The sequence below is a fragment of the Nocardia sp. JCM 38205 genome (assembly GCF_058222935.1).
This window is the reverse complement of record NZ_JBYHFL010000001.1, coordinates 876,378-934,048: the sequence shown is the minus strand read 5'-3', so window position 1 is coordinate 934,048 and position 57,671 is coordinate 876,378. Positions and strand designations below refer to the sequence as shown.

Annotated in this window: 50 protein-coding genes (2 of these 50 cut by a window edge); 35 read left to right on the top strand and 15 right to left on the bottom strand. The window is 69.2% G+C overall.

Annotated elements, in window-relative coordinates; all coding sequences use genetic code 11:
• The 22 genes from secD to AC4HOU_RS04175 form a co-directional block, all read left to right on the top strand.
• Window positions 1-1,454, top strand: the 3' portion of a protein-coding gene (gene secD, locus AC4HOU_RS04280; RefSeq protein WP_195019642.1) for a protein translocase subunit SecD. 292 nt of this gene lie to the left of the window's left edge; the window shows 1,454 of its 1,746 coding nt (coding positions 293-1,746); its start codon lies off the left edge, out of view; its stop codon occupies window positions 1,452-1,454.
• Complete coding sequence (secF, locus tag AC4HOU_RS04275) at window positions 1,451-2,641, top strand: protein translocase subunit SecF (RefSeq protein WP_163814647.1); 1,191 nt, start codon at window positions 1,451-1,453, stop codon at window positions 2,639-2,641. Before secD ends, secF begins: the two co-directional genes overlap by 4 nt.
• Window positions 2,642-2,658: 17 nt before the next feature.
• Window positions 2,659-4,389, top strand: a complete 1,731-nt coding sequence (locus AC4HOU_RS04270; protein ID WP_163814646.1) for an ABC transporter substrate-binding protein — start codon at window positions 2,659-2,661, stop codon at window positions 4,387-4,389.
• A gap of 32 nt (window positions 4,390-4,421) precedes the next feature.
• Window positions 4,422-4,994, top strand: coding sequence for an adenine phosphoribosyltransferase (locus AC4HOU_RS04265; RefSeq protein WP_228806470.1), 573 nt, complete (start codon window positions 4,422-4,424; stop codon window positions 4,992-4,994).
• A 279-nt stretch (window positions 4,995-5,273) separates the two neighbouring features.
• Window positions 5,274-7,691: a RelA/SpoT family protein gene (locus tag AC4HOU_RS04260; protein WP_163814645.1), complete on the top strand. Its 2,418-nt coding sequence runs from the start codon at window positions 5,274-5,276 to the stop codon at window positions 7,689-7,691.
• 429 nt (window positions 7,692-8,120) lie between these two features.
• On the top strand, window positions 8,121-9,641 hold the full coding sequence (locus tag AC4HOU_RS04255) for a cutinase family protein (protein ID WP_194990692.1): 1,521 nt from the start codon (window positions 8,121-8,123) through the stop codon (window positions 9,639-9,641).
• A gap of 57 nt (window positions 9,642-9,698) precedes the next feature.
• Window positions 9,699-10,610 (top strand): DUF8176 domain-containing protein, encoded by a 912-nt coding sequence (locus AC4HOU_RS04250; RefSeq protein WP_195019640.1) that lies wholly within the window; start codon window positions 9,699-9,701, stop codon window positions 10,608-10,610.
• Between the two features lie 15 nt (window positions 10,611-10,625).
• Entirely contained in the window at window positions 10,626-11,501 is an 876-nt protein-coding gene (locus AC4HOU_RS04245; RefSeq protein WP_195019639.1) for a MinD/ParA family ATP-binding protein, read from the top strand.
• The gene (locus AC4HOU_RS04240) at window positions 11,498-12,139 is read left to right on the top strand and encodes a hypothetical protein (protein WP_163814642.1); all 642 of its coding nucleotides are present in this window, start codon (window positions 11,498-11,500) and stop codon (window positions 12,137-12,139) included. Before AC4HOU_RS04245 ends, AC4HOU_RS04240 begins: the two co-directional genes overlap by 4 nt.
• Window positions 12,136-12,558, top strand: coding sequence for a hypothetical protein (locus AC4HOU_RS04235; protein ID WP_194990697.1), 423 nt, complete (start codon window positions 12,136-12,138; stop codon window positions 12,556-12,558). The genes AC4HOU_RS04240 and AC4HOU_RS04235 overlap by 4 nt, the downstream gene beginning before the upstream one ends.
• A gap of 61 nt (window positions 12,559-12,619) precedes the next feature.
• Window positions 12,620-12,916: a hypothetical protein gene (locus AC4HOU_RS04230; RefSeq protein WP_014351788.1), complete on the top strand. Its 297-nt coding sequence runs from the start codon at window positions 12,620-12,622 to the stop codon at window positions 12,914-12,916.
• A gap of 8 nt (window positions 12,917-12,924) precedes the next feature.
• Window positions 12,925-13,194 carry a hypothetical protein gene (locus tag AC4HOU_RS04225; protein ID WP_228806469.1) on the top strand — a complete coding sequence of 90 codons (270 nt, stop codon included), beginning with the start codon at window positions 12,925-12,927 and terminating at the stop codon, window positions 13,192-13,194.
• A gap of 83 nt (window positions 13,195-13,277) precedes the next feature.
• Window positions 13,278-13,880, top strand: a complete 603-nt coding sequence (locus tag AC4HOU_RS04220; protein ID WP_280210560.1) for a DUF8175 domain-containg protein — start codon at window positions 13,278-13,280, stop codon at window positions 13,878-13,880.
• Window positions 13,877-14,695, top strand: a complete 819-nt coding sequence (locus AC4HOU_RS04215; RefSeq protein WP_163814641.1) for a DUF8175 domain-containg protein — start codon at window positions 13,877-13,879, stop codon at window positions 14,693-14,695. The genes AC4HOU_RS04220 and AC4HOU_RS04215 overlap by 4 nt, the downstream gene beginning before the upstream one ends.
• Before the next feature lie 107 nt (window positions 14,696-14,802).
• Complete coding sequence (locus tag AC4HOU_RS04210; protein WP_195019638.1) at window positions 14,803-16,281, top strand: hypothetical protein; 1,479 nt, start codon at window positions 14,803-14,805, stop codon at window positions 16,279-16,281.
• Window positions 16,278-17,768, top strand: a complete 1,491-nt coding sequence (locus AC4HOU_RS04205; protein ID WP_163814639.1) for an SCO6880 family protein — start codon at window positions 16,278-16,280, stop codon at window positions 17,766-17,768. The genes AC4HOU_RS04210 and AC4HOU_RS04205 overlap by 4 nt, the downstream gene beginning before the upstream one ends.
• A 7-nt stretch (window positions 17,769-17,775) precedes the next feature.
• Window positions 17,776-19,884 (top strand): hypothetical protein, encoded by a 2,109-nt coding sequence (locus tag AC4HOU_RS04200; RefSeq protein WP_195019637.1) that lies wholly within the window; start codon window positions 17,776-17,778, stop codon window positions 19,882-19,884.
• Window positions 19,881-20,189, top strand: coding sequence for a transposase (locus AC4HOU_RS04195; protein WP_014351781.1), 309 nt, complete (start codon window positions 19,881-19,883; stop codon window positions 20,187-20,189). Before AC4HOU_RS04200 ends, AC4HOU_RS04195 begins: the two co-directional genes overlap by 4 nt.
• Window positions 20,190-20,205: 16 nt before the next feature.
• Window positions 20,206-21,888 (top strand): peptidoglycan DD-metalloendopeptidase family protein, encoded by a 1,683-nt coding sequence (locus AC4HOU_RS04190; protein WP_163814637.1) that lies wholly within the window; start codon window positions 20,206-20,208, stop codon window positions 21,886-21,888.
• An 89-nt stretch (window positions 21,889-21,977) separates the two neighbouring features.
• Entirely contained in the window at window positions 21,978-22,496 is a 519-nt protein-coding gene (locus AC4HOU_RS04185; RefSeq protein ID WP_324196627.1) for a hypothetical protein, read from the top strand.
• A gap of 36 nt (window positions 22,497-22,532) precedes the next feature.
• Window positions 22,533-24,377: a type IV secretory system conjugative DNA transfer family protein gene (locus AC4HOU_RS04180; protein ID WP_194991421.1), complete on the top strand. Its 1,845-nt coding sequence runs from the start codon at window positions 22,533-22,535 to the stop codon at window positions 24,375-24,377.
• A complete protein-coding gene (locus tag AC4HOU_RS04175; RefSeq protein ID WP_036537879.1) occupies window positions 24,364-24,750 on the top strand; it encodes a DUF4913 domain-containing protein in 387 nt (128 codons plus the stop codon). The genes AC4HOU_RS04180 and AC4HOU_RS04175 overlap by 14 nt, the downstream gene beginning before the upstream one ends.
• 59 nt (window positions 24,751-24,809) lie before the next feature.
• On the opposite strand, the gene AC4HOU_RS04170 is transcribed toward AC4HOU_RS04175, so the two are convergent.
• Both AC4HOU_RS04170 and AC4HOU_RS04165 read right to left on the bottom strand, forming a co-directional pair.
• Window positions 24,810-25,433: a hypothetical protein gene (locus AC4HOU_RS04170; RefSeq protein WP_194991422.1), complete on the bottom strand. Its 624-nt coding sequence runs from the start codon at window positions 25,431-25,433 to the stop codon at window positions 24,810-24,812.
• Between the two features lie 405 nt (window positions 25,434-25,838).
• Entirely contained in the window at window positions 25,839-26,717 is an 879-nt protein-coding gene (locus AC4HOU_RS04165) for a peptidylprolyl isomerase (protein WP_195019636.1), read from the bottom strand.
• A gap of 184 nt (window positions 26,718-26,901) precedes the next feature.
• Between AC4HOU_RS04165 and hisS the strand changes: the two genes are divergently transcribed.
• From hisS to AC4HOU_RS04150, 3 genes are all read left to right on the top strand, one after another.
• Window positions 26,902-28,179, top strand: coding sequence for a histidine--tRNA ligase (gene hisS, locus AC4HOU_RS04160; RefSeq protein WP_163814633.1), 1,278 nt, complete (start codon window positions 26,902-26,904; stop codon window positions 28,177-28,179).
• A gap of 45 nt (window positions 28,180-28,224) precedes the next feature.
• On the top strand, window positions 28,225-28,875 hold the full coding sequence (locus tag AC4HOU_RS04155) for a hypothetical protein (protein ID WP_163814632.1): 651 nt from the start codon (window positions 28,225-28,227) through the stop codon (window positions 28,873-28,875).
• Window positions 28,876-28,968: 93 nt separating this feature from the next.
• Window positions 28,969-29,973, top strand: coding sequence for a malate dehydrogenase (locus AC4HOU_RS04150; RefSeq protein ID WP_195019635.1), 1,005 nt, complete (start codon window positions 28,969-28,971; stop codon window positions 29,971-29,973).
• Between the two features lie 8 nt (window positions 29,974-29,981).
• Here AC4HOU_RS04150 and AC4HOU_RS04145 read toward each other — a convergent pair whose 3' ends face one another.
• The 4 genes from AC4HOU_RS04145 to AC4HOU_RS04130 form a co-directional block, all read right to left on the bottom strand.
• Window positions 29,982-31,061 carry a 2-oxoacid:ferredoxin oxidoreductase subunit beta gene (locus AC4HOU_RS04145; protein WP_195019634.1) on the bottom strand — a complete coding sequence of 360 codons (1,080 nt, stop codon included), beginning with the start codon at window positions 31,059-31,061 and terminating at the stop codon, window positions 29,982-29,984.
• Window positions 31,058-33,022, bottom strand: coding sequence for a 2-oxoacid:acceptor oxidoreductase subunit alpha (locus tag AC4HOU_RS04140; protein WP_195019633.1), 1,965 nt, complete (start codon window positions 33,020-33,022; stop codon window positions 31,058-31,060). Before AC4HOU_RS04140 ends, AC4HOU_RS04145 begins: the two co-directional genes overlap by 4 nt.
• 126 nt (window positions 33,023-33,148) lie before the next feature.
• Window positions 33,149-34,165 carry an Rv2578c family radical SAM protein gene (locus AC4HOU_RS04135; protein WP_163814629.1) on the bottom strand — a complete coding sequence of 339 codons (1,017 nt, stop codon included), beginning with the start codon at window positions 34,163-34,165 and terminating at the stop codon, window positions 33,149-33,151.
• 31 nt (window positions 34,166-34,196) lie between these two features.
• The gene (locus AC4HOU_RS04130; protein ID WP_163814628.1) at window positions 34,197-35,201 is read right to left on the bottom strand and encodes an NAD-dependent epimerase/dehydratase family protein; all 1,005 of its coding nucleotides are present in this window, start codon (window positions 35,199-35,201) and stop codon (window positions 34,197-34,199) included.
• Window positions 35,202-35,421: 220 nt separating this feature from the next.
• Here AC4HOU_RS04130 and AC4HOU_RS04125 point away from each other — a divergent pair, with 220 nt between their 5' ends.
• Together AC4HOU_RS04125 and AC4HOU_RS04120 are read left to right on the top strand one after the other, a co-directional pair.
• Window positions 35,422-35,751, top strand: a complete 330-nt coding sequence (locus AC4HOU_RS04125) for a type VII secretion target (protein WP_163814627.1) — start codon at window positions 35,422-35,424, stop codon at window positions 35,749-35,751.
• The gene (locus AC4HOU_RS04120) at window positions 35,748-37,424 is read left to right on the top strand and encodes a hypothetical protein (protein ID WP_195019632.1); all 1,677 of its coding nucleotides are present in this window, start codon (window positions 35,748-35,750) and stop codon (window positions 37,422-37,424) included. The genes AC4HOU_RS04125 and AC4HOU_RS04120 overlap by 4 nt, the downstream gene beginning before the upstream one ends.
• Before the next feature lie 104 nt (window positions 37,425-37,528).
• On the opposite strand, the gene ypfJ is transcribed toward AC4HOU_RS04120, so the two are convergent.
• Window positions 37,529-38,449, bottom strand: a complete 921-nt coding sequence (gene ypfJ / locus AC4HOU_RS04115; RefSeq protein ID WP_163814625.1) for a KPN_02809 family neutral zinc metallopeptidase — start codon at window positions 38,447-38,449, stop codon at window positions 37,529-37,531.
• Window positions 38,450-38,588: 139 nt separating this feature from the next.
• Between ypfJ and aspS the strand changes: the two genes are divergently transcribed.
• Window positions 38,589-40,412, top strand: a complete 1,824-nt coding sequence (gene aspS / locus AC4HOU_RS04110; protein ID WP_194989972.1) for an aspartate--tRNA ligase — start codon at window positions 38,589-38,591, stop codon at window positions 40,410-40,412.
• Window positions 40,413-40,471: 59 nt separating this feature from the next.
• Here aspS and AC4HOU_RS04105 read toward each other — a convergent pair whose 3' ends face one another.
• Window positions 40,472-41,407 (bottom strand): DUF2189 domain-containing protein, encoded by a 936-nt coding sequence (locus AC4HOU_RS04105; protein WP_195019631.1) that lies wholly within the window; start codon window positions 41,405-41,407, stop codon window positions 40,472-40,474.
• 192 nt (window positions 41,408-41,599) lie between these two features.
• On the opposite strand from AC4HOU_RS04105, the gene AC4HOU_RS04100 reads away from it, so the two are divergent.
• Complete coding sequence (locus AC4HOU_RS04100; RefSeq protein WP_194989971.1) at window positions 41,600-42,769, top strand: phosphotransferase family protein; 1,170 nt, start codon at window positions 41,600-41,602, stop codon at window positions 42,767-42,769.
• Between the two features lie 241 nt (window positions 42,770-43,010).
• Here AC4HOU_RS04100 and AC4HOU_RS04095 read toward each other — a convergent pair whose 3' ends face one another.
• The gene (locus AC4HOU_RS04095) at window positions 43,011-44,672 is read right to left on the bottom strand and encodes an alkaline phosphatase D family protein (protein WP_195019630.1); all 1,662 of its coding nucleotides are present in this window, start codon (window positions 44,670-44,672) and stop codon (window positions 43,011-43,013) included.
• A gap of 172 nt (window positions 44,673-44,844) precedes the next feature.
• Here AC4HOU_RS04095 and AC4HOU_RS04090 point away from each other — a divergent pair, with 172 nt between their 5' ends.
• The 5 genes from AC4HOU_RS04090 (at window position 44,845) to AC4HOU_RS04070 (ending at window position 51,836) form a co-directional block, all read left to right on the top strand.
• Entirely contained in the window at window positions 44,845-46,194 is a 1,350-nt protein-coding gene (locus AC4HOU_RS04090; protein ID WP_195019629.1) for a replication-associated recombination protein A, read from the top strand.
• A 78-nt stretch (window positions 46,195-46,272) separates the two neighbouring features.
• Entirely contained in the window at window positions 46,273-48,939 is a 2,667-nt protein-coding gene (gene alaS, locus AC4HOU_RS04085; RefSeq protein WP_194989968.1) for an alanine--tRNA ligase, read from the top strand.
• Complete coding sequence (ruvX, locus tag AC4HOU_RS04080) at window positions 48,939-49,496, top strand: Holliday junction resolvase RuvX (protein ID WP_194989967.1); 558 nt, start codon at window positions 48,939-48,941, stop codon at window positions 49,494-49,496. Before alaS ends, ruvX begins: the two co-directional genes overlap by 1 nt.
• Window positions 49,493-51,013, top strand: a complete 1,521-nt coding sequence (locus AC4HOU_RS04075) for an endolytic transglycosylase MltG (RefSeq protein WP_194989966.1) — start codon at window positions 49,493-49,495, stop codon at window positions 51,011-51,013. The genes ruvX and AC4HOU_RS04075 overlap by 4 nt, the downstream gene beginning before the upstream one ends.
• Entirely contained in the window at window positions 51,003-51,836 is an 834-nt protein-coding gene (locus tag AC4HOU_RS04070) for a shikimate dehydrogenase (protein ID WP_195019628.1), read from the top strand. The genes AC4HOU_RS04075 and AC4HOU_RS04070 overlap by 11 nt, the downstream gene beginning before the upstream one ends.
• Before the next feature lie 6 nt (window positions 51,837-51,842).
• On the opposite strand, the gene trpB is transcribed toward AC4HOU_RS04070, so the two are convergent.
• Window positions 51,843-53,084 carry a tryptophan synthase subunit beta gene (gene trpB, locus AC4HOU_RS04065; RefSeq protein WP_195007045.1) on the bottom strand — a complete coding sequence of 414 codons (1,242 nt, stop codon included), beginning with the start codon at window positions 53,082-53,084 and terminating at the stop codon, window positions 51,843-51,845.
• A gap of 180 nt (window positions 53,085-53,264) precedes the next feature.
• Between trpB and AC4HOU_RS04060 the strand changes: the two genes are divergently transcribed.
• The gene (locus AC4HOU_RS04060; protein ID WP_228807128.1) at window positions 53,265-53,732 is read left to right on the top strand and encodes a B-4DMT family transporter; all 468 of its coding nucleotides are present in this window, start codon (window positions 53,265-53,267) and stop codon (window positions 53,730-53,732) included.
• Window positions 53,733-53,771: 39 nt separating this feature from the next.
• On the opposite strand, the gene aroB is transcribed toward AC4HOU_RS04060, so the two are convergent.
• The 5 genes from aroB to AC4HOU_RS04035 all read right to left on the bottom strand — a co-directional run.
• Window positions 53,772-54,896 carry a 3-dehydroquinate synthase gene (gene aroB / locus AC4HOU_RS04055; RefSeq protein ID WP_195019627.1) on the bottom strand — a complete coding sequence of 375 codons (1,125 nt, stop codon included), beginning with the start codon at window positions 54,894-54,896 and terminating at the stop codon, window positions 53,772-53,774.
• Entirely contained in the window at window positions 54,893-55,735 is an 843-nt protein-coding gene (locus AC4HOU_RS04050) for a shikimate kinase (protein WP_163814612.1), read from the bottom strand. Before AC4HOU_RS04050 ends, aroB begins: the two co-directional genes overlap by 4 nt.
• The gene (gene aroC / locus AC4HOU_RS04045) at window positions 55,732-56,949 is read right to left on the bottom strand and encodes a chorismate synthase (protein ID WP_324197402.1); all 1,218 of its coding nucleotides are present in this window, start codon (window positions 56,947-56,949) and stop codon (window positions 55,732-55,734) included. The genes AC4HOU_RS04050 and aroC overlap by 4 nt, the downstream gene beginning before the upstream one ends.
• Before the next feature lie 96 nt (window positions 56,950-57,045).
• Entirely contained in the window at window positions 57,046-57,564 is a 519-nt protein-coding gene (locus AC4HOU_RS04040; RefSeq protein ID WP_194992883.1) for a prepilin peptidase, read from the bottom strand.
• Window positions 57,565-57,660: 96 nt separating this feature from the next.
• A protein-coding gene (locus tag AC4HOU_RS04035) for an acyl-CoA-like ligand-binding transcription factor (protein WP_195007047.1) crosses the window boundary here: on the bottom strand, window positions 57,661-57,671 show its final stretch. 670 nt of this gene lie beyond the right edge of the window; the window shows 11 of its 681 coding nt (coding positions 671-681); its start codon lies off the right edge, out of view — the gene reads right to left on this strand; the stop codon is at window positions 57,661-57,663.

Here is a 57,671-nt window from a genome sequence, read left to right as displayed (position 1 = left end):
CCGTGCCCGGCGACGACAGTCAGCAGGCCCGCTCGCTGGCCACCACCGCCAAGCTCTACATCCGCCCCGTGTTGCAGGCCGCGCCCGCGCCGGGCAGCGCGCCCGCGCCGCAGCCGGGCCAGGGCACCCAGCCGCCGGCGACCGGCACACCAGGACAGACGCCCGCGCCGACCGGCGCCGCTCCGGCGCCGACCGGGTCCGCGCCCGCAGGTGGTCAGGCTCCCGCAGCCCAGAACCGGGTCTTCCCGGCTCAGGCGCCGACCGAGCCCGCCCCTTCGCCCGCACCCACCCCCGCACCGGCGCCGCCCGCCGACGACGCCGACCTGACGCCGCAGGAACGCAGCCAACAGGAGATCGCGGCCGCGAAGGCGACCAGGCAGAGCGAGGATCCGGCGATCCAGCAGGCCGCGATGGCGGCGATGGATTGCAGCAAGCCCGACCCGCTGGCCGGCAACGACGATCCCACCAAGCCGCTGGTCACCTGCGCGACCGACGGCAGCGAGGTCTACCTGCTCGGCCCGAGCCGCATCGACGGCCAGGAGATCAAGGACGCGACCTCCGGCCTCAACCAGCAGCAGGCGCGCCACGAGGTCACCCTGGAATTCAAGTCCAGTGGTTCGGACGCATGGGCCGACCTCACCGGTGAGTACGTCTACAAGCGGGTGGCGTTCGTGCTCGACTCGCAGGTCGTCAGCGCGCCGGTGGTGCAGCAGGGCCCGCAGCAGGGTGGCAGCACCCAGATCTCGGGCAACTTCACCGCCTCCAGCGCCAAGGAACTGGCCAACACGCTGAAGTACGGTTCGCTGCCGCTGTCGTTCCAGACCTCCGAAGCCGAGACCGTTTCCGCCACGCTCGGTCTGTCCTCGCTGCGCGCGGGTCTGATCGCCGGCGCCATCGGCATGATCGTGGTGCTGCTGTACTGCCTGCTGTACTACCGGATGCTCGGCTTCCTCGCCGGCTTGTCGCTGGTCGCCGCCGGTGTGGCGGTGTACGGCCTGATCGTGCTGCTCGGGCGCTGGATCGGGTTCACCCTCGACCTGGCCGGTATCGCGGGTCTGATCATCGGTATCGGTATGACCGCCGACTCGTTCGTGGTGTTCTTCGAACGCATCAAGGACGAGATGCGGGAGGGCCGTAGCTTCCGGTCCGCGGTGCCACGCGGCTGGGCCCGCGCCCAGCGCACCAACCTCTCGGGTAAAACGGTCAGCCTCATCGCCGCCGTCGTGCTCTACATCCTGGCCGCCGGGCAGGTCAAGGGCTTCGCCTTCACCCTCGGCCTGACCACCGTGCTCGACGTCATCGTGCTCTACCTCGTCACCGCGCCGCTGATGATGCTGGCGTCGCGCTCGCCGTTCTGGGCCAAGCCGTCGGTGAACGGCCTCGGTGTGATCCAGCAGATTGCCAGGGAACGCGGCGCCGGCGGACCGGCGCTGGTGAAGGAGACCGCACGATGAGCACCTCGAGCCCGACCCTGGAGCCCGACGCCCCCAACCGGGCGCCCGCCCCGCGACACAGTTTCTTCGAACGCCTCTACACCGGCACCGGTGGCTTCGAGATCGTCGGCCGCAGGCGGCTGTTCTACACGCTGAGCGCGATCTTCCTGCTGCTGTCGATCCTGAGCATCGTCGTGCGCGGCTTCACCCTCGGCATCGACTTCGCCGGTGGTTCGCGCATCCAGCTGCCCGCCAGCGATACCGCGACCACCCAGCAGGTCGAGGACGTCTACACCGAGACCATCGGCCACGAGCCGGTGACGGTGCAGAAGGTCGGCTCCGGCGATTCGGCCACCATCCAGGTGCGCTCGGAGACCCTCGACCTCGAGCAGACCGCGGCCCTGCAGACCGCGCTGTTCGACGAATTCCAGCCCAAGAACGCCGACGGCGAGGTGACGCGCAACGCGATCAGCATCGCCGAGATCAGTGAGACCTGGGGCAGCCAGATCACTCGGCAGGCGGTGATCGCGCTGCTGGTGTTCGTCGTGCTGACGATGATCTATATCGCGATCCGCTTCGAACGTGATATGTCCATCGCCGCGATCGCGTCGCTGTTCTTCAACCTCATCGTCACCGCGGGCATCTATTCACTGGTCGGTTTCGAGGTGACCCCGGCCGCGGTGATCGGTCTGCTCACCATCCTCGGCTTCGTGCTCTACGACAACGTCGTGGTATTCGACAAGGTCGAGGAGAACACCCGCGGCGTGCTGCATCTGACCAGGCGCACCTATGCCGAGCAGGCGAATCTGGCCGCCAACCAGACCCTGATGCGATCGATCAACACCACCGTCATCGGCATCCTGCCGATCATCGGCATGCTGGTCATCGCGGTGTGGTTGCTCGGCGTCGGCACGCTGAAGGATCTGGCGCTGGTGCAGCTGGTCGGCATGATCGTCGGCGCGTACTCATCGATCTTCTTCGCCGTCCCGGTGCTGGTGTCGATCAAGGAACGCTTCGGTCCGGTCGCGGCACACACCAAGAAGGTGCTCGCCAAGCGCGCCGGCGCGAGCGGGGCGAAGGCGGGCGCCGGTCGTCGTGCGGGTGCGGTGCCCGCCCGCGAAACTCCTGAGACACCGCGGCGTACCCGCGATACAGGGCCGCGTCCCGGGGCCCGGCCGAGCGGAAAACGACACCGGAAGAACCACTGACGACAGGGGGTCGGGTCATGCGTCAGCCGCGAGGTTTCCTGCGCAGGCCGCATCGACTGCTCGCGGCCACGGCTGCCGCGGCGGTGGCGGCCGGACTGGCCGCCGGATGTTCGAGTGAAAGCCAGGTCCCGTCCATCGGATTCGCCGTCGACGCGGCTGTCGCCAGCTACAACGGCGGCAGCACGCTCGGCGCGAGCACCGGCGCCACCGCGGTGTTCGGCCGGGTGCTGACCGGCTTCTTCTACACCGGGCCGGACGGCCAGCAGGTCGCCGACACCGACGTCGGCACCGCCAAGGAGGTGCCGGGGGAGTCCCAGACCATCCAGTACCGGCTCAACCCCGACGGCGTGTACTCCGACGGCGTGCCCACCTCCTGCGATGATCTCGTGCTGGCCTGGGCGGCGCGCAGCGGGCGCTTCACCCGGCCCGGCGACGGCGGCCCGGTACCGCTCTTCGACGCCGCGAGCACCGCCGGATACGAGGACATCGAGCGGATCGAATGCCTGCCCGGATCCAAGGACGCGACGGTGGTGTTCCGGCCCGACCGCCGCTACCTGCCGTGGCGCAACCTGTTCACCGCCGGTGAGCTGATGCCCGCGCATATCGCCGCGCGGGCGGCGAATGTGCCGAATGTGGTGTCGGTGATGCAGTCCGGCGACCCCGGTGCCATCCAACGGCTGGCGGATTTCTGGAACAGCGGTTGGACGCTGGCCCCCGGTGAGCTGGACGTGAGCCGCTTCCCGTCGTCGGGGCCGTACCGGATCGAATCGTTCACCGAGGACGAGGGTCTGGTGCTGGTGGCCAACGAACGCTGGTGGGGCAACAAGCCCGAGACCGGTCGTGTGGTGGTGTGGCCGAAGTCCACCGATCTGGCGGCCAAGGTGGGCGAGGGCGCGGTGAGCGTGGTCGATATCGGGGCCGGGTCGGTGCCCGGGCTCGAGCTGGGCGGTTTCGAGGTGCAGCAGGTGCCGGGCCGTGGTGCCGAGCAGCTGGTGCTGTCCACCGGCGGTGTGCTCGGCTCGGTCGAGGCCCGGCGCGCCTTCGCCTCGTGTGTTCCGCGCCAGGCGCTGTTCGACGAGCTGGGCAAGGTGCCGGAGGCCCCGGAGTCGGGTCTCGGCTCCGGCCCGCTGAACTCCCGTATCCTGCAACAGGATTCGCTCTACTACCCGGCGATCATCGGCGGCGCAGAACCGTATCGCAGCGTCGATGTGGACGGGGCGAAGGCCGCACTGGCGGCAGCGGGCGCCCCGGCGCTGACCATCCGCGTCGGCTACCAGACTCCCGACGACCGCCGCGCCCGCACCGTGGCCAAGATCGCCGAATCCTGCAAACCCGCAGGTATCACCGTCGTGGACGCGGGCGCCCCCGATTTCCGCCCGGCCCAGCTGTCCGCCGGAGCGGTGGACGCCGTGCTCGGAAGTACCGCGAGCGTCCCCGGCCCGGCGGGCTCGCTGGACGGCGTGGCCGCGACCAGCGCGTTGCGGACCGGTAGCGGACTGAATTTCGGGCGATTCGGCAACGGCCGTTACGATGCGATCACCGATCAGCTTGCGGCCGACGACAACTCGACCACACGGCTGAATCTGCTCACCGAGGCCGAGGGCCTGCTGTGGGCGCAGCTGCCGAGCATTCCGTTGTTCGCCACGCCGCGCACCATCGCCTTCGGCAACGGTTTGCAGAACGGCATCGCGGCCCCCACCCAGGCGGGTACCGGTTGGAACATGGACCGGTGGGTACTGAAGCGGTGAGTTGTGGGTGATGTGACTATGGAGAGGTGTCGATGAGCAAGCACGCGGCGATCGAATCCGACGACGCAGTCGCCGAGCGGACAAGCAAGGCCGCGCAGATCGTCCAGCAGCTGACCCGCTGGCGTGACGACTTCCCCGAGCCCGGCGTCCGCTTCGCCGATCTCACCCCGGTCTTCGCCGATCCCGAAGGCTTCCGCACCGTCATCGACTGCCTGGCCGCCAACGCCCCCGACGCCGACCTCGTCGCCGCCGTCGACGCCCGCGGCTTCCTGCTCGGCGCAGGCGTCGCCGCCACCCTCGGCACCGGCGTCATCGCCGTCCGCAAGGCGGGCAAACTGCCGCCCCCGGTCGTCACCCGCGAATACGACCTCGAATACGGCAAGGCCGCCCTGGAGATCCCCGCCGACGGAGTCTCCCTCGTCGGCCGCCGGGTGCTGCTCCTCGACGACGTCCTCGCCACCGGCGGCACCCTCGCCGCCGCGGCCGACTTGTTCACCCAGGCCGGCGCCGAGATCGTGGCGGCCGCGGTGGTGCTGGAGCTGGAAGCTCTCGGCGGGCGCAAACGGCAGGGCGACTACCCGCTGTCGGCCATCGTCACGGTCTGATCGCGAGCGAGCGACCTCCGTCCCGTTCCCGGGACCGGCCGGCGATCGGGTTGCCCGGTCCGCACCGCCTCGCCGCTGCTGGCCACCCCGGGTGACGGCAGTCGCGGGCAGGGGAAGAGCGGGCTCCCGTTCGAGCGTTGTACTTCGGTACGGCAGTGCCAGTAAACGGGTTCGGCAACCTGTTGCCGAACGGCTGGCCGAGGCGAAGGCTAGAGTTGATGGTCTGGGAGGTTGCGGTGGTCGGATGAGGTTCCGGCCACGGCGTGGAGAGGTGGTGGCATGACTCAGCATCTGGGCGAGGCGAACGTCGAGCAATCGGCTGCCTCGCGGCCCGGCGGTGCGCCGGCCACCTCGTCCGATGGTGCAGCGGCCCAGCCCGCGCGACCCGCGACCCCAGGGCCCAATCCCGGTGTGGTACGCCAGCCCGGCGCGGCCGCGGTGCCGACGTCGGCGTCGCGGCGGGTGCGGGCGCGGCTGGCTCGGCGAATGACCGGTCAGCGCGGCATCGCGGCGGTCAAACCGGTGCTCGAGCCGCTGGCCACGGTGCATCGCGAGCTCTACCCGAAGGCGAACCTCACGCTGTTGCAGCGGGCCTTCGACGTCGCCGACGAACGGCACGCCAAGCAGTTCCGCAAGTCCGGCGACCCCTACATCACCCATCCGCTGGCGGTGGCCAACATCCTCGCCGAGCTCGGCATGGACACCACCACGCTGGTCGCGGCACTACTGCACGACACCGTGGAGGACACCGGGTACTCGCTCGAGCAGCTCACCGCTGATTTCGGTCCCGAGGTCGCGCACCTGGTCGACGGCGTCACCAAGCTGGACAAGGTCAATCTGGGGGCGGCGGCCGAGGCCGAGACCATCCGCAAGATGATCATCGCGATGGCGCGCGATCCGCGCGTGCTGGTGATCAAGGTGGCCGACCGGCTGCACAATATGCGCACCATGCGGTTCCTGCCGCCGGAGAAGCAGGCCAAGAAGGCGAAGGAGACCCTCGAGGTCATCGCGCCGCTGGCCCACCGGCTCGGCATGGCCACCGTGAAATGGGAACTCGAGGACCTCGCGTTCGCGATCCTGCACCCCAAGAAGTACGACGAGATCGTGCGCCTGGTCGCCGACCGCGCGCCCTCGCGCGACACCTACCTGGCCAAGGTGCGTGCCGAGATCGTCAACACCCTGGCGGCCAGCCGGATCAACGCCGTCGTCGAGGGCAGGCCCAAGCATTACTGGTCGATCTATCAGAAGATGATCGTCAAGGGTAAGGACTTCGACGACATCCACGACCTGGTCGGCATCCGCATCCTGTGCGACGAGGTGCGTGACTGCTACGCCGCCGTCGGCGTGGTGCACTCGCTGTGGCAGCCGATGGCCGGGCGGTTCAAGGATTACATCGCCCAGCCCCGCTACGGCGTCTACCAGTCGTTGCACACCACCGTCGTCGGCCCCGACGGCAAGCCGCTGGAAGTGCAGATCCGCACCCAGGACATGCACCGCACCGCCGAGTTCGGCATCGCCGCGCACTGGCGGTACAAGGAGACCCGCGGCAAGCACTCCAGCGATACCGCCGAAGTCGACGATATGGCGTGGATGCGCCAGCTGCTCGACTGGCAGCGTGAGGCCGCCGATCCGGCCGAGTTCCTGGAGTCGCTGCGGTTCGACCTCAAGGCCCCGGAAATCTTCGTGTTCACCCCCAAGGGTGATGTGATCACCCTGCCCCAGAAATCCACCCCGGTGGACTTCGCCTACGCGGTGCACACCGAGGTCGGGCACCGCTGCATCGGTGCCCGGGTCAACGGCAGGCTCGTCGCGCTGGAACGTCAGCTGGAGAACGGCGAGGTCGTCGAGGTGTTCACCTCGAAGGCGCAGAACGCAGGCCCCAGCCGCGACTGGCAGAGCTTCGTGGTCTCCCCGCGCGCCAAGGCCAAGATCCGGCAATGGTTCGCCAAGGAACGCCGCGAAGAGGCGCTGGAAAGCGGCAAGGAGCAGATCAACAAGGAAGTCCGCCGGGTCGGGCTACCGCTGCAGCGGCTGATGAACGTCGACGCGATGAACGCGGTCGCCAAGGAGCTGCACTACACCGACATCTCCGCGCTCTACACCGCCGTCGGTGAGCACCAGGTCTCCGCGCACCACGTCGTGCAGCGGCTGATGGCCCAGCTCGGCGGCATCGGCGATGTGGAGAACGAACTCGCCGAACGCTCCACGCCGTCGACCACCCCGGCCCGCCAGCGTGTCTCCGGTGACGCAGGCGTGCTCATTCCCGGCGCCGAGGGCACGGTGGCCAAGCTGGCCAAATGCTGTACGCCGGTGCCCGGCGACGAGATCATGGGCTTCGTGACCCGCGGCGGCGCGGTGAGCGTGCACCGGGTCGACTGCACCAACGCCGGTTCGTTGCAGGCCCAGTCCGAACGCATCATCGACGTGGAGTGGGCGCCATCGCCGTCGTCGGTGTTCCTGGTGGCCATCCAGATCGAGGCGCTGGACCGCACGCGGTTGCTCTCCGATGTCACCAAGGTGCTCGCCGACGAGAAGGTGAACATCCTGTCCGCCTCCGTCGCCACCCACGGCGACCGGGTGGCGATCAGCAAGTTCACCTTCGAGATGGGCGATCCCAAGCATCTCGGCCACATTCTCAACGTCGTGCGCAATGTCGAGGGCGTCTACGACGTCTATCGGGTGACCTCAGCAGCCTGATCCAGCGGCCTTCGGCTGGGTCGTCGCCCAAGCTTCGCAGGGCTGCCGCAGGCTGTCCAGATGTCATGGGGGCTTGGCAAGCTGGTTGACGAGTTCGGAAACTTTGGCACGGTTTCGCATCGCCGCGCCGTGGCGTATCCGGGGTCGAGCGGTGCGCCGTGTAAACTTTCCTCCGCTTCAGCGGTGATAGCCGGAATCTGTTACGGTCTATTGCGTTTCACGGCGCTCAGGTAACTTCTGCAATACGGATTGCGGGTCGCTATGGCTGGATGCACGACACGATTTTCGGGGCTGCTGATCGCGCTCACCGTCGCTGTGTCGACCGCTACCGCGGGTACGGTCACGGGCGGTGTGGCGGCGGCGCAGGCACCGAATGTCGCGGGCCCGTCGACGAATTTGCCGATTGATAGCTGTCCTGCGCTGTATGCCTTGGGGATTCAGGGCACCGGCCAGTCGTCCCCGGACGCCGCACCCACCACCGACACCGGAATGCTGTCCACGGTCTTCCTGCCGATGATGGCCGAAGCCCCAGATGACGGGCTCGTCGAGCGCGCTTACGTGCCTTATGAATCCGGCTTCGGCGGTGCCACCGGCGGTGGGGTGGTGCCGTATTCGGAATCGGTAGCCGGAGGGTTGTCGAGGCTGCGCAGCATGGCGTCGTCGGTGGCCGAACGCTGCCCGAACACCAGGTTCGGCATCGTCGGCTACTCCCAGGGCGCGCACGTGGCCTCGATCTTCGCTCAGGAAGTCGGGCAGGGTAGCGGCGTGCTGCCGCCCGAAAAGGTCGCCGCGGTAGCGCTGTTCGCCGACCCGACCCGCAATCCGGGCGCACCGCTGTTCCCCGGTGCGCCGGGCAAGGCCACGCCCGACGCCGCGCCCGGGACCGCCGGTGCGGAACTCGCGCGGATCGTGGCGCTGCCGCAGGCACCCGCCAGCGGTGGCGGCATCGGTCCCGAACGCGACAAGGCCGAGAACTTCGGCGCGCTCACCGGGCGGGTGGCCAGTTTCTGCGCGGCAGGCGATCTCGCCTGTGACGCCCCGGAGGGCGCGCCCATCCTGAAAGCGGTGGCCACGATCGCCGGTCAGGCCAAGCTCAGTGGTGGCGATCCGATCGCCTCGCTGGTCTCGGTCGCCCAGGCCCTGGCCTACACCTCGATCAAGACCGCGACGAAGGTGGTCAACGAGGATATCCAGGGCAATTCGCTGGCGAGTCTGTCGATCTCGCCGAAGAAGTCGATCTCCCAGCGTCTGGCCGATGCCGCCGACCCGCGCACCCCGCTCGACATCCCGGCCGCCCTGCGCGCCCTGCTCAAAGTGGGCATGATCGGACTGAACGCCGTGGTCACCGTGGTGCGCACGGTGCTGAACCCGGCCGCCATTGCCGACTTGGCCACGGCCGGGCTGAGCAATCCGCCCGCCGCGTTGCTCGCCCTCGGCACCAAACTGGTGGGCGCGATTCCGCAGCTCATCCCGCCCACCACCGGCGTGCGCCTGGTGAATCAGGCCTTCGACGCCGTGGTGCAGAACATCACCGACAACAAAGAACTGCTCAATACCACCACCTGGGTGCGGTATTGGGATACCGTCCAGCGGCACGGTGCCTACGGCACCGCCACCGTGTCGGCCGACGGCGACGCTCCGACGAAGTTCGTGGCCGACTGGTTCGCCGCCGTCGCCAGGGATCTGGCCGGCACCTTCGGTTCCGATACTGCGCCCCAGCCTGGCTCGGAGACCGCGCAGGACGCCCCGCGGGCGCCCGCGCCGGGATTCACCGAGCCCGGCCCCGGCGCGTCGACTTCACCTGACCAATCGGGTACGGGACAATTTCCCTTTGGGACAGGAGTCGACGGCGCCTCCTTTGGCGGCGCGACTGCGGACCGAACCATCGAACCGATCGCGACGACCGAACGACCCGACACACCCACCACCTACCCGTTCTCCACGAACTGATCGCCGAGAGGGTTCGACGATGCGACACCACGCGCCCCGATCTGCGGGAATGGGGGAATGTTGAAGTCGTACAAACATCTCGATCGTTGGTACGACGCCCTCGAGCCGGACGCCGGGTCGAGCGCCCCGGCACGCCCCGCCGAGGAGAGCGCGCCGGTCGCGGACGAGGACGACGGCCCCGCGAGGTACCCCGACTACATCCACGACGAGGAACCCGTCGCGCCCCCCGAGCCGCCCGTGCGGCGCAGCGAATTCACCGGCGGCTGGTCGGACTGGGTGGCCGACCGCGCGCCCGGCCCCGACGACGACTACACCCCGCGCAATGGTGACGTGGTCCGGTTCCCGTGGCCCGACGACGATCCGGAGGAGATCGCCGAACCGGTGCGCCTCGGCGCGGCGCGCGACTTGCGCACCGCGGTGAAGAGTTCCGGTGGCGGCCGGACGCGCGCGGTCCTGGTACTGCTCGCGACGGTGCTGCTGCTGGCCGCCGCCGCGGCCGGCGTGCTGTATCTGCTCGGCGGCTCCGGCGAGCGCCGTGCCGGCGAGGAGACCGCGGTCCAGTTCACCGCGGGCAGCTCCGATTCCGCCGCCGGGCCTGCGCAGCGGTGTCCGACCGAACGCACCGACGAGGTGGTGCGCAGCGCGGAGGCCGGCGGCACCGGCTCCGGCCCCGACGCGATCCTGCGCTTCCAGTACGCCTACTACGTCGACCGTTCCGCGGCGCTGGCCCGCGAAGTCGTCGCTCCCGACGCGCCGGTCTCGCCGGCCTCGGTGATCCAGCGCGGTATCGACAGCATCGCCGAGGGCACCACGCACTGTGTGCGCATCGTGACCCTCGAACAGGGCCGTTACTCGGTCGAAGTCACCGAATACCGGCCCGATGGCCAACCGGCCACCTACAGCAAGCAGATGGTCACCACCGCGGTGATCGGCGGCCGCGCCCTCATCACGGGTATCACGGCCGGATAGAGGGAGAGCAGAGCGATGGGAGACGACTGGAGCCGTTGGCTCGACGATGCGCCGGATGCCGGCGCGCCGTCGGACCGCTCCGGGCGCAGCAAGGCTCCGGTGTTGCGGTTGCGCGGCGAGCGCGGGTCCACCCGTGGCGGACGCACCGGGTATCGGCCGGTCCTGGTGGTGGGCGGTTGCGGTGGTGCGGGGACCACCACGACGGCGTTGGGCCTTGCGGGTGAGCTCGCCCTGTCGGGGGCGCAGACCGTCGCGGTGGACGCGACCGCCGCGGGCAGTGATCTCGGGCTGCGCGGCGCCGACGAACACCTGCATCCGATCAGCCTGCAGTCGTGGTTGTACGGCCGCGGCGACGACGAACCGGCTCCGCTGAAGGAATGCCTGTCGCGCTCGACCTCCGGGTTCGGACTGCTGTGGCGCGATGCGGCACCGCTGCGCAGGCGTGCGAGTTATCTCACGGTCGCCCGCGCCATCGACGACGCCGGCTACACCGCCGTCTACGACGGTGGCCATCCGATTGCCGGACGTCAGCTGCGGCCGCTGCTCGATGACGCGGATGTCGCTCTGGTGCTTGCCATTCCGGCGCGAACCGACGCCGCCAACCGGCTGCGCGTCACGCTGGAATGGCTCGACGACGAGTTCGGCGACGCCGTCGACGGGCCGGGCAGCGGCATCGTCGGCGACACCACCATCGTCATCTCGCATCAGCAGCCCGGCGTCGATTCCCGAGTTGCCGACCATTTGCGTGAACATCTGTCCGGCTGGGTTCGCGACATCGTGGAAATCCCCTACGACACGCATCTGGCGCGCGGTGAACTCGTGCGCCACATCTCGCTCGACGATCAGACGCGTCGAGCGTATGGGCGTCTTCTCGCCGGGGTGGCATCATGACCGCCGCCATGAATCTTCGCCGCCGCAAACCCGAATCCACACCGGCCGGGGTGATCGCCCCACCGGAGTCGCGGCGCGCGCCCATCTGGGACCGCCCGGTGCCCGGTGCCGGGCGTGCGCCGCTGGTCTGGTTGCTCGGTGTGCACGGCGGGGCCGGAGCCAGTAGCCTCGCGCACGTGCTCGCGCCCGCGGCGGATTCGGGCCGCCGCTGGCCCGGCGTCTTCGACCGCGAATCGCCGTTCGTCGTGCTGGTATGCCGCGAAACCATCGCCGGTCTGACCCGCGCCCATGACCTGCTGCGCCAGCACCATGCCGGTTTCGCCGGTCCGTCGGAGGTGCTCGGGCTGATCACCGTCGCGGCGCGCCCGGGCCGCATGCCCGCCGAGATCCGCCGCTACCGCGAGGTCGTCGGCTCGCTGGCCGGGCGGCTGTGGCAGGTGCCGTGGTATGAGGAATGGACCCTCGTCGAACCGGAGAAGCTGCCGGTGTGGGCACCGGGGGTGGAACCGCCGCTGAAGAAACGCAGGATCGACCCGCTCGACGAAGTTCCGCTGGAAGTGCGTGATCTCGGTGCCGAGATCGTCGCGGCCGCCCGCGAGAGCATCGCCGACGAGGCGAACGAGGAGGGGATGCGATGAGTACGGCCAGGATGCTGCACGAGGGGGCGCAGGCGGTGCTGGCGCAGGTGGGCAATCCGACGCCGGAGGCTCCGCCCGCAACGGACGCCGGATTGCAGGCGAGTCGCTGGGGAATCTGGGCGCTGCTGATCGGCCTTCCGCTGGTCGCCATCGGCGTGGTGATCTTCGTCCTGCTCCGGGTCGCGAATTCCGATCGCCGGCGCGCACCCGCACCGCCCGCCCCGCACGGCTGGGCGGCACCGGGGCAGTCGCCCGGCTGGAATGCCCCCGGCCCGCAGCCGGTTCCACCGCACGGTCAGCACGCCGGACCGGGGTGGAACCCGCCGCCGGGCCCCGCCGCCTCGAACCCGAACGGCGCGCCGCCCGCGCAGCCGGGATGGGACCGGCCACCCATGACCACCAACCCACCGGGGCACTGATGAGCGAATTGTGTGCGATGCCGTCGATATCCACCCCTCCACCCATCGAGAAAGGCACCCGATGAGCACGATCCTCCTCGCCGTGCAGGACACATACGGCACCGTTCTCGCCCAGGTGGGCAATCCGACACCCGAGGCGCCTCCCGGGTCGGAGAAGATCCTGCAGCTGGTGCGCTACCTGACCTGGTTCGTGCTGCTGTCGGGCATCTGCGGCATCACCTACGCCGGCGGTAAATTCGCCTGGGAGAAGTGGACCGGCGGCGGCCTGGAATCGCCGAAGATGGTGGCGGGCGCCATGATCGGCGGTGTCGTCGCCACCAGCGCGGGCACCATCATGAACGCCGTCATCGGGACGTGAGGTCGACGATGTCCAGTATGCGGGCCATGGAATTGCTGGCCTACAAACAGATGCCGGCCGAGGTCGTGGAGCCGATCATGCAGTTGCTGAACTGGCTGCTGTGGTTCGTGCTCATCGGTTGCCTGGCCTGGATGATCGTCTCGGCGGGCAAGCTGTGGATCGCGTTCCGCGGCGACCTGGCGATGAACGACTCCTCGCACGGCGTCCTCATGAGTCTGCTCGGCGCGGGGGTGGCCAGCACGGCATCCGGAATCGCGCTGGCCTTCCTGCCTGCATGAGCCGACGGCATCGAACAGAGAACCACCAGCCGATGAACTCCACAGTGTGTGCGCCCGTCTGCCGCCATGCGAGGTGGCGTGGTGTGCGCGGACCGGCCGCGGGCGCGTTCGCGGCGACGATGCTGCTGGCCGCGGTCGGCTGCGCGAACGGCGACAACGCGGGCCCCGGTCTGTCCACCCCGCCGTCGAACGTACGCTGGGAGCCCTTCCAGGGAGTGGCCCTGCCACACACCGACCAGGGGCCTGCGCACGAATCCGACGGCGCGGCAACGGGCTTCGATCATTCGCCGCCCGGTGCCGCGGTCGCCGCCATCACCCATACGGTGCGATTGTCAGTGGCTACCGACAGCCAGTGGCCGAAGGTGGTCGCCGCGGAGGTGTTACCAGGGCCCGGTAAGGACGAGTGGGTGGTGAATCGGCTGCTGCTGTCCATCACCGGACCGGCGTCACCGGAGTACGCGCCGCGGTTACTCGGCTACAAGATCACCGGATACACCGATGAACGCTCCACCGTGGACGTCTATACCGAGTATTCGGACAGTTCGATGGCGGTGAACCACACCGTCGTCGAATGGTTCGGCGAAGACTGGAGGTTACGGCTGCCCGACCCGGACTCGACCGAACCCGCGGTCGACGACATCGACGAATTACCCAGCGACATCGTGATATTGGAGGCCCCGCAGTGAGCGAGAAGAAGGAGCCGTACGCGCGCGATCGCGTCTCCTTCGGCGTCGTCGCCTCCGCCGCGGTGCTGACGCTCATCGTGATCGTCGGGGTCTTCGTCTATGTCGGCGGCGATGACGAGCCGGCCGGCCAGGGCAGCGTCTCGGTGGTCGACGGGCCGGGGTCGGAGGGATTCGCCGAACCGGAGGTCGACATCTTCGGCCGCCGGGTCGACATCCCGAACAACCCCGCGGGACAGCCGCTTCCGCAGAATCCCGAATCGCAGGCCAAGCCCTCGGACCCGGATTGGCTGACCGCGGCGCCTGCCGGAACCACGCAACCGCGTGGCTGGCAGCGGGTGTACGGCGCTTCGGTGCCGTTCTCCACCTCCGACGGGCCGACGCGCATCGAAGACGGTCTCGCGGTGGGCTACGCGCACACCCCGCAGGGTGCGGCGCTGGCCGCGGCGCAGATCACCTACCGGCTCAATGCCCGACCGGCGCACCGGGATCTGTATGTGCGGCAGGTGCGGGTGTCGGCGCAGCAGATCGCGGCCTACGATCGCGCGCTGGAGGCCGATCGGCTGCCCGAACAGCAGCCGGAAAGCGTGACCAGGTATTTCGTCGCCTCCGATGCGTTCAAGGTCGACGATTACGCCGACGATATGGCCATCGTGCGGCTGGCCACCCGCGCGCAGGTGGTGGACGGCAAGCAGTTGTGGGTGGCGATGCGGATGATCATGGTGTGGGACGCCGGTGACTGGCGGCTGAAGCCGACCACCTCGGAGAACCCGCCGGCGGAGTACATCGAAACGCTCGAGGGGTGGACGGCATGGTGACGGCATCGCGCAGTACCGAGACGGCCACACGCACAGGGAAAGCGCACGAGGGTGACAGGCGAACAGCTCGACCGGACCGATTCCCCGCACGAGACCGAGGGGTTCCCATGGTGAGGCGGATTGTCACGATCTTCGCGGTCATCTTCACGGTGATGATCGCGACGCCGACGGTGGCCTACGGCCAGACCTACGGCTTCGACGAGGCATGCAACGAGATCCACGAAACCCTCGACAACGTCGGCATTCCCGGCGTCTCGCTCGGTGACGCGGCCTCGGCGGTGTGCAAGGCGGGCAATGCGGCCTCCCATCCCGGCCAGGCCGCGACCGCGGTGAAGGACAAGGCATGGGATTCGACCTTCGGCAAGGTCGTCGATTCGCTGATGAAGGGTCTCGGCGAGGCGATCATCCTGGCGCTGACCTTCTGGATGAAGGTGCCCAACGAAGCCGTCAGTGATTCCGGCGCGTTGTTCACCAAGATCAACGACTACACCTATCAGGTACAGATTCTGCTGCTCATCGCGTCGGTGATGATCTCGGGCCTGAGATTGGCCGAAGCCAGACGCGGGGCCGTGATGAACGAAGCGGCCGAATCGTTCCGGATGTTCGCGCGGGTGGTGTTCAGCTCCTGGATGCTCGGTGCGGTGATCGTCGCGGGCACGGTGGCCTCGGATCGGTTCGCCGAGTGGATCATCAATGATTCCACCAACGGCAATGCCAAGAACCTGGCCGAGCTGATGGTGAAAACCAGTAAGCTGCAAGCCTTCTCGCCAGGTTTGGTTTTGATCATCGCGATCGTCGGCCTGCTCGGCGCGTTGGCGCAGATCGTGCTCGCCATCGTCCGGCAGGGCCTGCTGGTGATCGCCGCCGGTGTGCTGCCCCTGGCGGCCGCGGCGTCGGGGATGAACACCGGTAAGCAGTCCTATCAGAAGCTGGTGGGCTGGATCATCGCGTTCATGCTGTGGAAACCGGTCGCCGCCATCGTCTACATGATCGCGTTCACCACCGCGGGCCACGTCGACGAGCTGACCTCCACCTCCGGGCTGCCGGATGCCGAACAGGCCCAGCGCATGCTGGTCTCGATCGTGCTGTTGTGCAGTGTGGCGTTCGTGCTGCCCGCGCTGATGCGCCTGGTCACCCCGGCCGTGGCGATCGTCGGCAGCGGCGGCTCCGGTCTGACCGCGACCGGCGGCACGCTGCTGGCCGCCGCGGGCATCGGTGCCCTCGCCGGCACCAAGGCCGTCGGGGTGAAGGGCGCCGCGGCGCCCGGGTCGGCCGGATACTTCGGCGGTGCGGGTAGCCCGCCGCCCGGTGGTAGCGGCGGGCGCGGGGGCGGCGCACCCCGACCTGCGCCGCCACCCCGAGGCGGCGGCGGCGGAGGTGCGGCGGGCCAACCGCCACGGGCCTCCGGCGCACCCGCGGGGGCGGCCGGGGTACCGTCCGGTGCGGCGCGCGCGGCGGGCCGGATCGGCGCGGCCAGGGCCGCCACCTCCGGGATGAACCGGGCAGATCAAGTCATGGGTGATGTCGCGGGCGACCGCTGGGCCAACCGCTCACCCGACCTCGGGAGGAGCACCATTCCGCGATGACGAACCTCGACACCTACGAGCGCCGTTCCTACGGCCTGTGGCAGAAACCGCGCAGCGCCGGCCTTTTCGGCCTGCGCTGGGAAGAGACCGTGCTCGGTTTCGTCGTCGTGATCACCGCCCTGATCACCGCGATGGTCGGCGGTTTCCAATGGGGGCTGATCGTGGGTGGCGTCGGCGTCGCAATCATGGTTCCACTGGTGTGGCGGACGGGGGGCCGCTCCGGCTACGAGACGGGATTGATGATGTTCAACTGGATGCGTTCGCGCAGTCGCGGCGAGCACGTGTACCGCGGCGGCCGGTTCTCCCGGATCCCCGGCGGGGTCACCCGGCTGCCCGGGCTGCTGGCTCCGTCGAAGCTGTACGAGGGCATCGACGCGGGCGGCTATAGCTTCGGCATGATCCATCTGCCGCAGTTCGCCCAGTACACCGTGGTGCTGCGGGCCTGGCCCCAGGGCCATGAGGCGGTCGACCAGCCGGTGATCGACCGCTGGGTCTCGGCCTGGGGCACCTTCCTCGCCTCGGTGGGCCAGACCAGCGATATCGTCGCCGTCGTCCCGGTGATCGACACCGTGCCCGAAACCGGGAACCGGCTGCTCACCGAGGTATCCACGATCACCCGGCCGGAGGCGCCGGAGCTGGCCCAGCAGGTGATGTACGAGCTGGCCACCGAATTGCCGCAGGAGCGCGTGCAATTGCTGCCGCGGGTGGCCATCACGTTCAAGGCCACCACGGCCGAGCGCCGCAAGAACCCGGCCGAGGAAGCGGTGGAGATCGGGCGCAGGCTGCCCGGCATCTGCGCCGCCCTGGCCGAGGCGGGCGTGCGCGCGCAGCCGATGTCGGCCGATGAGGTGATCTCGTTCATCCGGCGCAGCTACGATCCCGCCTCGCAGGCCGATCTCGAGGTGGCCGCGGGTGAACCCGAAGGCCACGGCCTGGACTGGGCCGACGCGGGCCCGGTCTCGCACGACGAGAAGTGGGATCACTTCGTGCACGACGGTGGTCGTTCGGTCACCTGGGAGATGGACGCGGCCCCGGAAGGCGCCGTCGACGAACGGGTACTGCAGCGGCTGCTCGCCCCGAATCCCGAAGTGCCGCGTAAGCGTATCGCCATCGTGTACCGTCCGCATTCAGCCGCCGACGCCGCCGAGATCGTCGATGACGACTTCAAGAACGCGCTGGTGGCGCAGCAGAGCGAACGCGGAGTCGTCTCCGCGTCGGCGACCCTGCGGGTCGGCGCCACCCAGCAGGCCCGCGAGGAGCAGGCGCGTGGACACGGCGTGACCCGCTTCGGGGCGCTGGTGACCATCACCGAGCCCCTGCGCGGTGATCTGCCGCGGATCGAGGCGATCACCCGTGACCTGTCCACCCAGGCGCGGTTGAAGATCCGGCGGTGCTACCGCTACCAGGCGGCGGCCTTCGCGGCCTCACTCGGCTGCGGAGTGATCCTGCCCGAACACGCGACGATTCCGAAAGCACTTGCGGGGTGAGCGATTGATGGCACGCGAGCACGAGCCACCCGTACGGGAGCGCGAGGACGTCCGCCGGCCCCGGCGGACCGAGGCCGATCACGACGAATGGGCACGCCCCGAGCGTCGGCGCGAGACCCCACGGGAGGAGCCCGCCCGGGAGCGGCGCGGCACGGGCGGACGTCGTCCGCGCGCCGGTGCGCCACGACCCGACGGTGAACGCTCGCGTGCCGACGTACCGGGCACCGACAAGGCCGCCGGTGCACAGCCAGGTCGCGGTGGACGCGCCCGCCCCAACCGCACCGATGCCGCGCGGGCACGCCCGGTGAAGTTCGACAAGACCGCCGACCGCGCGATGCGCAATCCGAGGCAGGACCGGGCCGCACAGCGGGCGAAAGCCAAGGCGGACAAGCGGCAACAGTCCGGGCCGCCGCTGCTCGACGACGACACCCGCGCGCGGCTGGAGATGATCAGCCGGGAGCAGTCCGGGCTGCGCGCGGCCTGGGCCACCTTCCGTATCCGCACCGACGATATTCGCCGCCGCAACTACGCCGCCCGCGCCGAGCAGACCTACGTCGACGGCTTCGACCGGCAGACCGCACAGCTCACCGACCGCGGCTATGCGGGCCCGGGCGGCGGCCGGATGAACGTGGTGGGCAGGCCCGTCGAGTATCGCGCCACCACCGCACAGGTCGCGGGCCTGTGGCCGTGGTCGGTCGGTGCCGGCGCGCCGCTGATCGGTACTCCGCTCGGTTCGCATCTGCACACCGGGGCGCCGGTCTGCTTCGACCCGATGAACTGGTTCATGCGCGGTAGCTTCATCACCGCGCCGAGCCTGTTCGTGCTCGGGCTCAACGGCTTCGGTAAATCGTCGCTGGTGCGTCGGATCGTGCTCGGCGGGATCGCCCAGGGCATCACGCCGTTGATCCTGGCCGACGTCAAGCCCGACTATCGCAAGATGGTGGAGATGGTCGGCGGCCAGGTGATCGATCTCGGTTACGGTCACGGCAAGCTCAACCCGCTGGCCGCGGGCGTGCTCGGCCAGGTGGTGCCGCAGCTCGATCACCTTCCCGCCCTGCAATTGCAGGTGTTGCAGGATCTGCGGGCCCGGCAGGTGACGCTGATCGCCGGTCTGGTCGAGTTGGTACGCGGTGCGCGGGTGCGCGATTTCGAGGAGACGCTCATCTCCACCGCCCTGCGCATCCTGTACCGGCCGGGCAGCGGGTTCACCCCGGACAAGCCGCCCATCATGGACAACCTGCTCGAGGTGATCGTCGCGGGCGGCGAGGAATTGATGCTCGACGCCGGCGCGGACAACGAGTCCGAATACCAGGTGGCGATCAAGAATCTGCGCCGGTCGCTGCGCGCGCTCACCCAGGGTCCGTTCGGCGCGGTGTTCAACGGCCAGACCTCGGTGCCCATCGACACCGATTCGGTCGCGGTGTGCATCGACGTCTCGCATATCCCGCAGGGCGACAAGAAGCTCAAGGCCGCGGTCATGCTGGCTTGCTGGGCCGACGGATTCGCCGCCGTGGAGGCCGCGCACACGCTCACCGATGCGGGGATGGCGCCACAACGCTATTTCCAGGTGGTGATGGACGAGCTGTGGCAGGTGCTCGGTCTCGGCGATTTCATGGTCGACCGGGTCGACGAACTGACTCGTCTGCAACGTGGCATCGCCACCGCGCTGATCATGATCAGCCACACCATCAAGGATTTGCAGTCGCTGGGTTCGGAAGCGGCCATCGCCAAGGCGCTCGGTTTCCTGGAACGGGCGCGCGCCAAGATTTTCGGTGCGCTGCCCGCCGAGGAGATCAAACGCCTCGACAGCACGATTCCGTTCACCGCTGCCGAAGAGGAGATGGTCACCGGATGGTCGGCGCCGCAGGCCCTGACCGGCGAGGCGCTCAAGCCCGGGCAGGTGCGGCCGTCTCCGCCGGGCACCGGCAAGTTCCTGCTGAAGATCGGCGAGGACCGCAGGCCGGGAATTCCGTTCCACATGGAGTTCACGTTGTCGGAGAAGGAAAGCGGAATCCACGACACCAACCAGCGTTTCGACGAGTTCACGCGGGTGCCGGGCCCTGCGGGCGGCCCGGAACCGGGTGGTTCGGATTCGGCGGGTGGGAGCGCAGCATGATGCCGCACCGGTCTTATCGCAAAGTGTCGCCCGAGGTGCGTGACGCCGCCGTCGAGCAGGTCATCGCGCTCACCGGGAAACTACGCAGCGAATCGGAGGCGTGCCGGGTGGTCGCCGAACAGATCGGCGTGCACACCAATTCGGTGCGCAACTGGGTGCGGGCCGCGGAAGGCCCGAGCTTGGAACGCATGGACGCCGTCGCCCTGCGCCGCAAGGTCGCACTGTTGCAGCAGCAGCTGGCGGCGGCGGCGGAGATGAACCGGGCGCTGGCCGACACGCTCAACGAAGCCCGGCGCCGCACGTGAACCCTGCGAGGGTGTCATGAACGTGCGCTCGGTGCTGGCGCTCGTCGTCGGAGCCGCGCTCGGCCTGATGACGCTGGTGGTGGTGATCGTGCTGCCCTCGGTGGACGACCCGTGCGAGGGCGGCGAGGTTCTCGGTCCCACCCAGACGATGCTGCCGCCGCTGGGTGGTTATGCGCCCGGCGATCCACGGGCCGCCGGTGCCTCGCCCACATCCGGCACGGGCACACCTGCGGCGCAGGCGAATCCGGCCGTCACCGCGACGCCGTCGCTGGCCGCCGGTGTCGGGTCGCTGCGGCGGACGTTGCCGTTGGCCACCGGCACCTACAGCATTTCCGACGTCTTCGGCTCGCGCGGTGGCGGGCACAAGGGTGTGGACATGGCGGCCGCCGACGGCACGCCGATCTTCTCGGTCGGCGACGGCCGGGTGGTCGCGGCCGGTCCGGCGTCCGGATTCGGTAACTGGATCGTCGTCGACTCGGTCGACACCAACGGCCGCGCGTATTCGGCGGTGTACGGCCATATGTGGGACAGCGGCGTCCTGGTGCGGGTGGGGGAGACCGTGCGCGCCGGACAGCATATCGGCTATGTCGGCTCGGCCGGCGAATCCAGCGGCCCGCACCTGCATTTCGAGGTGGTGCCGGGTGGGCGGTTCACCGGTGGCCGTCAGATCGATCCGATGCCGTGGCTGGAGGGCGCCCCGACTCCGGATGTCGGTGGTGCGCGCGCGTTCTCCGACGACCCACGCTGTGTGCGTGGCTTCGGCAGCGCGGGAGGAGCGCTCGCCGATGGCAAGGTTCCGCCCGAACTCGAGATCTGGTACCGGCGCGCCGGTTCGATCTGCCCGGAGATCACGCCGTCGCTGCTGGCCGCCCAGGGCAGGCAGGAGTCCGGCTTCCGCCGGGGCGCCACCTCGCCCGCGGGCGCGCAGGGATTGGCGCAGTTCCTCCCGGGAACGGCGGCGAGCATCAATCCCGATGACGGCCAACCGTATGTGATCGATGCCGACGGCAATGGTGTGGCCAGTGTGTGGGACGACGGTGACGCCATCGTCGGTCAGGGTCGCTATATGTGCGCCATCGCGCACAAGATCTCCGGCTGGCTGTCGCAGGGCCGGGTGCAGGGTGATCTGGTCTCCTTGACGCTGGCCGCCTACAACGCCGGTGAGGGCGCCGTACTCGCCTCCGGCGGCATGCCGAATCAGGTTGCCGCGCACTATTCCGAGACCCACCCGTACGTGGCGAACATCCTGGCGATGGAGCCGCAGTACCGTGCGCCGGGATCGCTCGGACGATTCGTGCCGGGGGAGGGGACCGAGGGCAGCCAGGTCGTGCAGGCCGCCCACGAGTGGCTCGGCACCCCGTACGTGTGGGGCGGCGGTGGCCCGCAGGGGCCCACCGGCGGCGGCCTGGACGGTCCGGGTCTGACCGCGGCGGCGGTCTTCGCGGCGTCCTCGGGCTCGATCACCCTGCCGCGCACCGCCGAACAGCAGTGGGAAGCCGGAGTGGAGGTGCCGTTGAGCGCGATCGAGCCGGGTGACCTGGTGTTCAGCGATTTCGGACCGCGTGGTCCCGCGCAGGTGGGTGTCTACGCCGGTGACGGGCAGATGATCCGCTCCGCGCCGGGCGCGACCGCGGGTTCCGCGGGTGGGGTGGCCGAGGCGCCGGTGCCCGGCGACGCACGAGCGAGGAGAGTGCTGTGAACACGCGTGCGGCAGCGCCGAACCGGCGGCGGGGACGGTTAGCCTGGAAGAGCAGAGTATCGGCGCGGGCGAAACTGGTGGTGGTGCTGGTGACGGGCATCGCGATGATGAGCGCGGCCTGCGGTCGCGAAGACGACGGGCAGGCAGGTCCGGGCAGCGGACCCGCTACTTCGACCACCCGTCAGCTCGAAGCTGTTCCGGCACCGGACCCGGTCACGCCCGAGGGCGTGGCGGTCGCGGCCCTGCGTGAGATCTACACCTGGAATCCGGTCGGCGAGGATCAGGGCGCGTCACTGGTGCGGGCACGGAAATGGCTCGGTCCCAGCCTGATTCGCGTCGTAGAGGGCGCCAGCACCGGCGGCGAGACTCCCAAACCGTCCCTGCGCTGGGCCGAGTGGGCAGACGCGGGCGCCAGGATCGACGCCTTCACCTTCGCCTCCGGCGAGAAGGCGCCGGCCGGTGCGGATCCGAACGTGCAGCAATTCAAGATCGGCATCGAACAGACCGTCGTCTACCCCGACGGACGCGAGGAGCCGCTACCGCCCGCCACCGTCATCGCCACCGTGGTCCGCACCCCGGACGGCTGGCGGCTCGACGGCTATCGGTGACAACGCTTTCCACACGGGATCAATCAGGAGGCAGGTATGGCGAAAAAGAAACCGGTGAAGGATCCGGCAGTTGTCGGACCCGACGGCACCCTCATCCTGATCTACGTGGTCGGCGCCGTCCTCGCAACCCTGTGGCTGGCCCTGCATCTGGGCAATCTGCTCGCGGTGACCCGCCAGGACATCCCGGTGAACCCGATCGAGATCGTGGCCGGTTTGATCCGCGGCAAACTGCACTGGCCGCGCGGGGCGACCGTCATCCTGCTGCTCGTCATCGCCACGGCCATCGCCGTGGTGGTCATCCGGCGGCGGCTGCAGGCCCGCCGCAACAAGGGCAGGCTCGGCGTCGACGACAAGGCCGACGTGATGGGCAACGGCAGCGCCATCGCCTCGCTCACCGAGGCCGGCGTGCGCGAGAAGGCCAAGCAACTCGGCGTGCGCCTCGGCTACGACGACGCTCCCGGTGTGCCCATCGGTATCGGCGTCGCCGACGGTGTGATGCTGTACGGCTCGTATGAGGATCTGCACCTCGATATCTGGGGGCCGCGTCAGGGCAAGTCGACCTCCCGCGTCATCCCGGCCATCCTCACCGCCATCGGTCCCGTGCTCGCCACCTCGAACAAGCGTGACGTGGTCGACGCGACCCGTGACGTCCGCGCGGCCAAGGGATCGCCCACTTTCGTCTTCGACCCGCAGGGCGTGGCGGGCGAGGAGGCCAGCTGGTATTGGGATCCGCTGGGCTGGGTGGATGCCCGCCACGAAGGCTGCGAAATGCGCGCCGCCCGGCTGGCCGGCCATTTCGCCGACGGCGACGACGGTTCCGACGCCAAGACCGACGCGTTCTTCGATCCGGAAGCCGAAGATCTGCTGGCCGGGCTGTTTCTCGCCGCGGCGGTCGGCGGCAAACCGATCACCCAGGTGTGGGAGTGGGTCACCAACCCGGGCAATATCGAGCCGATTCAGCTGCTGCGCGATACCGGGCACGATTTCACCGCCTCCGGCCTGGCCTCGCAATACAACACCGACGACCGCACACGCAGCGGTATCTTCGGTACCGCCAAGAAGATGGTGCGCTGCCTCAAGCTCACCAATGTGCACCCGTGGGTCACCCCCGGCGGAAGTCGCCAGCAGTTCGACGAATTGGATTTCATCGAGCGCAACGGCACCCTTTACAGCCTCTCGCTCGAGGGCCGGGGGTCGGCCTCACCACTGGTCAGTGCGCTGACCGAGGCGGTGATCGATATCGCCATGCGCAAGGCCGCGCGGTCGGCGGGCGGACGCTTGCCGATACCGCTGCTCGCGGTGCTGGACGAGGCCGCCAACGTGGTTCGCTGGAAGGATCTGCCCAAGCAGTACAGCCATTTCGGCTCGCGCGGCATCGTGGTGATGACCGTGCTGCAATCGTGGGCCCAGGGCGTGCGTTGCTGGGGCGAAGCCGGCATGAACGCCCTGTGGTCGGCGGCCAATATCAAGGTGCTCGGCAGCGGCGTCGACGATACGAACTTCTTGCGTGAGCGTTCCGAGGCGATCGGCGAGCATTCGTCGATTTCGGCGTCGGTATCGGAATCCAAGGGCAGCAAGAGTTATTCGCGCTCGCTGGGTTCGTCGAAGACCTTCACGGTGCAGGCGCTGGCGACCCTGCCGCGCGGGCGGGTCATCGTCTTCCCCTCCGGTGCGCCGCCGGTGCTGGTGCGCACCGTCCCCTGGTGGGAAGGCGATTACGCGGCAGCGGTGCAGCAGTCGATCGAGCAGCACGATCCGCAGCGCAAGACCGTGATCACCGATCTGATCCCGGCGCCGTCGCTGAGCAAGGCAGTACCGTCAGCGGAACCGGGTGCCGGTTCCGGCCAGATCGAGGAGGTTCGTCCACTTGACCAGCAATGAGCAGCCGGAAACCGAATACCACGATGTCGGGGAGTTCGTGCACAACTACCTGACCGGGCTGTATCAGCGACAGGTCACCGACATCAACGACACCGTGTGGTGCCCGGAATGGTGGCGGCACAAGGAAGCGGTGGCCCGGCTGGAGGCGGTGTGGCGGGCCTTCGAATTCTTCCGGCAGGATCCGACCACGGGGATGAGCATCTGGTTGCTCAACCATGCCGATAAGCACATGGCGGTCCTGTTCGACCCGAAGGGCCCGTTCAAGTACTGCAGTGTGCGGCACGGGCACAAGGAGATGCTCACCAGGCTCCCGGTCGCCACCTATCCGGAGGGCTTGTTCAGCAACCCCGACGAATACAGCCGCACCACCTGAGCGGTCCGAAGACGACGCGGCGCCCGCCGAATTCGACGGGCGCCGGACGAACGGTGTGATCAGCGGGTGCGTTCGAGTCCGCGGGTGCGCTCCTGGTCCCTGCCGGTGAGGATTTCCAGACCAGGTTCGGGGCGGGTGCGGATGGCCTCGATGGGCGGCTTGGCCTGGCCGATCTCCATGAACATGCGCACCGCGGCGATTTCCGGCGCGATACCGATCTTGGCCAGATGTGCGGCCAGCGCGGCGCGGCGTTCCGGGGAGTCGTAGCGGATGGCGGCCTTGGCCGTGGCGGCGGCGATGGACCCGCCGGTGGGGGCGGGGAGCGAGGGCCGGTCCTTGTGCAGCGAAACACCCCGGTAGGGCATGCTCTCGCGCTCGACCGTGGCGGTGGCCTGCTGCGCCAGCCCCATCACCTTCTCCTGGCCGAGCGTCTTCTCCGGCGCGGGCCGGGAAATCATCTGGGCCAGTTCGATATTGCGCGGATCCTTGGACTTGGATTCGCGGGCCTCACGGATCTGCGCCTCACGCGCTTCTTTGATCTTGGCCTCGGTGAGCTTGGCTCTGGCCTCGGCTTCCTTCTGACCACGCTCCCGGGTTTTCAGCGCGACCAGGGTCGCGATCTGCAACATGGTCTTCATCATGGCCGCGGTTTCCCGGCCGATATCGTCCAGTTCCTCGGACATGGCTGCTCCCGATGCTGCGGTGATCCCTATGGATGATTGTGGTGCTTCGTCATGAACGCCGCTTCATATGTCATCGACTTCTTACGTCATCGATACAACCGCCATGCGAAAGGTGGCCGCCCGGCGATCCCTGGCCCGCCTGTGCGAACACCGGGAGCTCGCGCCGCCGACTTCGCTACGCGCACTCCGTATTACGAGATTACCCGAGAACACCCGGCCCAGTCGTTCCTAGCGGACCGCTCATCAGCATATATCGCACATTTCCGGCACGGAACCGAACTCGCCGGATGATCTTCGGTTCGAGGTCGAAAAGGCCGAACGATGACGGCGCCGGAGCAGGTTCGCCACCGATAGATCGGGCCCGCGACCAGTGCGGTCGCGGGCCCGATCTCGAGGGACGGGAAATCAGTCGATGCGGACCGAATTCAGCGTCACCGGCTGGTTCGGCTTGCCGTCGCCGGGGCCGTTGGACTCGTCCTGCCCGGCCTTGGCGATCTTGTCCAGGGTGGCGAGCCCGGTCTCGTCGACGGTGCCGAAGATGGTGTAGTTCGGCGGCAGCTGGGAATCGCCGTAGACCAGGAAGAACTGGCTTCCGTTGGTGCCCGGCCCGGCATTGGCCATGGCGATGACTCCGCGCTTGTAGGCGATCGGTTCCTGCAGGGCCGGATCATCGGGGGCGAACTGATCGGTGGGGTACTCGTTGTCGAACTGGTAGCCCGGTCCGCCCATGCCGGTGCCGGTCGGATCGCCGCACTGCAGCACCTCCAGGCCGGGGCCCTGGGTGAGGCGGTGGCAGCTGGTGCCGTCGAAGAAGCCCTGACCGGCCAGGCTGGCGAAACTGTTCACCGTGCACGGCGATTCGGCGTTGTTGAGCGTCAGGCCGATCGGGCCCTGGCTGGTCTCCATGCTGATGCTCAGCGTCGCGTTGTCGCCGGTGGTCTGGATGCCCTCGGTGCGCGGCTTCTGCGCCGGCTTGTCGGCGGGCTTGGGGCTGTCGGGATAGGCGCAGCTGACGGTGGCGGGCTTGGCCTTGGCCGGCGGCGGAGGCGCGGCGATGGGGGTGCTCGACAGCGAGGCGTCCGGCGTCTCGGCCGCGGTGTTGTCGTTGTCCTCACCGCGGGTCAGGAAGTACACGCCGGTCACCGCCGCGACCGCGACGACGACGCCGAGCGCCGACATGGCGATGGTGAGTTGCTTGCGCTTGCGCGCCCGCGCGGCCCGGTTGGCCAGCTGGCGCTCCAGCTTGCGTTTCGCTGCCGCTCGACGCTGTTCGTTGCTCGGCACTACCACGTTCCTCCCGTGCGGCGGCCTGGCCCGGAGACCGGCCGTGCGCTGTTCTCTCACTACGAAAGTGTCATGTTCGGCTAAGAGTGTGCCATCTCTACCTGAGACCGCCCGGCACCCGCCGCGACCCGCGCGGACAAACCGGTTGGACTCGAGGCCCGGTAGTGAGGGAAACTGGACCATCGTGACCAAGACCAGCAGCTTCTCCGCCCCGAAGGGGGTACCGGACTACGTGCCCCCCGGCTCGGCCGAGTTCGTCGCGGTGCGCGACGGCCTGATCCGCGCCGCCCGACTCGCCGGGTACGGGCATATCGAGCTGCCGGTCTTCGAGGACACCGAGCTGTTCGCGCGTGGTGTCGGCGAGTCCACCGATGTGGTGAGCAAGGAGATGTTCACCTTCTCCGACCGCAGCGATCGCAGCGTCACGCTGCGGCCCGAGGGCACCGCCGGAGTGATGCGCGCGGTCATCGAGCACGGCCTCGATCGGGGGCAGCTGCCGGTCAAGCTGTGCTATTCCGGCCCGTTCTTCCGCTACGAGCGCCCGCAGGCCGGCCGTTACCGTCAGCTCCAGCAGGTGGGCATCGAGGCCATCGGCATCGACGATCCGGCGCTGGATGCCGAGGTCATCGCCGTGGCCGATGCCGGCTTCCGCGGTCTGGGGCTGGACGGCTTCCGGCTCGAGGTCACCTCGCTCGGCGATGAGACCTGCCGCCCGCAGTACCGTGAGCTGTTGCAGGAGTTCCTGCTGGCGCTGCCGCTGGACGAGGAGACCCGCCGCCGCGCCCAGATCAACCCGCTGCGCGTGCTCGACGACAAACGTCCGCAGGTGCGTGAGATGACGGCCGACGCGCCGCTGATGATCGATCACCTGTCGGAATCGGCGAAAACCCATTTCGAGCAGGTACTCGGCCACCTCGACGCGCTGGGCGTGCCGTATGTGGTGAACCCGCGGATGGTGCGCGGGCTGGACTACTACACCAAGACCACCTTCGAATTCGTGCACGACGGGCTCGGCGCCCAGTCCGGGATCGGCGGCGGCGGCCGCTACGACGGCCTGATGGCCGAGCTGGGTGGGCAGGCGCTGTCGGGAATCGGTTTCGGTCTCGGCGTCGACCGCACCGTGCTCGCGCTGGCCGCCGAGGGCAAAACGGCGGGTGATCCGGCGCGCTGCGAGGTCTTCGGCGTTCCGCTGGGCGAGGCCGCGACTCAGCGCATGGTGGTGCTGGCCGCACAGCTGCGCGCCGCCGGGGTGCGGGTCGACCTGGCCTACGGCGGGCGCGGGGTGAAGGGCGCGATGAAGGCGGCCGATCGCTCCGGGGCCAAGTTCACCCTGGTCCTCGGCGACCGCGATCTGGCCGAGCAGACCATCGGGCTCAAGAACATGGCCACCGGCGACCAGCGCCAGATCCCGCTCGGCGAGGTGGTGGGCGCCGTTACCGCCGCATTGCATCGCGCGGAGTAGTACGGTGCCCGGGACATATCCCGCCGTGAGGACGACAGCGCGACCGTGACCGAACCAACTCCCACACCGGGCGAATCCGATCCGCCGATCGGGCTCGACCTGGTCGCTCCCGAGGTGTACGCGCCGATGCTGCGGCGCCTGTCCCTGGCCGCCATCGGCGTCGGCGTCGGTGCCGCGCTGCTGGCGGCGGTGTGGGTGAGCTGGCCGATCGCCGTCCTCATCGGTCTCGTCGTCGGCGCGCCAACCGTCGGCTACGCGCTGGCGCTGCGGCGTCGGCGGATGTGGTTGCGCGGCAACACGATTCACGCCCGCACGCTCTTCGGTGAGCGGCGGATCCCGCTCGCCGAGGCGACTGGCGTGGAGATCCTGGTATATCCGGGCCGATTGAGCCGAATCGTGCTGCGCGTGACCGCCGGGCCGGATACCCAGATCATCCCGCTGGCGATGTATACCGACGCGGGCAGCGGTCGCGAACTGCATCTGCTCGGCCTGCGCAAACTGGCCGACGGGCTGGCCGCCAGCCAGCTGGCGACCGCGGTCGCGGTCTCGGACATGCTGGTGCATCAGCTGCGCGCCGAGGCGCGCGATGCCGGGCTGGGGGAGCGTCCGCTCTATCGGGCGGTCACCCTCGTCCGCGCCAAGGACTACGTCTCACCGGTGGTGCTGACCGATAGCGAAGTGGCCGAACTGAGCTGAGATGTCTGTTACCTCACGGTCGGCCGACTCCGGCCGTGCGGCTGGCTAGGGTGGAAAACGCCAGATCATCCGGCCGACCGCTGAGGAGTCGCTGTGAGTGCTGCCGCCCGACCCGCGCCCGTGACCGTCGCCGTGACCGGCGGGGCCGGCCAGATCGCCTACGGATTGCTCTTCCGGATCGCCTCCGGCGCCATGCTCGGCCCCGATACCCCGATCCGGCTGCGTCTGCTCGAGATTCCAGCCGCGGTCGCCTCGCTGGAAGGTGTCGCGATGGAACTCGAGGACGGTGCGTTCCCGCTGCTGGAATCGGTCGATATCAGCGACGATCCGTGGGAAGGATTCGACGGCGCGAATATCGCGCTGCTGGTCGGCGCGCGCCCGCGCACCGCGGGGATGGAGCGTTCGGATCTGCTGGCCGCCAACGGCCCGATCTTCACCGATCAGGGCGCGGCGATCAACGCCAGCGCCGCTGACGACGTCAAGGTGCTGGTAGTGGGCAACCCGGCCAATACCAATGCCTACATCGCCATGACCAACGCCCCCGACGTACCGGCCGAGCGGTTCACCGCGATGACCCGGCTCGACCACAACCGGGCCATCGCCCAGCTGGCCAAGAAGACCGGAGCCGCGGCCGCCGAGATCGAGCGGGTCGCGATCTGGGGCAACCACTCGGCGACCCAGTACCCCGACCTCACCCACGCCACCGTCGCCGGCCGTCCGGCGCTCGAGATGGTGGACTCCGGCTGGGTGCGCGAGGACTTCCTGCCCACCGTGCAGCAGCGCGGTACCGCGATCATCCAGGCCCGCGGCGCCTCCTCGGCCGCCAGTGCCGCCAGCGCCGCGATCGACCACATCCACGATTGGGTGCTGGGTAGCGCGGGAGCGTGGGTGTCGATGGCGGTGCCCTCCGACGGCTCCTACGGCGTACCCGAGGGTCTGATCAGCTCGTTCCCGGTGACGTGCGCCCACGGCGGGTGCACCATCGTGCCGGATCTGGAGATCGACGAGTTCTCCCGTGCGCGGATCGACGCCTCGGTCGCCGAGCTCGACGCCGAACGCGGTGCGGTGATCGATCTGGGGTTCGCGAAACCGGCCTGAGCCGCCGCTCAGCCGACCGTCCAGGTTTCGGTACCGGTCAGCAGTTCTTGCAGATCGGCGCGACGGCCCTGCTTCGCCGCCACGGTCTGGGCGCGCACGGCGTCGTCGTAGGTGGGGCGGGTGACGTCACGGAAGACGCCGGTGACGACGTGCTCGAGCCCCTGATCCGACAGCCGTGACAAGGCATAGGCGTATTCGGGCGCGTCGGTGTGCGCGTCGTGCACGATGATCTCGTGCTCGCCGACATCGGCGGTGCGTGCCACCGCGAGCCCGAAACCATCGCGCACGACAGCGAATTCACCATCGGCGCCGAAGACGACGGGCTGCCCGTGACGCAGCGGGATCAGCCGGGACTCGCTGTCGCCGCGGCGCAGCACATCGAAGGATCCGTCGTTGAAGATCGGGCAATCCTGCAAGATCTCCACGAACGAGGCGCCCCGGTGTGCGGTGGCCGCGCGCAGCACCTCGGTGAGCCCGGCGCGATCGGAATCCAGTGCCCGCGCGGCGAAGGTGGCTTCGGCGCCGAGCGCCATCGACAGCGTGTTGAACGGGTGATCCACCGACCCCATCGGGGTCGATTTGGTCACCTTCCCCGGTTCCGAGGTGGGGGAGTATTGGCCCTTGGTCAGGCCGTAGATCCGGTTGTTGAACAGCAGGATCGTCAGGTTGACGTTGCGGCGCAGCGCGTGGATCAGGTGGTTGCCGCCGATCGAGAGCGCGTCACCGTCGCCGGTGACCACCCACACCGACAGATCCGGTCTCGTCACCGCCAGGCCGGTGGCGATGGCGGGTGCGCGGCCGTGAATGGAATGGATGCCGTAGGCGTCGAGGTAGTACGGGAAGCGGCTCGAACAGCCGATCCCGGAGACGAACATCAGGTTCTCCTTGCGCACCCCGAGTTCGGCTAGGAAACCACGCACGGTCGCCAGGATGACGTAGTCGCCGCATCCGGGGCACCAGCGCACTTCCTGGTCGGAGGCGAAATCCTTGGCGCGCTGCGGGCTGGCCGAGCGCGGCACCGCCGCGGTGCCCGACGCGTCGGGCATGCCGAGAAAGGCGCCGGTTGCGGTGAGGTCGATGATGGTCATGAGCGGCCCCCGGGGCTGCGATAGGTGGCCCGCGCCCTGGCGGCGAAGGCCTTGTCCTGTTCCATATCGTCGAGTGATCCGTCGAGTGCGGCGTCGATGACGCCGACGAGTTCCTGAGCGGAGAACGCGGTGCCAGCGACCTTGGTCCACGGCCGGACATCCACCAGGTAGCGGGACCGCAGCAGCATCGCGAGCTGCCCGCTGTTCATCTCCGGCGCGACCACGGTGCGGTAGCCGCGCAGCAGCTCACCCAGATTCGGCGGCAGCGGGTTGAGGTGGCGCAGATGCACATGTGCGACCGGGACGCCGCGTCGGCGCGCTCGCCGGCAGGCCTCGCCGATCGGGCCGAACGAGCTGCCCCACCCCACCAGCAGCAGTTCGGCGCGGCCGTACGGGTCGTCGACCTCGACTGCCGGGACGGTGATCGCGTCGATCTTGGCCTGCCGCAACCGCACCATCAGTTCGTGGTTGGCCGGATCGTAGGAGATCTCGCCGCTGCCATCGGATTTCTCCAGACCGCCGATGCGATGGGCCAGTCCGGCCGTACCCGGCACCGCGAGCGGGCGGGCCAGTGTCTCCGGGTCGCGGGCGTAGGGCTGGAAGGGGCCCTCGGCGGGCGCTTCGGTTTCGAAGCCGGGATCGATGGGCGCGAGCTCCTCCACCCGCGGAATCGCCCACGGCTCCGAGCCATTCGCGATCGCGCCATCCGACAACACCAGGACCGGCGTGCGATAGGTCAGTGCGATACGGGCCGCCTCGACGGCGGTGTCGAAGCAGTCCGCGGGTGAGCGTGGCGCCAGCACCGCGACCGGTGATTCGCCGTTGCGCCCGTAGAGGGCCTGAAGCAGATCGGCCTGTTCGGTCTTGGTCGGCAGACCGGTGGACGGGCCGCCGCGCTGGACATCGATGATCACCAGCGGCAGTTCGGTCATCACGGCCAGACCGATCGTCTCGCTCTTGAGCGACAGTCCAGGCCCGGAGGTACTGGTGACGCCGAGCGCTCCGCCGAGGGCGGCGCCGAGCGCTGCGCCGATGCCCGCGATCTCGTCCTCGGCCTGGAAGGTGGTGACGTCGAAGCTCTTGTGCCTGCTCAATTCGTGCAGGATGTCGGAGGCCGGGGTGATCGGATACGAGCCGAGGAAGACCGGCAGGCCCGCCAGCCGGCCCGCGGTGATCAACCCGTAGGCGAGCGCGGTATTGCCGGTGATCTGACGGTAGGTGCCGGGCGGCAGGGCCGCGCGGGCGACGGTGTAGGTGGTCGCGAAACTCTCGGTGGTCTCGCCGTAGTTCCAGCCGGCGTGAAAGGCCAGGATATTGGCCTCGGCGACGGCGGGGGAGTCGGCGAACTTCTCCCGCATGAAGCGTTCGGTGCCGCCGAGTTCGCGCCCGTACATCCACGACAGCAAGCCGAGCGCGAACATGTTCTTGGCGCGCTGGGCGGCCTTCTTGCCGACGTCGGCCGCTTCGGTGGCGGCCAGCGTCAGCGAACTCATCGGCACCGGATGCACCACCACATCGGCCAATGTTCCGTCGGTGCGCGGATCGCTGGTGTAGCCGACGCGGGCCAGGTTGCGTGCGGTGAATTCGTCGGTGTCGAGGATGACGGTGCCACCGCGCGGCAGATCGCCGAGATTGGCCTTGAGCGCGGCCGGGTTCATGGCCACCAGCACGTCGGGCTGATCGCCCGCGGTGAGGATGTCGTGGTCGGCGATCTGGATCTGGAACGACGACACCCCGGGCAGTGTGCCCTGCGGTGCGCGGATCTCGGCCGGGAAGCTGGGCTGGGTGGCGAGGTCGTTGCCGAAGGCGGCCGCCTCATGGGTGAAACGATCGCCCGTCAGCTGCATGCCGTCGCCGGAATCGCCCGCGAAGCGGATCGCCACCCGATCCACCGGGGTGGCGGCCCGCACTGTCGAGCCGGGAACTGCTGCCCGGCCCGCGATGTCGTGGTGGTCGACCATGTGCCTGCTTCACTTCCTGTCGAAGAGAGCTGCCTCTGGCCAACCTACTCCGCTCGGCGGGTGGGCTGCCGGGAAAGTGGGCGATCCTGGGCGCGTCGCAGCACGTCAGCGTGGCGGAGCGGCTGATCAGGCGAAAAGCGCCAGTTGCGGATCGACCGCGGCGGGCGCCCGCGGCACCGTCTCGGCGGGCTCGGGCGTCTCGCGGGTGAGCCGATGCCGTTCCAGCAGTGGGTCGATGCGGCCGCGCAACCACCGCGAATACTCGGGCGTGACGTAGGCACCGCGGCCGTAGAGCTGGCGGTACCGGCGCAGCAACGCCGGATGGGTCTCGGCCAGCCAGCCGAGGAACCAGCCCCGGGTGCTGCCGCGTAGGTGCATGGGAAAGGCGACGACGCTGCGCGCGCCCGCATCGGCGATGGCGGCGAACAGCTCGTCCAGATGGCCACTGCTGTCGGTGAGGTAGGGGATCACCGGCGCGACCATGACATCGACCTCGAAACCCGCATCGGCGAGCGCGCGCACCAGCTCCAGCCGCGCCTTGGGCGACGGGGTGCCCGGCTCGACGCTGCGATGGAGTTCGGGATCGAGCATGGCCAGCGACACCCCGATGTGCACCGGTACCTGCCGCGCGGCGAGGGTGAGCAACGGCAGATCGCGGCGCAGCAGCGTGCCCTTGGTGAGGATGGAGAAGGGGGTACCGGAATCGGTGAGGGCCCGGATGATGCCAGGCATCAGCCGGTATCGGCCCTCGGCACGCTGATAGGGGTCGGTATTCGTACCCAGGGCGACGGTTTCGCGATGCCAGCTGCGGCGCGCCAGTTCGCGCCGCAGTACCGCGGCGATATTGGTCTTGACGACGATCTGATTGTCGAAATCGGATCCGGCGTCCAGATCGAGGTATTCGTGCGTGCCGCGGGCGAAGCAGTACCGGCAGGCGTGCGAACACCCGCGCATCGGGTTGATCGTCCACCGGAACGGCAGGCCCGACTCCTCGGGCATCTTGTTCAGCGCGCTCTTACAGAGCACTTCGTGGAAGGTGATGCCGTCGAATTCGGGGGTCTGTACAGTTCGGACGAAGCCTGCCCGGTCCAGGCCGGGCAGCGCGCCGTCGTCGGCGTCCAGGGTCTGGCTTTGCCACCGCACCCCGCTAGTCGAACATGCGTTCTAACCGCTGTCAAGCAATCTGGCGTGATTGCGGCGGTGTGGTGCCGGCCGGGTCGGCGAAGAACGCCACCAGGTCGCGCACCGTCTCCTGGAGCGGTCGCGGCTGGTAGCCCAGTTCGCGAGTTGCCTTGCCGTGGTCGACGATCGGCGCCGATACCAGCGCCCCGATGGCGGCCTTGGACACGATATCGGTGCCGAGGCGTTTGCCGATCGGCTCGAGCACCGGCATGAGCCCGGTGATCACCTTGGGTGAGATGACGAACCGCGGGCCCTTCTTGCCGTTGATCGTCGCCGCGGTGCGGCAGACGTCGAGCATCGAGGTCATTTCGCCGCCGAGCAGGTAATTCTCACCGGTGCGGCCCTTTTCGCCGGCCAGGATCAGGCCTTCGGCCACATCGCGGACGTCGACCAGGTCGAATCCGCCGCCGATCATCGCGGGCACCCGGCCGAGCGCGGCGTCGCGCAGGGTGCGGTTGATCCGCGACAGCGGAGTGCTCAGATCGCGCGGGCCGTACACGCCGGTCGGATTGCACAGCACCGCGTCGAGTCCCTGTTCGATGACCGCGCGCAGCTCGATCTCGCCCTGCCACTTGGAACGGTCGTAGACCGGCAGTGCCGGGTCGGTCGAGCGCGCCGAGGTCTCGTCGATGCTGCCGCCGCAGGTGTACTGGTCGAAGGCGTGGATGGAGCTGGCGTGCACCATCCGGCGTACCCCGGTGGCGAGGGCGGCCTCGGCCACCACGCGCACGCCTTCGGTGTTCACCCGCCAGGCCAGATCGTTCTTCTCGGCGAGGGTGATCACCGCGACGAGGTGGTAAACGATCTCCGCGCCCGCCAGGGCCGACCGCATGGATTCGGGGTCGAGGACGTCGGCGGAGACCCAGGTGACGCCCGCTGGGCCGGGTTGGTGCGGCACGACCCGGTCGATCGCCGTGATCTCGTGTCCGCGATCGGCGAGCAGGGGGAGCAAATTCGTGCCAAGGTACCCGGCTGCGCCGGTCACTGCGACCTTCATGGGACAGAGGATATAGAACTTGTTCTAATTTGCAACACGTTCCAGTTTTCTCGCGCGCCCGTATGAGGGGTCGAGCGATGTCGGCGTCGTCGGCTATATTGGGCCGCAACCGAAGCGGCCGTGCTGTCGGGAGAACTTGCGCTGTAGGGGCAGACGAGCGGACGTTCGAGCAACGCGATGTTGACGACACTGATGTTGATGAGGATTGGGGGGCAGCTCCATGAGTGATGTCTCGGTAGAAACCGAAGGGCTCCGCGCGTTCGGCGCCACGAATGCGGCGATCGCGGGCGATATCGCCGGGGCGGGGAATATGGATGTGGTCGCCAGCGTCTCGGCGATGACTCCGGTGTTCGGGCTGATCGGGGCCGATTACCTACTGTCGTTCGCGGCCGCGCAGGTGCTGCAGGCGCGCGATATCAACGACCTATCCGATAAGTACGCCAAGCTGTCGCAGGCCGCGTTCAGTTCCGCTACCAATTACGACGTCACCGATCTCGGTAACGCGGGCGATCTCGGCAAGGTCGCAGGCGAGATCGGCGGTGCCCTGTGAAACCACTGGACGCCTCCGGCGCGTCCGGCGTGATCGCGCCGGAGGCCGAACAGTCGCTGATGGAGCAGGCCCGCGATCAGGTCGCCGCGGCCGCCCAGCAGGCGTCGGCCGTGCCGCTCGAGCAGCAGGCGATCCTCGACCTGCCGATGCCGCAGCTGCCCGCCGACCTCCCGCCGATCGAGCCGCCGGAATTCGTACTGGCGCAAAAGATCACCGAGGAAGGTCCGGGTGTCGGCGCCGCACCGGTCGGCATGCCCGGGCTGTCCGGTCTCGGCGCGCCGGTCGCCACGCCCGAAGATGTCCTCAGCGGGCTGCCGCCCGAGGCGTCTGCCCTGATCGGTGATGCCGGAGCCGTGATCAACCACGCCGCGGCGCCTGTCCTCGACGCCGCCCAGGGCGTGCTCGGGCAGGCCGGCGGTGCGGTGAGCAGCGTGATGGGCGGATCCTCCGCCGCGAGTGCCGCCTCGGCGGCGGGTGCCGCCGCCACTCCGGCCGCTGCGGCGCTCCCGGCGCTGCCCGCCGATCCGGTCGGCGCCTTGATGAGCGGTATCGCGCTGCCCGCTCTGCCCGGGATCGACATGCTGTTCAAACCCATCCTGGATCTGCTCGGCAGCTTCGGCACCGGCGTCATGGGGGCCTTCGACCCCACCGCCATCCTCAGCCAATCCTCCAAGGTCATCGAGATGGCGATGCAGGTCGGCAAGGGCAGCCTCGGTGCGGTCGAACAGGTCTGGCAGAGCCAGGCCGCCACGGCCGCGCAAGACGCGGGTCAGAAGGCCAACAGCGAAGGCATGGAGACAAGTCAGCGCGGGATCGACATCTCCGAGCTCACCCAGCGCGCGGCCGCGGTGGTGCAGCAGGGCAATGCCCAGCTCACCACGATCGCCACCTCGTTCGCCAGCCAGGCGGTCGCGCTCGCGCCGGTGATCATGACCCCGCCCGCCCAGGCCACCCTGATGGCCACCGCCACCGAACATCTCGGCCAGGCGGTCAGCGTCGTCAACGCCACCCGCGGCGATCTGGCGGGTAAGACCGCCGAGCTCAACGGCTTGGTGAGCCAGCTGGTCGGGCAGAACGGCCCGGCACCGGCGGAGATCGCCCAAGCGGTCATGCAGAACGTCGGCGAGCCGCTCATGTCGCAGGCCGAGGAGGTCGCCACCACCGCGGCCGGTTTCGATTCTGGCACCAGCGGCACCAACGGCCTGTCCACCAGCGCCGCCAGCTACGGCAGCGGTGGTTCGGCCGGCAGCGGCGGCGGCGCCGGAGCGTTCGGCACCGGCGGGTTCGGTCGGGGCGGCAGCGGCGGTTCGGCGGGGCGTGCCGGTAGCGGCGGCGTCGCCGGAATCCCTTCTCTGCCGGGCACATCCGGTGCACCGGGCGGTGTCGCGCTGCCCGGCGGTATGCGCGCACCCGTCGCCGGTATGCCGATGGGCGCGGGCCTCGGCACCACGCCTGCCTCGAGCTCCGGCTTCATGGGCGGCCCCGGTGCCGCCGGTGCCGCGGGGCAGCGCAACAACAACGAGGACGAGCACTCGCGCAACGTCGACCCGTACCGCAGCCGCACCGGCAACGACGACCTCACCGGTCCGCTGGGCGAATCCACCCCCGAGGTCATCGGTGCCACCAACACCGACGAGGGCGACGGGTCCGATTACTACCAGGACCAGTTCTAGAAACGGTCCGCCATATCGGCACGACAACGGCCTCGCACCGAAACCCGTGCGAGGCCGTTGTTTTCGTCCGCCGCATCCGCGCCGTGGACGTGCGCGGTGGCGTCTCAGCGAGCGGCCGGGTTGTCCAGATCTCGGGCGGAGTAGGTGTCGCAAGCCTGCATGCGGCCGCTCTGATAGCCGGCCAGGAACCACTTCTGCCGCTGCTCCGACGATCCGTGCGTCCACGCCTCCGGGTTGACCCTTCCCTGCGCGGCCCGCTGGATCCGGTCGTCACCGACCGCCGACGCCGCCGACAACGCGTCCGCGATATCGGTATCGGAGAGCTTCTGCAGGAACGGCCGCCCGTCACCGCCGGGGGCCGGCATCTTGTCCGCGTAGTGCGCCCAGATCCCCGCATAGCAATCGGCCTGCAACTCGGTGCGCACCGCACCGGATTCCGGGCCGCGCGGATCGCGCTGCGCGCGGCCGATATCGCCGAGCAGGGTCTGGATGTGGTGGCCGAACTCGTGCGCGACCACATATTCCTGGGCCAGCGGACCGCCACTGGAACCGAACCGGTCGACGAGCTCCTGGAAGAAGCTGACATCGAAGTAGGCGGTCTGATCGGCCGGGCAGTAGAACGGCCCGACCGCGCTGGTGGCATTGCCGCAGCCGGTGGACACCGAACCCGAGAACAACACCAGCTCCGGCTCCACATAGTCGACGCCTGCCTGTTTCGGCAGCTCGGCCGCCCACACCGCGTCCAGGCTCTGCGCGGTGAGCACCACCCGGCAGTCCACATACCGGTTGGCGTCCGCGGCCGTGCGGCAGTGCTCGGGCGTGCCAGCGGTCGGCTGGGACTGCACATCCTGGGCGCCGGTGAACTGGCCGAGCACCGATCCCGGGTCGCCGCCGAGCAGCAGCGTCAACACCAGCACGATCAGTCCGCCGGCGCCGCCACCGAGGGCCAACTTGCCGCCCATGCCCGGCCCGCCGCCGGATGAGGCTCGATTCGGGTCGATCTGCATACCCTCGTTGAAGGTCATGAGAATCCCTATCTGTGACGTGTCCGCTACAGCTTCGCACGGGTGGACCCGATATCGGTTTCCGCTCGGCGAATGTGTCTCACTACGATGGCTTGCACCGGGAGGGCGTTCCGGTGTCACATTCGTCGAAAGGAACATCGTGCTGCGCACCCACTTGGCTGGTTCGCTGCGAAGCGAGCACGCCGGTCAGACCGTCACCCTGAGCGGCTGGGTGGCCCGGCGGCGTGACCACGGTGGCGTGATCTTCATCGATCTGCGCGACGCCTCCGGAGTGGCGCAGGTGGTGTTCCGTGAGGGTGAGGCGGCCGAACAGGCGCACCGGCTGCGGGCGGAGTACTGCGTCAAGGTCGTCGGCGTGGTCGAACAGCGTCCCCAGGGCAACGAGAACCCCGACCTGCCCACCGGCGCGATCGAGGTCAACGTCAGCGAGCTCGAGGTGCTCAACGAGAGCGCGCCGCTGCCGTTCCAGCTCGACGAGCAGCCCGGTGAAGAGGCCAGGCTGACCCATCGGTACCTGGACCTGCGCCGAGAGGGCCCGGCCCACGCCATCCGGCTGCGGTCCAAGGTCAACGCCGCCGCCCGCCGGGTGCTGGCGCGCCACGAATTCGTCGAGGTGGAGACGCCGACGCTGACCCGCTCGACCCCCGAGGGCGCCCGCGACTTCCTGGTGCCCGCGCGCCTGCAGCCGGGCAACTTCTACGCCCTGCCGCAGAGCCCGCAGCTGTTCAAGCAGCTGCTGATGGTCGGCGGTATCGAGCGCTATTACCAGATCGCGCGCTGCTACCGCGACGAGGATTTCCGCGCCGACCGTCAGCCGGAGTTCACCCAGCTCGACATCGAGATGAGCTTCGTCCGCCAGGAGGACGTGATCCTGCTGGCCGAGGAGATCCTGGTGGCGCTGTGGGAACTCATCGGCTACGAGATCCCCACCCCGATTCCGCACATGACCTACCACGAGGCCATGCGTCGCTTCGGCACCGACAAGCCGGACCTGCGCTTCGGGGTGGAGATCACCGAATGCACGGAGTTCTTCAAGGACACCCCGTTCCGGGTGTTCCAGGCTCCGTACGTGGGCGCGGTGGTGATGCCGGGTGGAGCGAGCCAGCCGCGCCGCCAGCTCGATGCCTGGCAGGAATGGGCCAAGCAGCGCGGGGCCAAGGGCCTGGCCTACGTGCTGATCGACGAGGACGGCGTGCTGGGCGGCCCCGTCGCCAAGAACCTCAGCGAGACCGAACGCGCCACTCTCGCCGACCACGTCGGCGCCAAGCCGGGTGACTGTGTGTTCTTCGCCGCGGGCGCGCCCAAGGCCCAGCGCGCGCTGCTCGGCGCCGCGCGCGGTGAGATCGCGCGCAAGGTCGGCCTGATCGACGAGGACGCGTGGGCGTTCGTGTGGATCGTGGACGCACCGCTGTTCGAGCCCGCCGCCGAGGCGACCGCGAGCGGCGATGTCGCGCTGGGCTATTCGGCCTGGACCGCGGTGCATCACGCGTTCACCTCGCCGAAGCCGGAGTCGATGGACACCTTCGACACCGATCCGGGCTCCGCGCTGGCCTACGCCTACGACATCGTCTGCAACGGCAACGAGATCGGCGGCGGCAGCATCCGTATCCATCGTCGCGATGTGCAGGAACGGGTGTTCGAGGTCATGGGCATCAGCCATGACGAGGCGCAGGAGAAGTTCGGATTCCTGTTGGACGCCTTCGCTTTCGGCGCACCGCCGCACGGCGGCATCGCCTTCGGCTGGGACCGGATCACCGCGCTGCTTGCCGGCATGGACTCCATTCGTGAGGTCATCGCGTTCCCGAAGACCGGTGGCGGCGTCGACCCGCTGACCGATGCGCCCGCGCCCATCACCGCGCAGCAGCGTAAGGAAGCCGGCCTGGACGCCAAGCCGGAAATCAAGGGCGTGACCGAGGTTTCGGCCGACGGCGCCCCCACCGCGCCCGAAACCGCCGAGCAGTAGCGACTTACGTCCACGATGGCCGGCCCCACGGGGCCGGCCATCGTCGTCTCCTGGGCTGCTCAGATGGCCGAGACGAGCCCTCCGGTCATCGTGCGGTAGGCGTAGGTGACCGCGATGGTCGCCACCGGGCCGGCGACCAGCAGACCGAAACCGCAGGCCAGCAGGCCGAGCAACGCGACGACCAGCACCGTGAGCGTCAGCAGGATCACCGGCCAGATATTGGTGATCACGAGCTTGACGCTCGAGGTGATGGCCTCGATCGGACCCTGATTCTGATCGATGACGAAATGCAGCGAGAACATGCATCCCATCCCGACAGCGATACCCGGCAGCAGGCACAACGCCGAGGCGAGCGTGGTGGCCAGGAAGGCCAGCCCCGCGGTGAGCAACACATTGCCCGCGGCGCCGAGGTGGAAGTAGGAGCCGAAAGTCGCTGGATAGCCGTTGGTTTCATAGAGCGCGCCGCGCACCATCGCCGCTTGCAGCAGCCACAGCCCCACCATGACCGCGAGGAAGATGAACAGCACCGTCAGCGCCGATCGCGGCGCGAGAACCTGCACGACCGCCACGAACAGCAGATAGATCACCAGGCCCAGCGCGCTCACTGCCAGCCAGGGGCCAGGATTTCGCCGGAATTTCTCCCAGCCGTAACTGAGTGCGTGGCCCACGTCGAGCGGGGCGGGCACGCCGGTGCCGGTCTGATTCAGATAGCCGTAGGTGGGCGCCTGTGGGTCGGGGCCGGTCCCCGGTGGGCCGTAGGTCGGCTGCGCCTGCGACTGATCCAGCGGCGGCGCAGGTTCGACCGGTTCGTTGCCGTAATTGGCCGCGCCCGGGCCCTGGAACTGCGGGTATCCTGCGGCGCCCGGCATTTCGTGACGGCCGTGGCCCGAGGGGGAGGACGCGGACGGGTCGCCGCCGGGGACCTGCCCGGTGCCGCCGCCCGGCGCGGGCTTGTCGCCGGACGGTTGCGGCGTGGCGGATGGTGTGTCGGTCACGGTGGTCGACCTTTCGGGTCAGCTGGTTTGCGGTGTGGCGCACGGTAGTTGACGACCAGGAAACAGCACGGCTGACATCGTCTCAAGTGATCGGCGCGCTCTACCAGAGCGGCGCGCGGACACGCCGAGCGACACGGAAAGGTTGCCCAACCGCTCGCTAGAAGTGACCCGATGCGAGTACTTTGATCTGTGATGACCGCACTATTGGCCGAACGCGCCACCGAAGTCGTGTCCGCAGCACAACAGTTGCTCACAAAGCGCATGGGTGCTCCGGTGAAGCTGAGCGATCCGATCGAACTCAGCGGTAGTGGTAGGACGACGGTCCTACGCGTGCGGGTTGCCGAGAACGCTTTCTCGCTACCGCGCACCCTGATCCTCAAGCAGGTGCGCGGCGCCGCGCCGATGCCGCGCAACGCGGGCATCACCCCCGGCGTCGCCAGCATCGACTCCGCGTTCCTGCGTGAGGCGGTGTCCTACCAGTTCACCACCGCGCTCAGCCGTGAACAGCGTCCCGGCGCCTACCTCATCGCGCACAGCCTGCCCGATCGGCTGCTCGTGCTCAGCGACCTGGGAGAGAACACCTCACTCACCACCGTGCTGCGCTCGGGCGCCGAACCGGCCACCCAGAACGCCATGATGGCCTTCGCGCAGGCGCTGGGCCGGATGCATGCGGCGACCGTCGGCCGCGAGGCCGATTTCGTGGCGCTGCTGCGCCGGGTTGATGTGGCCCACCGCATCGACGGCATCGCCCAGCAGGCCGAGGCCGCCGTCGCCGAGGTTCCCGCCCTGCTGCTGCGTGAACTCGGCATGGAGGTCCCCGACGAGCTGGCCACCAAGATCACGCACGGGGCCCGGCTGTTCTCCGGCGGCCGGTTCCGCGCCTTCAGCCCGTCGGATCTGTGCCCGGACAATGTCATCCTCAACGACGAGGGCGCCCGCATCCTCGACTACGAGTGGGGCGGTTTCCGCGACGCGACCCTCGACATCGCCTATGCGCTGGTCTCGTTCCCCGGCTGCCTGTGCGATGTGGAACTCTCGCGCGAGCGCGCCGCCCATATGGTCGAGGCCTGGCGCGCCGAGGTCGTCGGCGTCTGGCCCGCCCTCGCCGACGACGGCCTGCTCGCCGAGAAGATCCTGGAAGCGCGCCTGATCTGGGTGTGGCTGTCCACCTACTGGTTCCTGCCCGCCGATCACGGCCGGATCGCCGCCGCCCGCGAACACGGGCTGTCGGTGCCGCGTTCGGAGGCGCTGATCAACCGTTGGGCGGCCCTCGCCGAGGACGCTCGCGTCACCGGCGACGACGTCATCGGCGATTTCGCCGAGGCGATGACAGCGGTGCTCGTGGAGCGCTGGGCCGAATAACGGCCAAGGAAGATCGGGGCGCCCGGAATCGCGGGTGCTCACCGCCGTACCCCGCGCCGGGCTCCGAGCCGCCGCGGAGTCGGGCCGGTCAGCCGGCATGCGCAACGGGCCCGCCGCCGCAACGCCGGGGCGGCCGACGACCGGGCCACGGCGACCCTGTCCAACCGAGCCACGGCTGCCGGTACCTACCTCACCGACCCCACCCTCAGGGAGTCGACGCGGTGCGCGCAGAGCAGACCGGTCAGCTCGCGGGAGTGGCCCTCGGCTCCACCCGGCCGCCCGCCGGTACGGCGAACGACGCGCCGTGGCGGACGCCCGACTGCGGGTCGGCGACATCGAGGACGTAGAACCAATCCATCTGGGTCTGCGCGGCCGTCACCTCCAGCACACCGAAGCCGTGCGAATCCAACTCGACGTAGCGCAGATGCCGGTTGACGCCCTTGACCGCCTCCTCCACCGGCACCGCGGCCGTCCGCGGCGGCGCCTGCAACACCTCACCCAGGCTGGACGAGGTCACCGACGGCACCACGAACTCCGCCCCGACGACGCGGCCGGCCGGGTCGGCGGCGTTCACCGGCAGATCCGCCGCCCATGAGGAGTGGATGTCGCCGGTCAGGAACACCACGTCCGACACCCCGTGCTCGGTGATCGCCCGGTACAGGCGGGCGCGGTCGGCGGTGTAGCCGTCCCACTGGTCGGCATTGACGGGCAGGCCCGACTGCGGGACGCCCAACGCTTGGGTGAAGGCCGCGGTCGTCGCCGGATCCAGCGGCGGAAACACCAGCGGCGCGATCATCACCGAATTGCCCACCAGCTTCCACCGCGCCGTCGACGACGCCAGCCCGGCGGTGAGCCAGTCCATCTGCGCGCGCCCGGTGAGGGTGCGCTGCGGATTGTCCACCTCGCGCCAGCCCGCGCCCGGCTTCACTTCCTGATCGCGGTAGCTGCGCAAATCCAGCATCGACAGCTCCGCCAGCGTGCCGAAACGCAACCGCCGATAGATCTGCACACCCGAACCCGAACGCGACGCCCGGACCGGCATCCACTCCAGATAGGCCCGCGCCGAAGCTGCCTTCCGGTCGGCCCAGGAACCCTGCGACACCGGATCGTGTTTGCCCGAACCGCCGGACCACGAGTTGTCGGCGGATTCGTGGTCGTCCCAGGTGCAGATGAACGGCAGCAGCGCGTGCAGGCGTTGCAGATCGGGATCGGTTTTGTACTGGGCGTGGCGGATGCGGTAATCGGCCAGGGAGACGATCTCGTGCACCGGATCGTGCGGGCGCACCGATCCGGTCCGGCCGCCGTACTCGCCGCGTCCGTATTCGTACAGGTAGTCGCCCAGGTGCACGATGGCGTCGAGGTCGGTGCGGTCGGCCAGATGACGGTAGGCGGCGAAGAACCCGGCCTCCCAGTTCGCACACGACACCACCCCGAACCGCAGCCGGTCGGGGGTGGCGCCGAGGGCGGGCGCGGTCCGGGTGCGCCCCACGGGCGAGCGCTGGCCGAGGGCGGTGAAGCGGTAGAAGTACACGCAGCCCGGCGCCAGCCCGGTGACATCGACCGTCACGGTGTGGTCGGTGTCGACGGTCGCGGTGACCGATCCGGCGGCGGTGATCGAGGCGAAGTTCTCGTCGGCGGCCACTTCCCAGCGCACGGCCGCGGCGGCGCCCGTACCCGAGCCGGGGGTGGCGTCCTCGGCGACGGTGACCCGGGTCCAGATGATCACCGCGTCGGGCAGTGGGTCACCGGAGGCGACACCATGGCGGAAGACCGGCGCATTCGCCCGGGCAGGAGCGGCGAGCGCGAGGCCTGCCCCGGCCGCGGCGACCGCGCCGCCGGCCAAGACCGTGCGTCGCCGCACCACCGCAGTATCTGAAACGAGCACGTTTTCAGCCACGATCATTGATCACAACCCATCGACGGGGGACTGGCAAATCGAACCGCGGCGCGGCGGTTCGATCCGCGCTCCCGGTGTGTCGGACCCGGCCGGTAGCGTCATCGACGATGAGCGAGCGAACTATGAACGCGGTCGCGCGGGCGTTCATGACGCGGCCGAGCACCGGCAGGCAAGTGTCATGAGCGACGGGCTGTTCGACGTGCCCGGCGCGGCGGCGCCCGGCACGTCCGACACCGATATCACCTTCCGCGGCCCCGGCGCGGCGGCGCCACTGGCCGTGCGGATGCGCCCGGCCACGCTGGAGGAGGTCCTCGGCCAGCAGCACCTGCTCGGCCCCGGGTCACCGCTGCGCAGGCTGATCGAGGGCTCCGGCGCGGCGTCGGTGCTGCTGTACGGCCCGCCCGGCACCGGCAAAACGACGTTGGCCTCGCTGATCTCCCAGGCCACCGGCCGGCGATTCGAGGCGCTGTCGGCGCTGTCGGCGGGCGTCAAAGAGGTACGCGCGGTCATCGACCTGGCCCGCAGGCGGCTGACCGCGGGCGAGCAGACGGTGCTGTTCATCGACGAGGTGCACCGGTTCTCCAAAACCCAGCAGGACGCGCTGCTGGCCGCGGTGGAGAACCGGATCGTGCTGCTGGTCGGCGCGACCACGGAGAACCCCTCGTTCTCGGTGGTCTCGCCACTGCTGTCGCGATCGCTGGTGCTGCAACTGCGCTCGCTCACCGACGACGACATCCGCGCGGTGCTGCGGCGCGCCATCGACGACGCGCGCGGCCTGGACGGGCAGTACACCGTCACCGAGGCCGCCCTCGACCACATCGTGCGCATCGCCGGTGGCGATGCCCGCCGGGCGCTCACCGCGCTGGAGGCGTCGGCGGAGTCCTCGCTCGACGGCACCGTCGACGTCGATCTGGTCGAGGCCAGCGTCGACAAGGCCGCGGTGCGCTACGACCGGGCAGGCGATCAGCACTACGACGTGATCAGTGCGTTCATCAAGTCCATCCGCGGATCCGATGTCGACGCCGCGTTGCACTACCTGGCCAGGATGCTGAGCGCGGGGGAGGACCCGCGGTTCATCGCGCGCAGGCTGATGATCCACGCCAGCGAGGACATCGGCATGGCCGATCCGACGGCGTTGCAGACCGCCACGGCGGCGGCGCAGGTCGTGCAGCTGGTGGGATTGCCCGAATGCCGGCTCGCCCTGGCCCAGGCCACCATCCATCTGGCGACCGCGCCCAAATCCGGCGCCGTGGTGGCGGCCATCGGGGCCGCGATGGCCGATGTCTCGGCCGGCAAGGCCGGTGCGGTCCCGCCGCATCTGCGGGACGGTCATTACGCGGGCGCGCAGCAGCTCGGCAACGCGCAGGGCTACCGCTACCCGCACGATGATCCCGGCGGGGTGCTGGCCCAGCAGTATCCGCCCGACCAACTCGTCGGCGTCGACTACTACCACCCGACCGACCATGGTCACGAGCGCGCGGTCGGACCCCGCGTGGAGAAGTTGCGCCGCATCGTTCGCGGCGAGTGAGCCGGCGGGCAGCGGGTGTGAGCTGCTCGGCCGACTCGATGAAAAACCGGGTGCGCCGCACCGGTAGGCTGGATATCTGTGCAGACCCACGAGATCCGACGGCGATTCCTGGACCATTTCGTGCGCGCCGGGCATACCGAGGTGCCCAGCGCCTCGTTGATCCTCGACGACCCGAACCTGCTGTTCGTCAACGCGGGCATGGTCCAGTTCAAGCCGTACTTCCTCGGCCAGGAAACCCCGCCCTTCCCGCGGGCGACGAGCGTGCAGAAATGCGTGCGGACCGGGGATATCGAAGAAGTGGGCATCACCACCCGGCACAACACCTTCTTCCAGATGGCCGGCAACTTCTCCTTCGGTGATTACTTCAAGGAGGGCGCGATCGCCTTCGCCTGGGAGCTGATCACCAAGTCGCAGGAGGACGGCGGCTACGGGTTCGACCCCGAACGCATCTGGGTCACCGCCTACGAATCCGATCCGGAGGCCGCCGAGATCTGGCGCCGGGTCGCCGGAATCCCCGAAGAACGCATCCAGTTCCGTGACGGCAAGGACAACTACTGGGACATGGGCGTGCCCGGTCCGGGTGGCCCCTGCTCGGAGATCTACTACGACCGTGGCCCCGAGTACGGCAAGGACGGTGGCCCGGTCGCCGACGAGGACCGCTACCTCGAGATCTGGAACCTGGTGTTCATGCAGGACATCCGCGGTGATCTGAGCCCCAAGCTCGGTCATCCGCCGGTCGGGGTGCTGCCGAAGAAGAACATCGATACCGGCATGGGTATCGAGCGCATCGCGCTGCTGCTGCAGGGCGTCGACAACGTCTACGAGACCGATCTGCTGCGCCCGATCATCGACAAGGCCGAGGCGCTCACCGGCCGCTCATACGGCGTCGAACACGCCGACGACGTCCGCTTCCGGGTGATCGCCGACCATGCCCGCACCGCGGCCATGCTGATCGCCGACGGCGTCAACCCGGGCAACGACGGCCGCGGCTATGTGCTGCGCCGCCTGCTGCGCCGCATCGTGCGTTCGGCGCGGCTGCTCGGCGCCGAGAAGCCGGTGATGGGTGAGTTCATGAAGGTCGTCAGCGAGCTGATGTCGCCGTCGTACCCGGAACTGGCCACCGATTACAGCCGCATCGAGACCGTCGCGGTGGGCGAGGAGACGGCGTTCCTCAAGACGCTCAACACCGGCTCCAAGCTGTTCGACGACACCGCCGAGCAGGTCAAGGCCGCCGGTGGTAAGACGATCGCGGGTTCGGACGCGTTCACCCTGCACGACACCTACGGCTTCCCCATCGACCTCACCTTGGAGATGGCCGCCGAGGCCGGGCTCTCGGTCGACGAGGAGGGCTTCCGGTCGCTGATGGCCGAGCAGCGCCGTCGCGCCAAGGAAGACGCTCAGGCCCGCAAACACGCGCACGCCGACCTCTCGGTGTACAAGGAGCTCGTCGACCGCGGTGCCACCGAATTCACCGGTTTCGACGAGCTGACCTCCGAGGCGCACGTCCTGGCGCTGATCGCCGACGGCGTCCGGGTGCCCACGGCCACCGCGGGCCACGACGTCGAGGTGATCCTGGACCGCAGCCCGCTCTACGCCGAGTCCGGCGGTCAGATCGCCGACCGCGGCACCATCACCGCCTCGGGGCTGAAGCTGCGGGTCAACGACGTGCAGAAGATCGCCAAGAAGGTGTGGGTGCACAAGTGCACCGTGGAGCAGGGCCAGATCACCGAGGGCGACGTGGTGCTCGCCCAGGCCGATCCGGCGTGGCGGCGCGGCGCGACCCAGGGCCATTCCGGCACGCATATGGTGCATGCCGCGCTGCGGCAGGTGCTCGGCCCCAACGCGGTGCAGGCCGGTTCGCTGAACAAGCCGGGCTACCTGCGCTTCGACTTCAACTGGCAGGGTCAGCTCTCCGAACAGCAGAAGGCCGATATCGAGGCCGTCTCCAACGACGGTGTCGGCGCCGACTACCCGGTCAACACCTTCATCACCGATCTGCCCAAGGCCAAGCAGATGGGCGCGCTCGCGCTCTTCGGCGAGAACTACGGCGACCAGGTGCGTGTGGTGGAGATCGGCGGCCCGTTCTCGATGGAGCTGTGTGGCGGCACGCATGTGCAGCATTCCTCGCAGATCGGCCCGATCACCCTGCTCGGTGAGTCCTCGGTCGGTTCCGGTGTGCGCCGCGTGGAGGCCTTCGTCGGCCTGGATTCCTACAAGTACCTGGCCAAGGAGCGCGCGCTGCTGGCCGGTGTCGCCTCCGCGCTCAAGGTGCCCTCCGACGAGGTCCCGGCCCGCGTCGAGCAGCTGGTGGAGCGGCTGAAGGTGGCCGAGAAGGAACTCGAGCGCACCAAGATCGCCGCGGTGCTCGCGTCCGCGGGCACGCTGGCCGACGGCGCCGAACGTCTGGGTGATCTGCTGCTGGTCGCCGCCGCCGCGCCCGAGGGTGTCGCCGCGGGCGATCTGCGCACGCTGGCCACCGACGTTCGCGGACGGCTCGGCAGCAACCCGGCCATCGTGGTGCTGCTCGGCAACACCGACGGCAAGGTGCCGTTCGTCGTCGCGGTGAACAAGCCGGCGCAGGAACTCGGCGTCAAGGCCGGTGATCTGGTGGCAAGCTTCGGCCCGGCCATCTCCGGCCGGGGCGGCGGTAAGCCGGAAATGGCCCAGGGTGCGGGCTCGGATCCGTCGGGTATCGCGGCCGGACTGGCCGCGGTCCGTGCTCGGGTGGCCGAACTCGCCGGCTGATGGGTGAACCCGGACGCACCGAACACCGGGGCGATCGGCCGGATCCGGCCACCGACCCGGGACGGGGCAGGCGTATCGCCATCGACGTCGGCAGTGTGCGCATCGGGGTCGCCTCCAGCGACCCCGACGGCATCCTCGCCACCCCGGTGGAAACCGTGCCGCGCGCCAAACCGAACCCGCGTGCGGCGGGTCCCGGACCCGACATCGCCCGAATTGCCGATATTGTGCGGGAATACGAGGCCGTCGAAATTATCGTCGGCTTGCCGCGCACCTTACGCGGGGAAAAGGGCACTGCCGCTACGCTGGCAATCGCATTCGCCGATCGTTTGCGGTCGGTGGTCGCCCCGGTGCCGGTACGGCTTTCCGACGAACGTTTGACTACGGTGTCAGCTGCACGTGCATTGCGGGACAGCGGAGTTCGCGCACGCGGCCAGCGGCAGGTGATCGATCAAGCGGCTGCCGTGTCGATCCTGCAGGGATGGTTGGACGAACGGAGTTCGGTGTTGAAGTCGGTCGAAGAAGCGGTACGCCGCGCGTCGTCCGGAGACGATGCATGACGGATCGGTGGGCGCGGGCCGAAGAACGCTACCGTCAGCGGGAAGCCGACCGGCGCTACCGCCGTGACGACGAGGCGTGGGGGCGAGACAGTCGCGCGCGAGCGGACGTGGCCGGGGACGCCGAGGACGAGTGGAACTATCTCGACGACGACGACACCACCGTCATCCCCCGGTACACCGACGACGATGACCTGATCGAACCCGAGCCGGAGCCCGAACCGGAACCGGTGCGGCGCCCGGCCACCCGCACCAAGAGCGCGACGCGGTCGCGACCTCGGGCGGAAGCGGCCGAAGCGCGGCGCGGCACACGGCAGCGCCCGGGTTCGCGGGCCAAGAAGAAGTCGAGGGTGGCCTCCCGTAAGGCGGCCGAGCGCAAACGGCGCAGGCGCACGATGCTGGCCGTCGCGGCGGTCTTCGCCGTACTGTTCGTGGGCGCCGCCGGATTCGCGGGCATGAAGCTGATGGACGGGTACGCGCCCGCCGAGGATTTCGCCGGCCCGGCCGGACCGCCGGTGGTGGTGCGGGTGCATCCGGGCGAGACCGCGACCGAGATCGCCGACACGATGGCCGACAAGGGCGTCGTCGCCAGTAGCGCCGCCTTCTACGAAGCCGCCGTGCGCAATTCGAATATGAACTCGGTGCAGCCCGGGTACTACGCGATTCCGAGCCACAGTCCGGCCGCGGATGCGGTCGCCGCGCTGGTGAAACCGGAGTCGCGGGTGGGCAATCTGGTCATCTCCGAGGGCAGGCAGCTGCACGACCAGCACGATGTGAACACCGGCTCGCGCAAGGAAGGCATCTACACCAAGATCGCCGCGGCCAGCTGCATCGGCACCGGACCCGCCGCGGACTGCGTCACCTATCAGGAGCTGGAAGCCGCGGGCGCCGGCATGGATCTGGCCGCGCTCGGGGTGCCGGAATGGGCGATGGACTCGGTGCGTCAGGTGCCGGACCGGGCGCGTCAGCTGGAGGGGCTGATCGCCGCGGGCAGCTGGGATTTCGATCCGAGCGGTACACCGGAGCAGATCTTGAAGGAATTGGTCAGCGCCAGTGCCGCGCTCTACGAATCCACCGGCCTGTTGCAATCGGGCGGGGAGACCGGACTGACGCCCTACGAATCGTTGATCGCCGCCTCCCTGGTCGAACGTGAAGCGCTGCCGCAGGACATGGGCAAGGTCGCACGGGTGATCGTGAACCGGTTGAAGGTCGATCAGCCGCTGCAATTCGATTCGACGGTCAACTACGCCCTCGACACCACCGAGGTCGCCACCACCGACGCCGACCGGGCCCGGCGCACGCCATGGAACACCTATGCCATGGCCGGTCTGCCCGCCACGCCCATCGCGGCACCGTCGGCGGCGGCGCTGCGTGCGGTGGAGCAACCCGAACCGGGACCGTGGCTGTACTTCGTCACCATCGATAAGCAGGGCACGACGTTGTTCACCCAGAGCTACACCGAGCATCTGCGCAATATCGACCGCGCCATGGAAAGCGGGATCCTCGACAGTGGCCGCTGAGATCTCCGGCGCCGAGGTTCGCAAGGCGGCGGTACTCGGCAGCCCCATCGCGCATTCGCGTTCGCCGCAACTGCATCTGGCGGCCTACCGCGCGCTCGGCCTGCCGTGGACCTATGAGCGCATCGAATGCACCGCCGAACAGTTGCCGGGGCTGGTGGACGGGCTCGGCCCCGAATGGGTCGGCCTGTCGGTGACCATGCCGGGCAAGGAAGCCGCGCTGGCCTACGCCACCGAACGCACCGAACGCGCGGAGCTGGTCGGCTCGGCCAATACCCTGCTGCGCATCCCCGGCGGCTGGCGTGCGGACTGCACCGACGTCGATGGTGTGCTCGGCGCGCTACGCGGCGGCGGGGTCGACACCCTGGTGGAGGCCGTGGTGCTCGGCGCGGGCGGTACCGCCCGCCCGGCGCTGCTGGCGCTGGCCGAACTCGGTGCCACCGCGGTGACGATCGTGGCCCGCGATGCCGGACGGGCCGCGAGCGCCGTCGATCTCGCACACCGGCTCGGGCTCACCACCGCCGTGATCGGATTCGACCCGGCAGCGGTGGGCGCGGCCGCTGCCCGCTCCGGCGCTGCGGTGAGCACCGTCCCGCCCGCCGCCGCGGCTGTGGTGGCCGATGCGGTCGCCGCTGTGCCGGTGGTGCTCGACGCGATCTACAACCCGTGGCCGACCCCGCTGGCCGAGGCCGTCGTCCGTGCCGGGCGGACCGTGGTCAGCGGCCTCGACATGCTGATCAACCAGGCGTACGGGCAGGTCGAGCAGTTCACCGGACGCCCGGCGCCGCGCGCAGCGATGGCCGCGGCACTCGACACCCTGCGCTGACGCCACTCAGGAGCCCGGAGCGAGCCGTTCCGAGGCGATGGCGAGATCTTTGTCTCCGCTGCCGGACAGGCACAGCACCACCAGTGTGTTGCGTGCCAGCTCGCCGCCCTCCGCCCGCTCCATCAGATGCCCGACCGCATGCGCGGATTCGAGGCCAGCGAGCACACCCTCGGTGCGGCTGAGGTCTCGCAGGCCACGCAACGCGACGGCATCGGTGGCGGTCCGTGCGCTCATCCGGCCGCTGTCGCGCAGATAGCCGAGTTCCGGGCCGACGCCCGGGTAATCCAGACCGGCGGCGATGCTGTGGGTGGCGGCGATCTGGCCGTCGGCATCCTGCAGCAGGTAGCTGAACGTGCCATCCACCTCACCGGGGCTTCCCGCCGTGAGGGTGGCGGCGTGGTCGCCGTCGGCCGCACCACGGCCCGCGGCCTCGACCGCGACCAACTCCACCTCGGGGTCGGCGGCGAACGGATGAAAGAGCCCGAGGGCGTTGCTACCGCCGCCGACGCAGGCCAGCACCAGGTCGGGCAACCGGCCCTCGGTCCGCAGGATATCGGCGCGGGCTTCGCGGCCGATCACTGTCTGAAAGTCCCGCACCATCTGTGGATACGGTGCGGGCCCCACCACCGTGCCGAGCAACAGGTGAGTATCGGCCAGGTTCGCGACCCAGTCGCGGACCGAGGCGCTGATCGCCTCCTTGACCCGCCGATTCCCGCTCTCGACCGGCCGCACTTCGGCACCGAGCATCCGCATCCGAGCCACTGTGGCGGGCTGGCGACGGACGTCCTCGCCGCCCATGTAGATCACGCATTCCAGGCCGAGCATCGCGCACACGGCGGCGACCGCGCCGCCGTGCTGGCCCGCACCCGTCTCCGCCACGATCCGCGTCTTGCCCAGGCGCTGCGCCAACAGCGCCTGCCCGAGCGCGTTGTTGATCTTGTGCGAGCCGGTGTGCGCCATATCCTCGCGTTTGAGGTAGACCTTCAGGCCGGGCACACCCAGCGACGCGGCGAAACGGGGTACCGCATGCAACCGGGTTGGCCGTCCCACGCGGTCGCGCAGCAGGGTGGCGAGTCGTTCGCCGAAGGCCGGATCGGCGCGGGCCAGCCGATAGGCCTGCTCGAGTTCGAGCAGCGCGGGCATGAGGCCCTCGGGAACGTAGCGCCCGCCGAACGCGCCGAATCTACCGTTCTCGTCCGGGTAGACATCGTGCCGATATGCCGGCTGCAGTCCGAGATCGAGAACCATCCGCGCCTTCGCCTCCACAGTCGAGAACCGACCAGGAAGTCTCTACCAGTGCCGCGACCGCTTCACCATGGTTGGGAAACGCCGCAGTGAACTGGCGGTTATCGACTCCGGCGCCGACACGGCCAACTCTGTAACGGGTTCTAGTTTTGTGCGAAGGGGGCTGGGGTTATGGTGGTCGGCATGACAGCTTGGGTGTTGCGGGCCACAGTGCTCGGTGCGCTGGTCGTCGGCTTGCGGGTCCTGCTGGGGTTCGGCATGGTGAACTGGCCGACGCAGGGCGCGTGGATGCGGTTGCTGTGCCTGGTGGTGATCATCGCCGCGGGTGTCGGATGGGGCTTTCTCGACGGCCGCCGCGACCGGGCCGCGCATCCGGATGCCGATCACGGCGCCGATCTGACCATCCCGTGGTTGAAGGCCGCGGTGGCCGGCGGCCTCGCCAGCGGTGCGGTGTCCTGGATTCTGGACCTGCTGCCTGGATTCGCGCTCGGCGACAACGGCTTGCTGTTCGAAATGACCGCGGGCGCCTCGTTCATCGTGCTGCTGATCTTCATCCCGGCGCTGGCCGGCATCGCGCTCGGGCGCAGGCTCGGCGGCAAGGACGGTTCCGCCGCGGCCGGAACCCACCAGCCGGTAGCGGCCGCATCCTGATCCGATGATCCCCCGGTGGTGCCGGGGGATCGCGACGTCCTAGAGCAGGACCGCGCTACCCGCACCGGGTTCGGGATCGCGGGCGATCGCCGAATACGCGGCGGCCAGCAGCGTCGGATCCGGTCCTTCCAACCGGCCGGGCTTGGCCAGGCCGTCCAGCACCACGAAACGCAGGACACCCGAACGGGTCTTCTTGTCGGTCTGCATCGACTCCAGCAGCTGTGGCAGTGCATCGGCATCGTAGGTGGTGGGCAGGCCGACGCTCTCCAGCACGGTGCGGTGCCGATCGGCGGTGGCGTCGTCGAGGCGCCCGGCCAGCCGGCCGAGCTCGGCGGCGAACACCAGGCCCACCGCGACCGCGGCGCCATGACGCCAGCGGTAGCGTTCCCGGCGCTCGATGGCGTGGCCGAGAGTATGGCCGTAGTTGAGGATCTCGCGCAGCGCGGCCTCCTTGAGATCGGCTGCAACCACCTCCGCCTTGACCGCGATGGCGCGGCGGATCAGTTCCGGCAGCACGTCGCCGGTGGGGTCGAGTGCGGCCTTCGGGTCGGCCTCGATCAGATCAAGGATCACCGGGTCGGCGATGAAACCGGCCTTGATGATCTCGGCCATGCCCGCGACGATCTCGTTGTGCGGCACCGTTTCCAGCGTCGCGAGATCGACCAGCACCGCGGCGGGTTCATGGAAGCAGCCCACCAGGTTCTTACCGGCCTCGGTGTTGATGCCGGTCTTACCGCCGACAGCCGCGTCCACCATGGCCAGCAGGGTGGTGGGCACGTGCACGATCTTCACCCCGCGCATCCAGGTGGCGGCGACGAATCCGGCGAGATCGGTGGCCGCGCCGCCGCCGAGGCTGACGATGACGTCGTTGCGGGTCAGCCCGATGCGGCCGAGCACCTCCCAGCAGAAACCGGCCACGGCCAGATCCTTACCGGCTTCGGCGTCCGGGATCTCGATGCGGTGGGCGTCGATCCCGGTGTCGGCCAGCGCTTTACGCACCACTTCGGCCGTTTCGGCCAGCGGCGGCTGATGGAAGATCGCGACCGTACGCACGCCGGAACCGCTGCCGGTGACCGACTCGACGAGCTCGCCGAGCAAGCCACGGCCGATGATCACCGGGTACGGGTCGGCGGTGCGGACCTCGAGACGACTCGGCTCTGTCACGTGCTCTGCTCCGATTCTGTGCGTTCTTGTTGGGTACGTGCGCGAGCGCGCGCCCGGCGGGCCCTGGCGCGGCGGGACCGTCCGTTGGTCGAGGTGCTCGCCGCCGGGGCGTTCGGGCCCGCGGCACCGGGCTGTCCGGTGGCGGTCTGGTCGGCGGTCTGGCTGTTCGCGGCGGCCTGCGCCGCCTTGCGGGCCGCTGCCCGTGCCCTCGACCTGCGGCGGGCCCTCGACCTACTGCTGCCCTGCGGGTTGGTGGCGCGTGGCGTGCGGTTCTGCTGTTCGGCGCCCTCGCCCGCGGCCGGTCGCACCGATTCCAGCGACAGCTTGCCGAGGATCATCTTCACCACCCGGCCCGGGCTGCGCCCGTCGGTGCGCACCCGCACCGTCGCGACCTCCCGGTACAGCGGTCGCCGACGCCGCATCAGCTCGCGATATTTGGCGCCGGGATCGGCGCCGTTGAGCAGCGGGCGGGCATTACTGGTGCCGGTGCGGCGAAGGCCTTCGGCCACACTGATTTCCAGGTACACCACGGTGTGTTCGCGCAGCAGCGCCCTGGTGTTCTCCGAGAGCACCGCACCGCCGCCGAGGGAGACCACGCCCGGCTCGTCGAGGATGGCGCGGCGCACCACCTGCTCTTCGATCTTGCGGAACTCCGCTTCGCCGTCGGTGGCGAAGATATCGGCGATGGTGCGCCCGGTTTCCTGTTCGATCCCGGCATCGGTGTCGTAGAGCTGCACGCCGAGTTCGCGGGCGAGCTTGCGGCCGATCGTCGATTTACCGGCCCCCGGCGGTCCGACCAGCACCACGCGCGGAGCGCGCGGGTCGGCCTGGGAAGTCATCGTGCCCGACTGTCCGCGTCGGTCGGCGCCACATGCGGACGGGTGCTGATGCGCTTGACGTAGCTGGTGACGTTGTCGGAGGTCTCGGCGAGCGAATCGCCGCCGAACTTCTCCAGCGCCGCTTGCGCGAGCACCAGCGCCACCATCGATTCGGCCACCACACCGGCCGCGGGCACCGCGCACACATCCGAGCGCTGGTGGATCGCGACGGCTTCCTCGCCGCTGCTCATATCGACCGTCGACAGCGCACGCGGCACCGTGGAGATCGGCTTCATCGCCGCACGCACCCGCAGGGCCTCGCCGTTGGTCATGCCGCCTTCCAGGCCACCGGCCCGGTTGGTCGAGCGCAGCACGCCGTCGGGGCCGGGCTTCATCTCGTCGTGGGCCTGGCTGCCGCGCCGGCGCGCGGTCTCGAAACCGTCGCCCACCTCGACACCCTTGATCGCCTGAATGCCCATGAGCGCGGCGGCCAGCCGCGCGTCGAGACGGTTCTCGCCGCTGGTGAACGAGCCGAGCCCGACCGGAAGTCCCTCCACCACGACCTCGACCACGCCGCCGAGGGTGTCGCCGTCCTTCTTGGCGGCCTCGATCTCGGCGATCATCGCCGCTTCGGCCTCGGCGTCGAAGGCGCGCACCGGGCTGGCGTCGATCGCCTCCAGGTCGGAGGCGGACGGGACATGACCGGTGGTGTTGGCGGCGGTGCCGATCGAGATCACATGCGAGACGACCTCCACCCCGAAGGCCTGGCGCAGGAACGCGCGCGCCACCGTGCCCGCCGCGACGCGGGCCGCTGTCTCGCGGGCGCTGGCCCGTTCGAGCACCGGGCGCGCATCGTCGAAGCCGTACTTGAGCATGCCCGAGTAGTCGGCGTGGCCGGGGCGGGGACGGGTCAGCGGGGCATTGCGTGCCAGGTCGGCCAGCTCGGCCGGATCCACCGGGTCGGCGGACATGACCGTGGTCCATTTCGGCCATTCGGAGTTGGCCACCTCGATGGCGACCGGGCCACCCATGGTGCGTCCATGCCGGACACCGCCGACGATGGTCACCTTGTCGGCTTCGAACTTCATCCGGGCGCCGCGCCCGTACCCGAGCCGACGGCGCGCCAACTGTGCGGAGATCTCGTCCGACGTCACCTCGACACCGGCCACCATCCCCTCGAGGATGGCGACGAGAGCGGGACCATGGGATTCTCCAGCAGTTATCCAGCGCAGCACGCCGTCCATCTTCCCATGTGGACGCTCTCGGCCGGGAAACCGGTCCACCGTGATCAGCGGCACCCTTCCCGCCTGCGCCGAATGGTTGCCGCGCGATCACCCGAAGCCCACCGCGAGCAGCGTCGCCACGCACATCGACGGGCCGTGCGGCAGGGTGACCGGACCTGTGGTCGACGGCGTCGCCGGCGCGCGGGGGCGGCGCATGGTTCGTGGGCGGTGCGGCGGATCGGTGGCCGCGCTGCACCGGCTCCGTCCGCCTCGCGGCACTACGAGCACTGCGGCCCCCGCGACGGCGGTCAGCACCGGTGCGCCGACGGCGGCAGCCACCCATGCCTGGCCGCCGCACATTCCGGCGGCCGCCCCGAGCCCGACCGCGAGCTTGACATCGCCCGCCCCGAACGCCGCCGGTGTCACCAGATGCACCACGAGATACGGCACGGAGAGCAGCACCGCCCCGACGAGGGCCGCGGCGAGTCGGCCGGTGCCTGCCGCGTACCCGAGCACGACGGCAGCGCCGGGTCCGGTGAGCAGATCGGGCAGCCGCCGGTGCCGAATATCGCTGACACTCAACGCCATACACCAGGCGGCGAGCGCGATGAGCGCGAAGGTTCCCATCTGTCGACAGTGACAGGTGGGTCAGCGTCGCGGGAGCTGCCTGGCGCCGGTTGGGGATAACCGCGACGGCTGTGAATACCGTCCGATTCGCAGGTGTCAGAAGGTGA

Bases quoted from the DNA above. Each gene is read 5' to 3' on its own strand.
- trpB (WP_195007045.1), bottom strand. From the start codon at position 53,084: ATGGTTCTCGATCTCGGACTGCAGCCGGCATATCGGCACGATGTCTAC.
- ruvX (WP_194989967.1), top strand. From the start codon at position 48,939: ATGGGTGAACCCGGACGCACCGAACACCGGGGCGATCGGCCGGATCCG.
- AC4HOU_RS04100 (WP_194989971.1), top strand. From the start codon at position 41,600: ATGACCGCACTATTGGCCGAACGCGCCACCGAAGTCGTGTCCGCAGCA.
- AC4HOU_RS04125 (WP_163814627.1), top strand. From the start codon at position 35,422: ATGAGTGATGTCTCGGTAGAAACCGAAGGGCTCCGCGCGTTCGGCGCC.
- AC4HOU_RS04140 (WP_195019633.1), bottom strand. From the start codon at position 33,022: ATGGTCGACCACCACGACATCGCGGGCCGGGCAGCAGTTCCCGGCTCG.
- AC4HOU_RS04075 (WP_194989966.1), top strand. From the start codon at position 49,493: ATGACGGATCGGTGGGCGCGGGCCGAAGAACGCTACCGTCAGCGGGAA.
- AC4HOU_RS04050 (WP_163814612.1), bottom strand. From the start codon at position 55,735: ATGACTTCCCAGGCCGACCCGCGCGCTCCGCGCGTGGTGCTGGTCGGA.
- AC4HOU_RS04225 (WP_228806469.1), top strand. From the start codon at position 12,925: ATGTCCAGTATGCGGGCCATGGAATTGCTGGCCTACAAACAGATGCCG.
- AC4HOU_RS04235 (WP_194990697.1), top strand. From the start codon at position 12,136: ATGAGTACGGCCAGGATGCTGCACGAGGGGGCGCAGGCGGTGCTGGCG.
- AC4HOU_RS04090 (WP_195019629.1), top strand. From the start codon at position 44,845: ATGAGCGACGGGCTGTTCGACGTGCCCGGCGCGGCGGCGCCCGGCACG.
- ypfJ (WP_163814625.1), bottom strand. From the start codon at position 38,449: ATGACCTTCAACGAGGGTATGCAGATCGACCCGAATCGAGCCTCATCC.
- AC4HOU_RS04205 (WP_163814639.1), top strand. From the start codon at position 16,278: ATGACGAACCTCGACACCTACGAGCGCCGTTCCTACGGCCTGTGGCAG.
- AC4HOU_RS04170 (WP_194991422.1), bottom strand. From the start codon at position 25,433: ATGTCCGAGGAACTGGACGATATCGGCCGGGAAACCGCGGCCATGATG.
- AC4HOU_RS04195 (WP_014351781.1), top strand. From the start codon at position 19,881: ATGATGCCGCACCGGTCTTATCGCAAAGTGTCGCCCGAGGTGCGTGAC.
- AC4HOU_RS04095 (WP_195019630.1), bottom strand. From the start codon at position 44,672: ATGATCGTGGCTGAAAACGTGCTCGTTTCAGATACTGCGGTGGTGCGG.
- AC4HOU_RS04180 (WP_194991421.1), top strand. From the start codon at position 22,533: ATGGCGAAAAAGAAACCGGTGAAGGATCCGGCAGTTGTCGGACCCGAC.
- AC4HOU_RS04200 (WP_195019637.1), top strand. From the start codon at position 17,776: ATGGCACGCGAGCACGAGCCACCCGTACGGGAGCGCGAGGACGTCCGC.
- AC4HOU_RS04265 (WP_228806470.1), top strand. From the start codon at position 4,422: ATGAGCAAGCACGCGGCGATCGAATCCGACGACGCAGTCGCCGAGCGG.
- AC4HOU_RS04060 (WP_228807128.1), top strand. From the start codon at position 53,265: ATGACAGCTTGGGTGTTGCGGGCCACAGTGCTCGGTGCGCTGGTCGTC.
- AC4HOU_RS04245 (WP_195019639.1), top strand. From the start codon at position 10,626: ATGGGAGACGACTGGAGCCGTTGGCTCGACGATGCGCCGGATGCCGGC.
- secF (WP_163814647.1), top strand. From the start codon at position 1,451: ATGAGCACCTCGAGCCCGACCCTGGAGCCCGACGCCCCCAACCGGGCG.
- AC4HOU_RS04040 (WP_194992883.1), bottom strand. From the start codon at position 57,564: ATGGGAACCTTCGCGCTCATCGCGCTCGCCGCCTGGTGTATGGCGTTG.
- AC4HOU_RS04190 (WP_163814637.1), top strand. From the start codon at position 20,206: ATGAACGTGCGCTCGGTGCTGGCGCTCGTCGTCGGAGCCGCGCTCGGC.
- AC4HOU_RS04250 (WP_195019640.1), top strand. From the start codon at position 9,699: ATGTTGAAGTCGTACAAACATCTCGATCGTTGGTACGACGCCCTCGAG.
- AC4HOU_RS04230 (WP_014351788.1), top strand. From the start codon at position 12,620: ATGAGCACGATCCTCCTCGCCGTGCAGGACACATACGGCACCGTTCTC.
- AC4HOU_RS04260 (WP_163814645.1), top strand. From the start codon at position 5,274: ATGACTCAGCATCTGGGCGAGGCGAACGTCGAGCAATCGGCTGCCTCG.
- AC4HOU_RS04270 (WP_163814646.1), top strand. From the start codon at position 2,659: ATGCGTCAGCCGCGAGGTTTCCTGCGCAGGCCGCATCGACTGCTCGCG.
- AC4HOU_RS04130 (WP_163814628.1), bottom strand. From the start codon at position 35,201: ATGAAGGTCGCAGTGACCGGCGCAGCCGGGTACCTTGGCACGAATTTG.
- AC4HOU_RS04240 (WP_163814642.1), top strand. From the start codon at position 11,498: ATGACCGCCGCCATGAATCTTCGCCGCCGCAAACCCGAATCCACACCG.
- AC4HOU_RS04210 (WP_195019638.1), top strand. From the start codon at position 14,803: ATGGTGAGGCGGATTGTCACGATCTTCGCGGTCATCTTCACGGTGATG.
- AC4HOU_RS04145 (WP_195019634.1), bottom strand. From the start codon at position 31,061: ATGACCATCATCGACCTCACCGCAACCGGCGCCTTTCTCGGCATGCCC.